This window comes from Frankia canadensis, from assembly GCF_900197875.1.
Classification (GTDB): domain Bacteria; phylum Actinomycetota; class Actinomycetes; order Frankiales; family Frankiaceae; genus Frankia; species Frankia canadensis.
Map to the genome: position 1 here is coordinate 1 of NZ_FZMO01000168.1, position 51,228 is coordinate 51,228.

General features: G+C 72.0%; 43 protein-coding genes and 1 pseudogene. 21 read left to right on the forward strand and 23 right to left on the reverse strand.

Annotated elements, in window-relative coordinates:
- Positions 1-90 precede the first annotated feature (90 nt).
- A complete protein-coding gene (gene recR, locus C1A33_RS14925; protein ID WP_101832106.1) occupies positions 91-690 on the forward strand; it encodes a recombination mediator RecR in 600 nt (199 codons plus the stop codon).
- 2 nt (positions 691-692) lie between these two features.
- Here the strand turns inward: recR and C1A33_RS14930 are convergent, their stop codons facing one another.
- Positions 693-1,313: a hypothetical protein gene (locus C1A33_RS14930; RefSeq protein ID WP_423748078.1), complete on the reverse strand. Its 621-nt coding sequence runs from the start codon at positions 1,311-1,313 to the stop codon at positions 693-695.
- Between the two features lie 437 nt (positions 1,314-1,750).
- Between C1A33_RS14930 and C1A33_RS14935 the strand changes: the two genes are divergently transcribed.
- Entirely contained in the window at positions 1,751-2,200 is a 450-nt protein-coding gene (locus C1A33_RS14935) for a hypothetical protein (protein ID WP_101832107.1), read from the forward strand.
- A gap of 34 nt (positions 2,201-2,234) precedes the next feature.
- On the opposite strand, the gene C1A33_RS14940 is transcribed toward C1A33_RS14935, so the two are convergent.
- Positions 2,235-3,275 carry a zinc-dependent alcohol dehydrogenase family protein gene (locus C1A33_RS14940; protein ID WP_101832108.1) on the reverse strand — a complete coding sequence of 347 codons (1,041 nt, stop codon included), beginning with the start codon at positions 3,273-3,275 and terminating at the stop codon, positions 2,235-2,237.
- A gap of 48 nt (positions 3,276-3,323) precedes the next feature.
- Positions 3,324-3,908, reverse strand: a complete 585-nt coding sequence (locus C1A33_RS14945; protein ID WP_101832109.1) for a TerD family protein — start codon at positions 3,906-3,908, stop codon at positions 3,324-3,326.
- Between the two features lie 171 nt (positions 3,909-4,079).
- On the opposite strand from C1A33_RS14945, the gene C1A33_RS14950 reads away from it, so the two are divergent.
- Together C1A33_RS14950 and C1A33_RS14955 are read left to right on the forward strand one after the other, a co-directional pair.
- Positions 4,080-5,348 carry an aspartate kinase gene (locus C1A33_RS14950; protein WP_101832110.1) on the forward strand — a complete coding sequence of 423 codons (1,269 nt, stop codon included), beginning with the start codon at positions 4,080-4,082 and terminating at the stop codon, positions 5,346-5,348.
- Between the two features lie 43 nt (positions 5,349-5,391).
- Complete coding sequence (locus tag C1A33_RS14955) at positions 5,392-6,477, forward strand: aspartate-semialdehyde dehydrogenase (RefSeq protein ID WP_101832141.1); 1,086 nt, start codon at positions 5,392-5,394, stop codon at positions 6,475-6,477.
- A 468-nt stretch (positions 6,478-6,945) separates the two neighbouring features.
- On the opposite strand, the gene C1A33_RS14960 is transcribed toward C1A33_RS14955, so the two are convergent.
- From C1A33_RS14960 to C1A33_RS14980, 5 genes are all read right to left on the reverse strand, one after another.
- Positions 6,946-7,149: a cold-shock protein gene (locus tag C1A33_RS14960; RefSeq protein WP_018500469.1), complete on the reverse strand. Its 204-nt coding sequence runs from the start codon at positions 7,147-7,149 to the stop codon at positions 6,946-6,948.
- A 465-nt stretch (positions 7,150-7,614) separates the two neighbouring features.
- Positions 7,615-9,189: a CYTH and CHAD domain-containing protein gene (locus C1A33_RS14965; RefSeq protein ID WP_101832111.1), complete on the reverse strand. Its 1,575-nt coding sequence runs from the start codon at positions 9,187-9,189 to the stop codon at positions 7,615-7,617.
- Between the two features lie 119 nt (positions 9,190-9,308).
- Positions 9,309-10,091 (reverse strand): CPBP family intramembrane glutamic endopeptidase, encoded by a 783-nt coding sequence (locus C1A33_RS14970; protein WP_243407575.1) that lies wholly within the window; start codon positions 10,089-10,091, stop codon positions 9,309-9,311.
- A gap of 188 nt (positions 10,092-10,279) precedes the next feature.
- Positions 10,280-11,272, reverse strand: coding sequence for a cytochrome d ubiquinol oxidase subunit II (locus C1A33_RS14975; protein WP_101832112.1), 993 nt, complete (start codon positions 11,270-11,272; stop codon positions 10,280-10,282).
- Positions 11,269-13,443 carry a cytochrome ubiquinol oxidase subunit I gene (locus tag C1A33_RS14980; protein WP_101832113.1) on the reverse strand — a complete coding sequence of 725 codons (2,175 nt, stop codon included), beginning with the start codon at positions 13,441-13,443 and terminating at the stop codon, positions 11,269-11,271. The genes C1A33_RS14975 and C1A33_RS14980 overlap by 4 nt, the downstream gene beginning before the upstream one ends.
- An 846-nt stretch (positions 13,444-14,289) precedes the next feature.
- On the opposite strand from C1A33_RS14980, the pseudogene C1A33_RS14985 reads away from it, so the two are divergent.
- From C1A33_RS14985 to C1A33_RS15020, 8 genes and pseudogenes are all read left to right on the forward strand, one after another.
- Positions 14,290-14,816: pseudogene (locus C1A33_RS14985) on the forward strand (BlaI/MecI/CopY family transcriptional regulator).
- A gap of 13 nt (positions 14,817-14,829) precedes the next feature.
- Positions 14,830-16,092: a M56 family metallopeptidase gene (locus C1A33_RS14990; RefSeq protein ID WP_101832114.1), complete on the forward strand. Its 1,263-nt coding sequence runs from the start codon at positions 14,830-14,832 to the stop codon at positions 16,090-16,092.
- Between the two features lie 210 nt (positions 16,093-16,302).
- The gene (gene ppc / locus C1A33_RS14995) at positions 16,303-19,185 is read left to right on the forward strand and encodes a phosphoenolpyruvate carboxylase (RefSeq protein WP_101832115.1); all 2,883 of its coding nucleotides are present in this window, start codon (positions 16,303-16,305) and stop codon (positions 19,183-19,185) included.
- 483 nt (positions 19,186-19,668) lie between these two features.
- A complete protein-coding gene (locus C1A33_RS15000) occupies positions 19,669-21,015 on the forward strand; it encodes an ROK family transcriptional regulator (RefSeq protein WP_243407571.1) in 1,347 nt (448 codons plus the stop codon).
- A 359-nt stretch (positions 21,016-21,374) separates the two neighbouring features.
- Positions 21,375-22,298, forward strand: a complete 924-nt coding sequence (locus C1A33_RS15005; RefSeq protein WP_101832116.1) for a TauD/TfdA dioxygenase family protein — start codon at positions 21,375-21,377, stop codon at positions 22,296-22,298.
- A 121-nt stretch (positions 22,299-22,419) separates the two neighbouring features.
- Positions 22,420-23,484: an ABC transporter substrate-binding protein gene (locus C1A33_RS15010; protein WP_101832117.1), complete on the forward strand. Its 1,065-nt coding sequence runs from the start codon at positions 22,420-22,422 to the stop codon at positions 23,482-23,484.
- 35 nt (positions 23,485-23,519) lie between these two features.
- Positions 23,520-24,491, forward strand: a complete 972-nt coding sequence (locus tag C1A33_RS15015) for an ABC transporter permease (RefSeq protein WP_165818397.1) — start codon at positions 23,520-23,522, stop codon at positions 24,489-24,491.
- Entirely contained in the window at positions 24,464-25,330 is an 867-nt protein-coding gene (locus tag C1A33_RS15020; RefSeq protein ID WP_101832118.1) for an ABC transporter ATP-binding protein, read from the forward strand. Before C1A33_RS15015 ends, C1A33_RS15020 begins: the two co-directional genes overlap by 28 nt.
- 159 nt (positions 25,331-25,489) lie before the next feature.
- Here the strand turns inward: C1A33_RS15020 and C1A33_RS15025 are convergent, their stop codons facing one another.
- The 3 genes from C1A33_RS15025 to C1A33_RS15035 form a co-directional block, all read right to left on the reverse strand.
- Positions 25,490-26,386 (reverse strand): acetoacetate decarboxylase family protein, encoded by an 897-nt coding sequence (locus C1A33_RS15025; RefSeq protein ID WP_101832119.1) that lies wholly within the window; start codon positions 26,384-26,386, stop codon positions 25,490-25,492.
- Entirely contained in the window at positions 26,383-27,381 is a 999-nt protein-coding gene (locus C1A33_RS15030) for an alpha/beta hydrolase family protein (RefSeq protein WP_101832145.1), read from the reverse strand. Before C1A33_RS15030 ends, C1A33_RS15025 begins: the two co-directional genes overlap by 4 nt.
- A gap of 98 nt (positions 27,382-27,479) precedes the next feature.
- On the reverse strand, positions 27,480-28,232 hold the full coding sequence (locus C1A33_RS15035; protein WP_101832120.1) for a hypothetical protein: 753 nt from the start codon (positions 28,230-28,232) through the stop codon (positions 27,480-27,482).
- On the opposite strand from C1A33_RS15035, the gene C1A33_RS15040 reads away from it, so the two are divergent.
- Entirely contained in the window at positions 28,222-28,611 is a 390-nt protein-coding gene (locus tag C1A33_RS15040) for a hypothetical protein (protein WP_101832121.1), read from the forward strand. The two genes, C1A33_RS15035 and C1A33_RS15040, sit on opposite strands and share 11 nt — an antisense overlap.
- Here C1A33_RS15040 and C1A33_RS15045 read toward each other — a convergent pair.
- From C1A33_RS15045 to C1A33_RS15055, 3 genes are all read right to left on the reverse strand, one after another.
- Positions 28,589-30,376, reverse strand: a complete 1,788-nt coding sequence (locus tag C1A33_RS15045) for a GMC oxidoreductase (protein ID WP_101832122.1) — start codon at positions 30,374-30,376, stop codon at positions 28,589-28,591. The genes C1A33_RS15040 and C1A33_RS15045 overlap by 23 nt on opposite strands.
- Positions 30,377-30,546: 170 nt before the next feature.
- The gene (locus C1A33_RS15050; RefSeq protein ID WP_133150678.1) at positions 30,547-32,178 is read right to left on the reverse strand and encodes a DHA2 family efflux MFS transporter permease subunit; all 1,632 of its coding nucleotides are present in this window, start codon (positions 32,176-32,178) and stop codon (positions 30,547-30,549) included.
- Between the two features lie 271 nt (positions 32,179-32,449).
- Positions 32,450-33,256: an SAM-dependent methyltransferase gene (locus C1A33_RS15055; RefSeq protein WP_243407572.1), complete on the reverse strand. Its 807-nt coding sequence runs from the start codon at positions 33,254-33,256 to the stop codon at positions 32,450-32,452.
- Positions 33,257-33,591: 335 nt separating this feature from the next.
- Here C1A33_RS15055 and C1A33_RS15060 point away from each other — a divergent pair, with 335 nt between their 5' ends.
- A complete protein-coding gene (locus C1A33_RS15060; protein WP_101832124.1) occupies positions 33,592-35,526 on the forward strand; it encodes a serine/threonine-protein kinase in 1,935 nt (644 codons plus the stop codon).
- Here the strand turns inward: C1A33_RS15060 and C1A33_RS34940 are convergent.
- The 3 genes from C1A33_RS34940 to C1A33_RS15070 all read right to left on the reverse strand — a co-directional run bounded on the left by C1A33_RS34940 (position 35,510) and on the right by C1A33_RS15070 (position 38,386).
- The gene (locus C1A33_RS34940) at positions 35,510-35,674 is read right to left on the reverse strand and encodes a hypothetical protein (protein ID WP_165818398.1); all 165 of its coding nucleotides are present in this window, start codon (positions 35,672-35,674) and stop codon (positions 35,510-35,512) included. The genes C1A33_RS15060 and C1A33_RS34940 overlap by 17 nt on opposite strands.
- Before the next feature lie 160 nt (positions 35,675-35,834).
- Positions 35,835-36,953, reverse strand: a complete 1,119-nt coding sequence (locus C1A33_RS15065) for a Fic family protein (RefSeq protein WP_243407573.1) — start codon at positions 36,951-36,953, stop codon at positions 35,835-35,837.
- A gap of 329 nt (positions 36,954-37,282) precedes the next feature.
- Positions 37,283-38,386, reverse strand: a complete 1,104-nt coding sequence (locus C1A33_RS15070; RefSeq protein WP_101832126.1) for an epoxide hydrolase family protein — start codon at positions 38,384-38,386, stop codon at positions 37,283-37,285.
- Between the two features lie 76 nt (positions 38,387-38,462).
- Here C1A33_RS15070 and C1A33_RS15075 point away from each other — a divergent pair, with 76 nt between their 5' ends.
- Positions 38,463-38,936 carry a MarR family winged helix-turn-helix transcriptional regulator gene (locus C1A33_RS15075; protein ID WP_101832127.1) on the forward strand — a complete coding sequence of 158 codons (474 nt, stop codon included), beginning with the start codon at positions 38,463-38,465 and terminating at the stop codon, positions 38,934-38,936.
- A 66-nt stretch (positions 38,937-39,002) separates the two neighbouring features.
- On the opposite strand, the gene C1A33_RS15080 is transcribed toward C1A33_RS15075, so the two are convergent.
- The 4 genes from C1A33_RS15080 to macS all read right to left on the reverse strand — a co-directional run bounded on the left by C1A33_RS15080 (position 39,003) and on the right by macS (position 44,813).
- Positions 39,003-40,154 (reverse strand): argininosuccinate synthase domain-containing protein, encoded by a 1,152-nt coding sequence (locus C1A33_RS15080; protein ID WP_101832128.1) that lies wholly within the window; start codon positions 40,152-40,154, stop codon positions 39,003-39,005.
- Complete coding sequence (locus C1A33_RS15085) at positions 40,151-42,496, reverse strand: DUF4062 domain-containing protein (protein ID WP_133150679.1); 2,346 nt, start codon at positions 42,494-42,496, stop codon at positions 40,151-40,153. Before C1A33_RS15085 ends, C1A33_RS15080 begins: the two co-directional genes overlap by 4 nt.
- 252 nt (positions 42,497-42,748) lie before the next feature.
- Positions 42,749-43,486: a response regulator gene (locus C1A33_RS15090; RefSeq protein ID WP_101832130.1), complete on the reverse strand. Its 738-nt coding sequence runs from the start codon at positions 43,484-43,486 to the stop codon at positions 42,749-42,751.
- A complete protein-coding gene (macS, locus tag C1A33_RS15095; RefSeq protein WP_101832131.1) occupies positions 43,473-44,813 on the reverse strand; it encodes a MacS family sensor histidine kinase in 1,341 nt (446 codons plus the stop codon). Before macS ends, C1A33_RS15090 begins: the two co-directional genes overlap by 14 nt.
- A 176-nt stretch (positions 44,814-44,989) precedes the next feature.
- On the opposite strand from macS, the gene C1A33_RS15100 reads away from it, so the two are divergent.
- The 5 genes from C1A33_RS15100 (at position 44,990) to C1A33_RS36610 (ending at position 48,172) form a co-directional block, all read left to right on the forward strand.
- A complete protein-coding gene (locus C1A33_RS15100) occupies positions 44,990-45,289 on the forward strand; it encodes a YiaA/YiaB family inner membrane protein (protein ID WP_101832132.1) in 300 nt (99 codons plus the stop codon).
- A gap of 134 nt (positions 45,290-45,423) precedes the next feature.
- The gene (locus tag C1A33_RS15105; RefSeq protein ID WP_101832133.1) at positions 45,424-45,867 is read left to right on the forward strand and encodes an ester cyclase; all 444 of its coding nucleotides are present in this window, start codon (positions 45,424-45,426) and stop codon (positions 45,865-45,867) included.
- Between the two features lie 269 nt (positions 45,868-46,136).
- Positions 46,137-46,799, forward strand: coding sequence for a hypothetical protein (locus tag C1A33_RS15110; RefSeq protein WP_101832134.1), 663 nt, complete (start codon positions 46,137-46,139; stop codon positions 46,797-46,799).
- 51 nt (positions 46,800-46,850) lie between these two features.
- The gene (locus C1A33_RS15115) at positions 46,851-47,639 is read left to right on the forward strand and encodes a phytanoyl-CoA dioxygenase family protein (RefSeq protein WP_207770318.1); all 789 of its coding nucleotides are present in this window, start codon (positions 46,851-46,853) and stop codon (positions 47,637-47,639) included.
- Positions 47,640-47,794: 155 nt separating this feature from the next.
- Positions 47,795-48,172 (forward strand): Fic family protein, encoded by a 378-nt coding sequence (locus C1A33_RS36610; protein ID WP_101832136.1) that lies wholly within the window; start codon positions 47,795-47,797, stop codon positions 48,170-48,172.
- A gap of 322 nt (positions 48,173-48,494) precedes the next feature.
- On the opposite strand, the gene C1A33_RS15130 is transcribed toward C1A33_RS36610, so the two are convergent.
- Complete coding sequence (locus C1A33_RS15130; RefSeq protein ID WP_101832138.1) at positions 48,495-49,250, reverse strand: SDR family NAD(P)-dependent oxidoreductase; 756 nt, start codon at positions 49,248-49,250, stop codon at positions 48,495-48,497.
- Positions 49,251-49,394: 144 nt separating this feature from the next.
- On the opposite strand from C1A33_RS15130, the gene C1A33_RS15135 reads away from it, so the two are divergent.
- Entirely contained in the window at positions 49,395-50,351 is a 957-nt protein-coding gene (locus C1A33_RS15135; protein ID WP_101832146.1) for a LysR family transcriptional regulator, read from the forward strand.
- A 79-nt stretch (positions 50,352-50,430) separates the two neighbouring features.
- On the opposite strand, the gene C1A33_RS15140 is transcribed toward C1A33_RS15135, so the two are convergent.
- Positions 50,431-51,150, reverse strand: coding sequence for an SDR family NAD(P)-dependent oxidoreductase (locus C1A33_RS15140; RefSeq protein ID WP_480014411.1), 720 nt, complete (start codon positions 51,148-51,150; stop codon positions 50,431-50,433).
- Between the last annotated feature and the right edge of the window lie 78 nt (positions 51,151-51,228).

The following is a 51,228-nucleotide window of genomic DNA, read 5'->3' on the forward strand; positions in this document are numbered from 1 at the left end:
GGGCTGGGTGATCTCGGCGGGCTGCTGGGCGGTGGCGGGCCCCGGCCCGTGGCCGGCGGCGAGCAGCCGGGCTGACGGGCGGACGGGTCGATGTACGAGGGCGTCGTCCAGGATCTGATCGACGAGCTCGGGCGACTGCCCGGCATCGGGCCGAAGAGCGCCCAGCGCATCGCGTTCCACCTGCTGGCCGCCGACCCGGTGGACGTTCGCCGGCTGGCGGCGGCGCTGACGGAGGTCAAGGAGAAGGTCCGGTTCTGCCGGAGCTGCTTCAACGTCGCCCAGGCCGAGCTGTGCCGGATCTGCGCCGATCCCCGCCGGGATGACTCGCTCATCTGCGTGGTGGAGGAGTCCAAGGACGTCGTCGCGATCGAGCGCACCCGGGAGTTCCGCGGCCGCTACCACGTGCTCGGCGGGGCGATCAATCCGATCGCCGGGGTGGGTCCCGACGACCTGCACATCCGCGAGCTGGTCGCCCGGCTGGCCGATGGCACGGTCACCGAGCTGATCCTGGCCACCGACCCGAACACCGAGGGCGAGGTCACCGCCTCCTACCTGGCCCGCCAGATCGGTCCGATGGGGCTGCGGGTCACCCGGCTGGCCAGTGGGCTGCCGATGGGCGGCGACCTGGAATGGGCCGACGAGGTGACGCTTGGACGCGCCTTCGAAGGGCGCCGGGTCGTCGGCGCCTGAGCTCAGAAGCCCAGAATCGGCGCGTATGCCGAGCTGGGCACGGAGGCGAGTGTCAGCAGGACGACGCTGACGTCGAGGTGGTCCGCCTCATCGCTGAACACGGCGTGCAGGCCGCGGGTGCGGTAGACGGCTATGCCCTGCTCCCGCACCACCCGGACGCCGAACACGTTCGTGGCCCGGATCCACCAGACCCGCCCGTCCGCGCGGATCCGGATCTGCCGGGCGTCGCGGCGCAGGCCCGTCGTCAGTCGGGCCCGGCCCGCAGGGGGTAGCCGCGGCTGGTCGACATAGCCGACGATGTCGCGTTCCGGGCCGTGGACGACGAGCCGGATCGGCTGGGCCGCGGGCCCCGGCTCCACGAGGTCGAGCTCCGCGGTGATCTCCCGATCGGACGGGAGGAGCTCGGCGTTCCACACTCCCTCGCCGTGCAGGACCCGCTTGCCTCGCGGGCCGCCCTCGGGATGGCCACGGGGCAGCGCCCCGACGATGATCCGCCCGGCGCCGTCCAGCCGCCACGCCACCGAGACCACCATCCCCGCCGGCGCGGTGGGTCCGGCATCCCGGACGGGGAGCAGTCGGCACGCCCGCGTGTCGCCGCGCACACCGTCCGTCCAGCTCGTCACGCGCGGGGACCGCGCCGAAGCGCCGGCCTGCCATGCCCGCCCCCGGACGGATCCACCCGCTTCGATCACCCTGCCCCGATCACCCTCAGCAAAGTCCGTCACTCTTCGCATCGGCCGCCACCGTCGTCCGACCTGTCAGGCAGCGGTGAGCAACACCTCGCTGCGCTGTGCACCCAGATGCTACGCCGTGCGGCCATCTGTCCATCATGCGCACTCGCTCGCGCAGGTGCGCGCGCGTCAGCGTTGGCGAATGGCCGCGCGTCCGACTGCGCAGACGCGTGCTCCTTCGAACATCCATCGGGAGAAGCATTTGCACATGCAAAAGCACAGGAGCCACCGCGGTGGCCTCTCCGGGACCCAGACGCCGTCCCGCCCCGCCGGAAGGGCAAGGTAGAGGTCGCGCCCCTGCCGCACCGCTGTCCGAGGAGACCCATAGAATGATCATCAGCTCGCATGTCGGCGCCGGCGCGTTCGTCGGCATGGCAATCCGGGATCCGGCGGCGGCGCTCGCCGCCGGCTTCGTCTCCCACCTCGTCATGGACGCGATGCCGCACTGGGGCACCGGGCCGAACACCGAGGCCGAGTGGCTGCCGATCGCCCGCCGCGACGGCGTGGCCGGGCTCGCCGCCATGGCGCTGCTGACCGCGTCCGCGCCCGCCGGCCGCCGCCTCGCCGTGCTCGCCGGCATGACCGGGGCCTGCCTGCCCGACACCGACAAGGTCGGCCGGTACTTCGTCGGTTCGAGCCCGTGGCCGAGCCGGTTCGACCGCTTCCACGAGCGGATCCAGAACGAGGCCCGCCACCGCCTGCCCCGCGAGGTGGCCACCGCCGCCGTCCTGACCGCGGCCGGCACCCTCCTGCTGCGCCGCCTCGCCACCCGCCCCTAGCCCGGCAGAGCGCGCCTAGGGCACCAGGGCGCCCCTACGGGATCAGGACCGCGGCACCGCTCACCCGGTCGGCGGCCAGGTCGGTGAGCGCCTGATCGGCGGCGTCGAGCGGGTAGGGCGTGGTGGTGACCGACAGCCGCCGACGCGCGGCGATCGCCAGGAACTCCTCGCCGTCCGCCCGGGTGTTCGCGGTCGTGCTGCGCAGGTCGCGCTCCTGGAACAGGTGCTCGGCGTAGCGCAGCCGCGGGATGTCCGTCAGGTGGATGCCGGCGACGGACAGCGTCCCGCCACGGTCGAGCGCCGCCAGCGCCACCGGCACCAGCTCCCCCACCGGGGCGAACAGGACGGCGGCGTCCAGCGACTCGGGCGGCGGGTCACAGGCACCGGCCGCTGAGGCGGCGCCGAGGCCCAGGGCCAGCTCACGGGCGGCGGGCGAGCGGGTCATCACGTGCACCCGGGCACCCTGCCCGATCGCCACCTGGGCGGCCAGGTGGGCGGAGGCGCCGAAACCGTAGATGCCCAGGCGCCCGCCGGGCGGTAGCTTCGCCCGGCGCAGCGCCCGGTAGCCGACGATGCCCGCGCACAACAGCGGCGCGAGCTCGGCGTCGGAGTAGCCGTCCGGCAGCCGGTAGGCATAGTCGGCGCGGACGCAGACGTACTCCGCGTAGCCGCCGTCCACGTCCCAGCCGGTGTAGGTCGACGCCGGGCACAGGTTCTCCGCCCCGCGCGCACAGTAGGCGCAGGTGCCGTCGGTCGACGCGAGCCAGGCCACGCCCAGCCGATCCCCGCGGCGCACGGCAGACCCTGGCCCACCCGCCCCGGGACCGAGCGCGTCGGGACCGCCTACCCCGGGACCGAGCGCGTCGACGCGGCCGACGACCTCGTGGCCCGGCACGGCGCGCGCGCGGCGCGGGGCGAGGTCGCCCTCGGCGAGATGCAGGTCGGTCCGGCACACCCCGCAGGCATCGACCCGAAGCCTGACCTGTCCCGGGCCCGGTTCGGGGACCGGGAGGTCGGCACGGCGCAGCGGCCGGCTGGCCATCGGCCCCGGCGTGTCGACCTGCCAGGCCCGCATCTCCCGCGTCCCCGCCCCGCCGCTCAGCCGCTCAGCCGCTCACGCCGCTCAGACGCTGACGCCGTGGTCGCGGGCCAGGCCACCGAGGTCGTTGTGGCCCTGGCCGACGGCGCGGAACTTCCACTCGGCGCCGTTGCGGTAGACCTCGCCGAAGATGACCACGGTCTCGGTGGAGTAGTCCTCGGACAGGTCGTAGCGGACCAGCTCGTTGCCGCCCTGGTCGACGACGCGGATGTAGGCGTTACGCACCTGGCCGAAGTTCTGGCTGCGGCCCGCCGCGTCGTAGATGGACACCGGTACGACGATGCGCTCGATGTCGGCGGGGACCTTCGGCAGGTCGATGATGATCGACTCGTCGTCGCCCTCGCCCTGGCCGGTCGTGTTGTCACCGGTCAGCGTGATCGAGCCGTCGGGGGCGGCGAGGTTGTTGTAGAAGATGAAGTAGCCGTCGCTGAGGGCCTTGCCGTCGGTCTTGACCCCGATCGCCGAGGCGTCGAGGTCGAAGTCCGTCCCGGTGGTGGTGCGGGCGTCCCAGCCCAGACCGACGTTGAGCGCGGTGAGCTGGGCGGTGCCGGCCTCAGCGGCCTGCTTGGTGAGGCTGACGTTGCCACCCTTGGCAAGGCTGACTGCCATTGCGGATCGTCCTTCCTGGGGCGGTCCTCGGCGTCGGGGACCGGTTCGTACGGCCGCGCGGCCGTGTCGTCACCCTGGCACAACGGTCCGGATCCGCCCAGCGTGCCGTCAGCGGCACGACATCCCGCCGAGGCGGGCGGGCAGGCGTCGGTGCTCGGTAATCTGAGCCCCATGGCGCTCCTGGTCGCGAAGTTCGGTGGATCCTCCGTTGCCGACGCGGACCGCATCAAACGAGTCGCCGAGCGTGTCGTGGAGTCCCGCCGCGACGGCAACGACGTCGTCGTCGTGGTCAGCGCCATGGGCGACACGACCGATGAGCTGCTCGACCTCGCCGAGCAGGTCTCCCCGCTGCCGCCGGCCCGCGAGCTGGACATGCTGCTCACCGCCGGCGAGCGGATCTCGATGGCGCTGCTGGCGATGGCGATCACGACGCTGGGCGCCGAGGCCCGCTCGTTCACCGGCTCCCAGGCCGGGGTGATCACGGACTCGGCGCACGGCAAGGCGCGGATCATCGACGTGACGCCGGGGCGGATCCGGGCGGCGCTCGACGAGGGGGCGATCGCGATCGTCGCGGGCTTCCAGGGCGTCAGTCAGGACACCAAGGACATCACGACGCTGGGCCGCGGCGGCTCGGACACGACGGCGGTGGCGCTGGCCGCGGCGCTGAACGCGGACGCCTGCGAGATCTACACCGACGTCGACGGCGTGTTCAGCGCCGACCCGCGCATCGTCCCGGACGCGCGGCACATCGACCGGATCTCCTACGAGGAGATGCTGGAGATGGCCGCCTGCGGCGCCAAGGTCCTGATGCTGCGGTGCGTCGAGTACGCCCGCCGTTACACCGTCCCCGTACATGTCCGCTCGTCGTTCTCCTCGAAGCCGGGCACGTGGGTCACCGAGATTCCGGAGGCACAGCTCGTGGAACAGGCCATCATCCGCGGTGTCGCGCACGACCTGAGCGAGGCGAAGGTGACGGTCGTCGGCTGCCCGGACAAGCCGGGGGTGGCGGCCGCGGTGTTCCGGGCGGTCGCGGACGCGGACGTCAACCTCGACATGATCGTCCAGGTCGGCTCGGTGGCGGGCTCGGGCCGCACCGACATCTCGTTCACCGCGCCGAAGGCCGACGGGCGCACCGCGCTCACCGCGCTGGCCAAGGTGCAGGCCGAGATCGGCTTCGAGCGGACCCTCTACGACGACCACATCGGCAAGCTGTCGCTGATCGGCGCCGGGATGAAGTCGCACCCGGGCGTGTCGGCCCGGTTCTTCGGCTCGCTGGCGGACGCCGGCATCAACGTGGAGATCATCTCCACGTCGGAGATCCGCATCTCGGTGGTCGTGCGCGACACCGATCTGCCGAGCGCCGTGCGCGCCGTGCACGGCGCGTTCGAGCTCGGCGATCCGGACGGCGGCGGCGTCGTCTACGCCGGCACCGGCCGATGACCACCGACGCGCGATGATCGAACAGGCACAGGAGGGACCGGAGATGACGACGGGCAGCGAGGCGGGGCGGCGGCCGACGCTCGCGGTGGTGGGCGCGACGGGCGCGGTCGGCACGGTGATGCTGTCGCTGCTCGCCGAGCGGGCGGACGTCTGGGGCGAGATCAGGCCGGTCGCGTCGGCCCGCTCGGCGGGGCGGACGGTACGGGTGCGCGGCGAGGACGTCGTCGTCCAGGTGCTCGCGCCGGAGGTCTTCGACGGGGTGGACGTCGCCGTGTTCGACGTGCCCGACGAGGTGTCCGCGCAGTGGGCGCCGATCGCGGCGGCGCGCGGCGCGGTGGCGGTGGACAACTCCGGCGCCTTCCGGATGGACGACGACGTGCCGCTCGTCGTGCCGGAGGTCAACGCCGACCAGCTCGCGCGGCGGCCGCGGGGGATCATCGCGAACCCCAACTGCACGACCCTGTCGATGATCGTCGCGCTGGGCGCGCTGCACCGGGCGTTCGGCCTGGAGTCGATGGTCGCCTCGTCGTACCAGGCGGCGAGCGGCGCCGGGCAGGCCGGCATCGACACCCTCTACGACCAGCTCGCCACCGTCGGCGGCACCCACGAGCTCGGACAGACGGCCGGCGACGTACGCAAGGCCATCGGGGAGGACGGGCTCGGGCCGTTCCCGGCGCCGCTGGCGCTCAACGTGGTGCCGTGGGCCGGGTCGCTGAAGGACGGCGGCTGGTCGTCCGAGGAGCTCAAGGTCCGCAACGAGTCCCGCAAGATCCTCGGCCTGCCCGGGCTGCGGGTCTCGGCGACCTGCGTGCGCGTGCCGGTCATCACCACGCATGCGGTGGCGGTGCACGCCTGGTTCGCCCAGCCGGTGACGGCCGCGCAGGCCAGGGAGGTGCTGCTTGGCGCACCCGGGGTCGCCGTCGTCGACGACCCGGCCGCCGGCGAGTTCCCGACGCCCGCGGACGTGGTCGGCACCGATCCCACCTGGGTGGGGCGCATCCGCCAGTCGCCGGACGACCCCCGCGAGGTCGCCCTGTTCCTGTGCGGTGACAACCTTCGCAAGGGCGCGGCGCTGAACACGCTGCAGATCGCCGAGCTGCTCGTCGGCGCGGAGCAGCGCCTTGAGTGATGAACCCGGTGTTGTCCGTGGCGCGGGCTGGTAGGCCTTTCACCAGCCCGCGTCACGGCTCTCATTCGCTTTTCGGCCGCTTCTTATGAAGCGTTAAGCTTCGACGTGACGAAGGGGCACGACCGAAGGGCCGAGAACAAGCACCGGAAGAACCAAAAGACCCTTACCGGTGATTGCACGAACAGCTAGCATCCCGGCCGCCGCCAGCGATATCGCGCTGATCGACGAATAGCCGGCGGAGCACCGGAAGACGAGCCGGCCCCACCGAGCCCGGGATCACAATTCCCGATCGGATGCCGCGAGATCACCATCTCCGGAACTGTCCGGCGCAACCGGAAGCCGGAGGGTTCCGTCACGATCGGGCCGCGAGGGGGTGCGAACCGGCTCCGTGACGGAAGGTGCACAGACGCGGTCAGCCCGCCCAGCGGGACACCCGTTGGGCGGGCTGACCGTGAAGTCTCTCGTGGCTCAGACGACGCGGACGGCGTCGGCCTGCGGACCCTTCTGACCCTGGGTCACCTGGAACTCGACCCGCTGGCCCTCCTCAAGTGCCTTGTATCCGTCCATGTCAATCGCGCTGTAGTGGACGAAGACGTCGGAACCGCCGCCGTCCACGGAGATGAAGCCGAAGCCCTTCTCCGAGTTGAACCACTTCACCGTGCCCTGAGCCACGTGCCGTTCTCCCTGCTGGTGCAGTCAGGACCCGCACCGCGCGGGCCCCGGACCGAACGCCAGGAAGCCACAAGAGATCCTGGCGCTGTTCCGCCGCGTCTCGGTTGAGCCGCGAACCGGCGAACTCCGGCCAAGGACGACGCTACACGGACGGAGGCGTTCGCGGGAGTCCTCCGAGCAAGGAAGTCCACTTCATGCCCCGGTAACAGAACAACGCCGCCGCTCCCATCCCGGGCACCTCGGGCGGCACCGTCCCGCAATCCATCGAGCTGGCAGGGGATTTCCAGGCCCGACCGGGCCGCGCCGCACGCCGGCCCGGCGGTGGCCCGGACGTGGCACCCGGACGGGTGATCTGTTGAAGACTTTCTCTCCGACCACGGCCGAGCCCACAACGCACCGGATGTCACCAGGTGAACATGGACAGTTACCCGTCGTCCACCAGTCTGCCGGGTACGTGACCCCGCGTCAGCCGAGCCAGCGGCGGTACCGGCGCCCGGAGATCTCCGGCCAGACGTCGAAGAAGTCCCGCTCGGCGAGCCGGCCGCGGCATTCCTCCAGCCCGAGCAGCACCCCGAGGGTGAACGCCGCCGGATCGCCCTGCGCCTGGGCGGCAACGCCCCAGTCCCGTAGCAGCGCCCGGGCGACCGCCGCGTCCTGATGGATACCCAGCAGCTCCTGGGCCCGCTCGGCCTGCCCCGCCAGGGCGGTGGCCGCCTCGCCGTACAGCGGGGTGACGATCTCGGCCGCGTACCGCAGCCGCTTGGCCTGCTTGCGGGCCACGTGCAGCAGCTCGTCGCGTTCCGGGCCGACGGGCAGTGCCGCCGCCGCCGCGACCTTGCGGGCCAGTCGCCGGTCCGCCGCCGCCACCAGCCCGGGCAGCACGGTGCCGGCCGGTCGGGCGGCCAGTCCCCGCCAGGGCGAGCGCACGAGGTCGAGCAGGCTGTCGACGAGGGCGAAGTACCGCTCGCTGCGCAGCATCACGAGCGCCTGCTCGCGCCCGGCCGCGAGGCCCGTGCCGAGATGCGCGGTGACCGTCTCGTGTACCGGGCCGGCGACGAGCTCGGCGGGAAGCCGCGCCACGCGCCCGTCGAAGTAGGCGATCTGCACCTCGGCGTCCCGGGCGGCGGACAGCGCCCCGGCGAGGTCCCGCAGCTCGCCGTCCAGATGGGCGACCGCCTTCGCCGGGAACAGCGGCGCGAAGATCCGCAGCGCGCTGCGGGCCCGCCGGCAGGCGACCCGCATCCGGTGCACGGCCTCCGGCTCGTCGAGCCGGACCCGGGGATCGGCCGCGAGCAGCACCCGGACCTGGTCGATGAGGTAGGCGCGCACGACATCGCCGGCCGGCTTGCGCCGGCGCGGGCGGCGCGGCGGGGCGGGCACGTCCGGGCCGGGGCCGGCGGCGATCAGCGGCCCGAGCAGCCGGCCGAGCTTGGACGAGTCGGCCGCGGCGACCGCGCCGGCCGCGAGCAGCAGCTCGCCGACCTCGTCGAGCACGTCGGGGCGGCCGTCGACCAGCTCGACCTCGATCTCCCGCCAGCTGCTGACCGTCGTCGAGGCGCCCAGCGTCTGGGCGGAGACCTGGTCGTCGACGACCTCGGCGAGGTCGGTGCCGGTGGCGTCGCGCAACCGGCGGGCGGTGCGCAGCGTGCGCAGCCGAGCAACCGGGAGCAGCTCGGCGCCGCGCAGGTGTACGGCGACCAGGTCGACGAACTCGGTCGGCGGCGTGTGCCGGTGCCCCTCGGCGATCTCGATCGCGTCGGCGTCGGCGTCGGCGTCGAGCGGCAGCCGCAGCTCGTCGCGCTCGCCGACCCGGACCGGCAGCTTCAGGTGCCAGCCGGCGTCGGCCCCGCCGGTACGCCGGCGCAGGGTGATCCGGTTGCGGGCGAGACGCAGGTCGTCGGTGTCGTAGTAGATGGCCTCCAGGCTGACCGTGCGCCGGGTGCGCGCCGTCACGACGCCGGCGATCTCGCCCAGCCGCGGCAGCACGAACGTCGGCTCGACGGCGTACTTGCGTTCGATCTCACGGACTCCGGTGGCCATCCGCCCCGCCTCCTCACCACCCGCGCCACACCGTCCGCGCACCCAACCCGCCACCCAGAACACCAGGGAGACGAGGACTGGACACCGGATGGACGACGCGAGTACTCCGGCCGTTTACGTTAGCGCGGAGCTGGAATCCAGGAGACGTTCCCGACGAGAACCACATACCCGACGAAGGCCACCGTGTCGATCAGGCTGTGCGCGATCACCAGCGGCAGCGTCCGGCCGCCTCGCTGGAACAGCCGCGCGAACAGCAGCCCCATCGCCACATTGCCGGCGAACCCGCCCAGCCCCTGGTACAGGTGGTAGGAGCCGCGCAGCAGGGAACTGGCCAGCAGCGCCCGGCCGGGCCGCACGCCGAGTTCGTTCAGCCGCACCAGCAGGTAGCCGGTGACGATGACCTCCTCGGCCAGCCCGTTCTGCCAGGCGCTGAGCACCAGCACGGGCACCCGCCACCACACGTCCGGCAGGCCGGACGGCGCGACGGTGAGGTTCGCGCCGCTGTGCCAGGCCAGCAGGTAGAAGCCGAGGCCGATCCCGCCGACCCCCGCGGCGAGCAGTCCGCCGCGGGCGGCGTCGGCGCCGGGCGACCGACCGTCCAGGCCGATCGCCCGGCGCCCGCCGCCGTGCCGGGCCAGCAGGTACACGACCAGCAGGACGGGCATCACCCCGGTGAGCAGGTCGGCGAGCTGCAGGGCGAGGTCGAGCCAGGGCCGCCCGGGCGCCGCTGAGCTGTTGAGCCGGGCGACCTGGGCGCGCACCGGCCCGGGACGGGTGAGCACGCCGATATAGCGGATGACCGCGTAGAGGGCCGACGCGGCGAACGACAACCCCAGCACCAGCGCGATCTCCGCGCCGAGCTGACGCCGCGTCAACGGCTCCGCACCACCCGCGGCGACCACGGGCCGACCGCCGGTGAGGGCGCCGCCGGCAGCACGGCCGGCGGTGGCACGGCCTGCGGCCGGACCGTCGGCGGCCGGGCCGTCCGCCGCGGTCGAGGCGGTCACGGCGTCCGTCACCACTCGACGGTAGCCCACGGTCGCGGACGGTCGGGGTGCCCCCTCACCCCGACCAGTTCAGTCCGCTGGGCTCAGTCGACCGGCTCGGGCCGGGTGAACAGGCGGTACAGGACGATCATCGGTGGCAGCACGATGACCAGGCCGCCGGCGACCGCGTAGAGCATCGCGTGGATGTTCGTCGTCGGCGCGGCGGCGGCGTCGACCGTGACCTGTCCGACCACGAGGTCCGGATACTGGGCGATGGCCCAGCCCCAGAGCACCCCGCCGACCGCCAGCCCCGCGGCGAGCCGGGCGACGACGAACTGACCGCGGGCCAGAGCGATCAGCGTGCCGACCCCGCCGACGGCGGACAGCGCGACCAGCGGCACCGACCGCTCCCCGAACCGGTGCGCGACCTCGGGCGCCTGGTCCCAGAACAGCGGCAGCAGGACCAGGGCGAGCAGGCCGCACGCCACGGCGCCACCGGCCGCCCGGCGGCGGAAGTCCTCCACCAGGTGTTCGGTCGCCGGCGACGCGGCGGCGTCCCGGCACAGGTAGACGGCGGCGAGGAACGCCGTCGCGGCGACCGCGAACAGCCCGCAGCCGATGCCGAACGTGCTGCGCAGCGGTTCGAGGGGATCATCGGGAGACACCTGGCCGCTGGCCAGCGCCGCGCCGGTCACCCCGAGGGCGAACGGCGTGATCACCGACGACACCGCGAACACATGCCCCCACCAGTGATCCGGCCCGGCGGCGCCGGCGCCGTAGGCGCGGTAGACGTACGCGGCGCCGCGCAGCACGATGCCGACCAGGGCCGCCGCCAGCGGGATCTCCAGTGACGACCCGACCAGCCCGTACGCGGGCGGGAATCCGCTGAACAGGGCGACGACGATGAACACGAGCCAGACGTGGTTGGCCTCCCACACCGGGCCGATCGACGCCGAGATCAGCCGGCGCTGGTCACGCGCGTGCGGCCCGCGGGCGAGCAGGTCCCACACTCCCCCGCCGAAGTCGGCGCCGCCGAGCAGCGCGTAGGCGGTCAGTCCGATCACCATGACGACGAGCAGCAGATCCGCGGCGGTCATCGGGTGTCCCCCCGATCAGTGCGACGAGTGCCGGGCGCGGCCGCGTCGGGCCGCCGCCCGGTGATGGCATGCCGACTGACGGCATGGCGTCCCCCGGAGTGGCGCCCACGAGTGTTCCGATCACCGACCTGCCCGCCGCCGGGCTGACCGGAGTTCGGCTGAGCGGAGTTCGGCTGACCCGAGCTGGAGCCAGACCCGGTACCGGGGCCGGGCTGCCGGTGGCCGGAGTGGCGGCCCGTGGGGCGGCGGCCGAACAGCCCCGACCAGCCGATCTGATGCGGCTCGGAGCGTGGCCGTGGGATCGCCGGAACGTCGGTGCCGCTCGCGCCCCGATCGGCCGGGGAGCGGCGTTGCGCGGAACGCGCGTTGGCGCCGGCGGGGTGGCCGGCGCGCGCGGCGCGTTCCGCGGAACGCGAGGGGGTGCCGGCGGGAGCGGGAGCGCCGGCACGCGTGCGGGTGGTGGCCGGGTCCCGGGGGTCGGTGGACGTCGGGGTACCGGAGGTGCTGGCCGGGCGACGGCCGGGACGCAGCACGGCCACCGGAACGCCCGGCTGGTCCTGGTCGCCGACCGGTTCCAGGTGGGACGTGTACCAGGCGGCCGGCTCGGCGGCGGGGTCGTAGACGGCGGCCGGGTCGTCGTACGCGGCGGCGGGCGCGGACCGTCTGGTTCCGGACTCGTCGTCACCCGCGTCGTCGTCACCGTCCGTGCCGCCGCTGCCGTCCGCGCCGGTGCCGTCGCCGTCGCTCTGGCGCGGGCCGGAGTCGCGGGTACCGGGGCCGCCGTCGCGGGGGCGGGGCGCGTCGGGAGCCGACGGACCGGTCGGCCGGCCCGTCACGAACTGCTCGCCGCTGGGGCCACCGGTCGCCATTCGGCGCAGGATGAGGATCAGCGCACCGGCGAGGCTCAGGTACAGCACGAGGGTGCCGGCGAACATCGGCGCGGCGGCGTCGCCACCGGTGACGGCGTCGACGACCCGCATGTGGCCGCCGACGATCCACGGCTGCCGGCCACCCTCGGTGACCTCCCAGCCGGTGAGCATCGCGAGCATCGCCGCGGGGCCGCTGCAGGCCGCGGCGAGCAGCCAGCCGCGACCGGTCGGCAGCAGCGGTGTCTCGCCGCGCCGGCGCCGGCGCACGACGGCGACGCCGGTGAGCAGCGACAGCCCGATCAGCGCGGAACCGGCGACGATCATCACGGTGAACGCGCCGTGCACGAGCGTGCCGTCGGGCCGCTCGTCCGGAGGCGCCGCGTCCAGGCCGGTGATCACATGCTTCGTGCTGAAACCCTCCAGCAGCGAGAGCATGCCGGGGATCTCCAGGCCGTACCGGACCTCCCCGGTCTTGTCGTCGTAGATTCCGCCGAGCGTGAAGGGCGCGTTCGAACCGGTGTGGTAGAGCCCCTCCATCGCGGCGAGCTTGTAGGGCTGGTGGTCGCCGGCGCTGCGGCCGGCCAGGTCACCGGCGACGAGCTGCAGCGGCGCGCAGGCGAGCACGACGGCGAGGCCGACGCCGAGACCACGCTGGTGGTAGGTGTCGCGGCGCCCGCGCAGCATGCCGACGGCGTAGATGGCCGCGACCATGCCGCCGGCGCACATCAGCGCGGCGAGCAGCATGTGTACGACCTGCGGTGGGAACGAAGGGCTGGTGAACGGGGCGAGCGGCTTCTCCTCGACGACCTGTCCGGCGCGCTCGACGATGCCGCGGGGCACGTTCATCCAGGCGTTGACCGTGATGATGAACAGCGTCGACAGCGTGCCGGAGATCGCGATCGGCCAGAGCGTCAGCCAGTGAGCCCGGGCGGACAGCCGCTTCCAGCCGTACAGGTACATCCCGACGAAGATCGCCTCGGTGAAGAAGGCGAAACCCTCCAGCGTGAACGACAACCCGAGGGCACCGCCGTACTTGGACATGAACGCGGGCCAGAGCAGCCCGAACTCGAACGACAGCGCCGTTCCCGAGACGGCCCCCACCGCGAAGAGCACGGCGAAGGCGCGCGACCACTTCTTCGTCAGCGCGAGCCAGATCGGGTCACCGGTCCTGAGCCACCGCCACTCGGTGTAGATCAGCATCCATGGCAGTCCGACGCCGAACACGGCGAAGCAGATATGGAACGCGAGGGAGAACGCCGTCTGGGCACGAGCGAGGTCGACGGCGTCGGCGGCGAGAACCATGCGCACGGCTCCTTCGATGGACCGCGGGAAGATAATCGGCCGGGATTCAGCCGACCTTCTACCCCACGTAGAAGGTCCCAAGGTACGTAACAGGGGATCCGGTCGTCCGCCGCGAGATCGTGAGGTCGACGACATGCGCGACGACGGCCGGTGGGACGGTGCATCCCGCGTCCCCTCACAGTGCATACGCGCTGCGGCGGCGTTTTTGCTCGACCGCCGGATGTGATTCTGGCCAACCGCCGCGGACCTCGGAAATCACCGGCCCCCGAACGGCACCAACGGGCATCGCGGCCGCACCGGAAAGACCGCGGGCCGACGCGGCCGAGAAGAATGTCACCCGGCCGCGGGCCGCTCGTCCCGGATTGCAGTATTACCAACGGGTCAAGAATTCCCCGGGGGCCCGGGTATCCCGTCGCCGGTATGCCGAAAAGGGCCGCCGACACCCGGCCCACAATGTCCGGACGCAAGGCCCGGGCGCACGGTCCGGACGCCATCCGGGCGCAAGGTCCGGGCGGCACCGGGACGGGCCGGGTGAAAGGTCCCGCCCGGCGCCCGCGAGTGCGTGCCGGGCAGTGCCGGTCGGGCGTCCGCGGCGGCACCCGGCGCGGCGCCCCGGCGCGGCCCGGATCACCGGGGCGGGCCAGCGCCTCGCCCTCGCGCCCACACCTTCGAGCCACGTCAGGGCGTGACCTCGCCGACCCCGAGCGTCGCCGCGCCGGGCCCGCGCGCCGGCCGCCACCGTCCGAGACCCGGCGAACACCGTGGTTGGCTGACTGTGACCCACACTTCCCCGTCCGCATCGCCGGATCGGCAGCACAGAACTTCTACGCGACGTAGGATTGACTCATGGCGCGCCTGGGTGACCTCGAACGGTCGGTCATGGACGTGTTGTGGTCCAGTGACGCGTGGTCCATCGACGGGTGGTTGACGGCCCGCGAAGTGGCTGCCCGCCTCGACCACGAGCGCGATCTCGCGTACACCACCGTGCTGACCGTGCTTGAGCGACTGGAACGCAAGGGATTCGTCCGCCGGCAGCGGGCCGCGCGTGCGCATCGCTACGCGGCGGCCGACAGCCGGGAGGCCGTCGTCGCCGAGGCGATGATGGAGGCGCTGGGCACCGCGGATGACCGTGGATCGGCGCTGGTCCGGTTCGTCGGCTCGGTCTCCGCCGAGGAGGCGGAGATCCTGCGGCGGGCGCTGGAGCCGGCGGCGGCCGGATCCGTCGACCCGGACGAGCCGGCACCGCCCCTCGGGGACGGTCCCGTTCGTCCCGACGGCTCGGCGCGGTCGGGCGATGTGGCACTGCCCGACGGCCCGGTGCAGTGACGACGGGCTCCGCCCGATCGGTTCAGATTCCGCCCGGCCAGAGGTAGCGTTGGCCACGAGATGACGACCGCGGCCCTTCTCGCGCTGTTCGCGGGCGTGCTGGCGTGGCCGGCACCACGCCTGCTGGCCGCCGCGCGCTGGCCGCACCGCTGCCCCCGGGCGGCCATCGTGCTCTGGCAGGCGATCGGCCTGGCCGGCGGCGTCTCCGCCCTCCTCGCGGCCATCGCCTTCACCGTCTCGCCCCTGTCCACCAGCACCCCGTCCGCGATCGTCGACCATGTCGGCAACATCGCGGCGGGCGTACCGCTCGACGGTCTGAGCTGGATCAACCTCGTCGGTCTCGCGGTGGCGACCGCCCTGGCCGGCCGGCTGTTCGGCGTGCTCGCCGCGTCCACCACCGCCACCCTGCGCGAACGGCATCGGCACCGGCACCTCGTGGACCTCGCCGGCCGCCGCCACCGCGGCCACGACACCCCCGAGGCCCACGACCATCACGGCGGCGACCAGCAGAGCGGCGACCAGCGGGGCGGAGCGTCCGGCCGCGGCGTTGGCGGGACGATCCCCGGTGGCTGCTGTCTGTGCGAGCACCGTGACCGCGCCAACATCGGGTTGCGCATCCTCGACCATCCGATCGCCGTGGCGTACTGCGTGCCGGGGGTGCGCCACGCCCGGGTCGTCGTGTCCCGCGGGCTGCTGAACACCCTCGACGCCGCCGAGCTGGACGCGGTGCTCGCCCATGAGGCGGCACACGTCGCCGGCCGGCACGACCTGGTCATCCAACCGTTCGTCGCCTGGGAGCGCACCTTCCCCTTCCTACGCCCGGCCCGGGAGGCGACGGCGGCGGTGTCGTTACTGGTGGAGATGCTCGCCGACGACGCGGCCGCCCGCCGCTCCAGCCGCCGCGCGCTGGCCCGCGCGCTGGCCCGTCTCGGCGTCGCGAGGGCCCCCGTGCCAGCCGGCGCGCTCGGCATCAACGGCCCTGGCGAGGCCACGGCCTCCGCCCAGGCCCCCGGCACGGGCACGGTCACCGTGCCGACGCGCCCGTCGACGTCGGCGTCGACGTCCCCGATGCTGATCGCGGCCCTGCCGGCGGTTCGGCCACCGGCCGGATTCATGGCTGCCGGGCCGGCCCCGGGCGTGGCCTCGGTCAAGGAGACGGCGGCGGTCGCGTCCGGGCCACGGCCCGGCACGGCCAATCCGGTCGTCTCCCGGATCTCCCGGCTTCTTGACCCTCCAGTGGTGCACTGGTGGCAGCCGTCGTGCGCGTACCTGGCGGCCGTCGTCGTCCTCGCCGCGCCCCCGCTGATCGTCCTCGTCGGCTGACCGGCGGTGTCGGCTGACCGGCGGCGTCGGCTGACCGGCGGCGTCGGCTGACCGGCGGCGTCGGCCTTCCCACATTCCCGCGCCGTAGGCAACCACTCGGGAAGTGGGCAGACTAGGCCGCGACGCCGCGGCTACCAGCGCCCGGCGACACCGGCGACAACGTGGTCGCCGCGTCCGGTGACCGGTGCAACGGCTTCCCCCGGAGGCGGCGTGACGACCGAACACAGCGCGACGGTGACCCAGGCCAGCCTCGGGCCGGACCCGGGTGCCTTCGCCGGCGGGGTTTCCTCCGACGTGCGGCACGCGGCGGTGCGCGCCGGCGTACGCCGTCTCGGTGACCTGCTCGGCCAGGCGCTCACCCGGCACGAGGGCGCCGAGACGCTCGCACTCGTCGAGCAGGTGCGGGCGCTGGCCCGCCGGCCGGACAACGGCGCGCAGCTCGCCCGCCTGCTGGCGGGGGTGGACGACCCGACGGCGATCGTGCTCGCCCGCGCGTTCACCGCCTACTTCCAGCTCGCCAACATCACTGAGCAGCTGCATCGCTCGCGGGAGCTGTCCGACCGGGCCCGCGGCGCGCTGGCCGAGACGTTCGACCGGATGGGCGAGGCGCTCGACGCCGGCACCCTCGACCGGTCCCTGGCCGCCGACATCGCCGGGCGCCTCCAGCTGCGCCCGGTGTTCACCGCCCATCCGACGGAGGCCAGCCGCCGCTCGGTGCTCGACACGTTGCGGCGCATCGCCGACCTGCTCGACGCCGACAGCCCCGACGGCCCCAGCGGCCTGGGCGGCCCCGGCGACGCCGACGTGTCCGGCACGGTCGCCGGCGCGCGACCCGGGCCGGCCGAGCGGGAGCGCATCGCCCGGCGGCTCGCCGAGATGGTCGACGTGCTCTGGCAGACCGACGAGCTGCGGGTGGAGCGGCCCAAGCCCGCCGACGAGGCCCGCTCGGCGGCCTACTACCTGGAGCTGATCGCCTCCGAGGTGCTGCCCGACCTGCTGGAGGAGCTCGATCTGGCGTTCGGCCGGGTCGGGATCACGCTGCCCGCCGACGCGCGGCCGCTGCGGTTCGGCTCGTGGGCGGGCGGTGACCGCGACGGCAACCCGAATGTGACGCCGGCGGTCACCCTGGAGGTGCTCACCCTTCAGCACGAGTTCGGCATCCGGCTGCTGACGGCGTCCGTCGAACGGCTGATCACGGAGCTGACCGCGTCCACCAGGGTGGTGGGAGTAAGTGACGATCTGGTCGACTCGCTCGCCGCCGACCGCGAGGTGCTGCCGGAGGTGTACGACCGGTTCGTCCGGTTGAACGCGGAGGAGCCGTACCGGCTCAAGTGCAGCTACATCCTGGCGCGCCTGGCCGGGACCCGGGAGCGGCTGGCCGCCGGCACCGCCCATGTCCCGGGCCGCGACTACGCGGGCCTCGCCGGCCTGCTCGACGATCTGGCGGTGATGCGCGCGTCGCTCGCCGCCCGCGACGGCATCCTCGTGGCCAACGGCGAGCTGCTGCGGGTCATCCGCACCGCCCGGGCGATGGGGCTGGCGCTGGCGACGCTGGACATCCGCGAGCACGCCGACAAGCACCATGCCACCCTGGCCGCGATCTACGACCAGGTCGGCGAGCTCGACGCCCCCTACGCCGAGCTGACCCGGGCCGACCGGCGCGTCCTGCTGTCCGGGGAGCTGGCGCGGCGGCGCCCCCTGCTGGGCAGCGCGCCGCCGCCGCTGCCCGACGAGCCGCGGGGCACGCTCGAGCTGATGCGCACGATCCGCGCGGCGCTCGACCGCTTCGGCGCGGACGTCATCGAGAGCTACATCGTGTCGATGACCAGGGATGTCGACGACATCCTCGCCGTGGTGGTGCTCGCCCGGGAGGCGGGGCTGGTCGGGGTCGGCGTCGGCGGGCGTCCCGCCTGGGCGCGCATCGGCTTCGTCCCGCTGTTCGAGACGGTCGCCGAGCTGCGGGCCGCCGGCGGCCTGCTCGACGGGATGCTGGCCGACCCGTCCTACCGCTCGCTGGTGCGGGCGCGCGGCGACGTGCAGGAGGTCATGCTCGGCTACTCGGACTCGTCCAAGGACGCGGGGATCACCGCGTCCCAGTGGGAGATCCACAAGGCGCAGCGGGAGCTGCGTGACGCCGCCCGCCGCCATGGCGTGGTGCTGCGGCTGTTCCACGGCCGCGGCGGCTCGGTGGGCCGCGGCGGCGGCCCGACCGGCGAGGCGATCATGGCGCAGCCGTTCGGCACCCTGGACGGCTCGATCAAGGTGACCGAGCAGGGTGAGGTGATCTCGGACAAGTACACGCTGCCGAGCCTCGCCCGCCACAACCTGGAGATCGCGCTGTCCGCGGTGATCGAGGCGTCGATCCTGCACCGGTCGTCCCGGCAGTCCTCGGCGGTGCTCGCCGGCTGGGACGAGACGATGCAGGCGGTCGCCGACTCGGCCCGCGCCGCCTATCAGGCGTTCGTCGGCGATCCGGCGCTGGTGCCGTTCTTCCTGGCCGCCACGCCGGTGGAGGAGCTCGGCAACCTCAACATCGGCTCGCGGCCGTCGCGGCGGCCCGGCGGCTCCGGCGGCCTCGCCGACCTGCGGGCGATCCCGTGGGTGTTCGGCTGGACACAGTCCCGGATCATCCTGCCCGGCTGGTTCGGCGTCGGGACGGGCCTGGCCGCCGCCCGGGCCGCGGGGGCCGGCGACACGCTCGCCGAGATGTACCGCTCGTGGCACTTCTTCCGGACGTTCCTCGGCAACGTGCAGATGACGCTGGCCAAGTCGGACCTCGCCATCGCCGAGCGCTACGTGACGACCCTGGTCGGCTCGGACGGCGCGGCGATCTTCGCGGCGATCCGGGCCGAGCACGCCCGCACCGTCACCGAGGTGCTCGCCGTGACCGGACAGGGGGAACTGCTGGAGAACGCGACCACGCTGCGCCACACCCTCGAGGTCCGTGACGCCTATCTGGCTCCGCTGCACGCGCTGCAGATCTCGTTGCTCGCCCGCGCCCGCGCGGCCGGGACCGACGTCGACCCGAAGCTGCGCCGTGCCCTGCTGCTGACCATCAACGGCATCGCGGCCGGCCTGCGCAACACCGGCTGACCACTCGCCGCGACCTGCGGTTCTCCCGCGAGGTGCATCACCATCCCGGTCGTCTTGGTTGACATCCCCCAAGGTGGTATCTACCGTCAGCTTCATGAGCCGGCGCCTTCTCCTGGTCTGCCGCGCGCACATTGACCTCCACCGCGTCGCGAGCGCGCTCTGTCCGAGTTCCCGCTGATCCTCGCGACCTCGGGAGCCGCCCTGCCGAGCCGCTCCGACCGGCCATGCCGGCCTGCCCTCCGGTCGGACATGGCAGGTGGCACCACCCGCGGCTGAGCCGCCGGCGCCCACCCGCTGTCCCGAGGTACGTGCGCGAGCCGTCATCACCACCGCCCGGCCCGGGCGCGGGCAGTGTCACCCGCGCCGCGACGCCCGCCCAGCTCAGCCACCGGGACGCGGCCCCCCGCGGGTCCCGGGCGTGCCGCGCACCCACGCCGCCCCGGCGGTCCCACGGCGCGCCGCACGTGACGCGAGGAGGTCTCCGTGTCCGTCCCTCACAGCACGTCCATAGCCCGCGGCCCGTCCGTTCCCTCCCGGCCCCCCGGTGCTCCCAGCACCCCTGGGTCGTCCGGACGGGACGGCACCTCGCCCGCGGCGGCGATCCTGCGGGCGGTGCTCGACCACGGGCCGGTCGCCCGGACCGCGATCGGGCGGGCCACCGGACTCAGTCCGGCAGCGGTGTCCCGGCAGACGGCCGGCCTGATCTCGCTGGGACTGCTGCGAGAGCTGCCGGCGAGCTCGCTGGCCCCGCGGGCCGGGCGGCCGCACACCCCGCTCGACGTGGACACCCGCCACCACGTCGCCTGCGGCGTGCACATCGCCGTGCCGTATGTGACGTTCGGCCTGGTGGACCTGCGCGGCCACGTCGTCGCCCAGGAACGGCTGCCCAGGTCGGGCGACGCGCGGGCGGTACTTGACATGATCGGTCGACGGTTGCCCGGCTTCCTCGCCCGTCACGCCCGGGGAAACCAGGTGCTCGGGCTGGGTGTCGTGACCGGCGGTCGGGTCGACCCGCGGCGTGGCCGGGTGATCGAGCATGAGCCGCTGGACTGGCACGACGTCCCGGTGCGTGAACTGCTGGCCCCGGCCACCGGACTGCGGGTGCACGTCGACGGCCATGCACGGGCGCTGGCCCAGGCGGAGATCCTCTTCGGGGACCCGCGGGCCCGCCGCAGCCTGCTGCAGCTGTTCGTCGGCAACGTCGTCGACGCCGCGTTCGCCACCGACGGCATCGTGCACGTGGGACCGCACGCCGCCGCCGGCGGCATCGCCCATCTTCGCCTCGCCGACAGCACGCAGGCCTGCGAGTGCGGACGCGCCGGCTGCGCGCAGGCGGCCCTGTCCGAGCGGACCCTGCTACGCCGCGCCCTCGACGAGGGGATCATCACGGTGCCGGACATCCAGACGCTCGCCGCCGTCGCGGCGGCCGGCGACCGGCGGGCCGTGGCGCTGTTCCGCGAGCGGGTGCGCGCGGTGGGACGGCTGGTCGCACAGCTCGTCGACGTGATGGACCCGGAGCTGGTGGTCCTCACCGAGGCCGCGGTGATGCTGCTCCCCGAGCTGCGCGACGACCTGCACGCCGAGATCGCGGCGCACTCCCGGGTGCACGCGGCGCCGGCGCGCGCGGTCCTGCCGAGCAGCTTCGGACCCGACGTGCTCGCCGTCGCGGCGGCCGCGACGGTCCTGCACGCGGTCCACCGCAGCCCACAGAGCGTGGACGCAGACCGCCGCCGCACCCCCGCGGCGGACCGCGCCGCTCACCCGCGCGAGCAATTAGTTCCAACCGGACGCCAAACATTGACGACCTGGGACCGGATGGTCGACGATTAACCCGTGAACGACACCGAAGGCAGCGGCGCGGATATTCATCCGCCCACCGGACGGCGCTGCCGGCGATGTTGACGCGGGATCTCTCCCGCTCTTTCACATCGCGCTGACGACGCGTTCACATCGCATTCCTCGACCGCGGTTCGATGTTCTGCTCCGCGGCGCGCGAGGGTGCGGCTTACGCGCGCCCTCCCAGCGATACCTCCACGGCTTCCGATCGTTTCTTCCCGGGCTCTTCCCGCGCTTCTTTCCGACCTTTCCAGGTGTCGGTCGATTCGCCGCGCCCGGACGCACCGGAAGCCTGCCAGCACCCCCCGCTCGGAACCCACTCCGCCCTTTCCCCATCCCGGGAGGAACGCAGGATGACCAGCACCACACCCGCTCTCGGCATAGATGTTCGCCCCCTCTCCGGCCACACCGGCGCCGAGATCCACGGCATCGACCTGCGCGCGGACCTCGACGACGCGGCCGTGGCCGAGATCCGCGCGGCGCTGCACCAGTGGAAGGTCGTGTTCTTCCGCGACCAGCACATCGACCACGCCCAGCAGGTGGCGTTCGGCCGCCGTTTCGGCCGGCTCACCCCCGCGCATCCGCATGAGGACGCCCCGCCGGCGGGCTTCCCGGAGATCCTGCCGATCGACAGCCGTCGTTACGAGAAGTACTTCGGCAAGCGGAAGGCCACCTACGACAACGGCTGGCACACCGACGTCACCGCCCTGGTGAACCCGCCGGCCGGCTCCATCCTGCGCGGCGACATCATCCCGCCCTACGGCGGTGACACCGCCTGGACGAACCTGGTCGCCGCCTACGAGGCCCTGCCCGAGCCGCTGCGCGACCTCGCCGACGGCCTGCGGGCCCGGCACAGCTTCGGCAACTTCCCCGTCGACAGCGACTACGGCCGCAAGGTTGCCGCGAACCCGCTGGTGGCGGTTCATCCCGTGGTGCGGGTGCACCCGGAGACCGGCGAGCGGGCCCTGTTCGTCAGCCCCAGTTTCACCGCGAAGGAAGGCCAGATCGTCGGCTTCTCGCCGAAGCAGAGCCGGCAGATCCTCGACCTCTTCTACGACCAGATCTCCCGCGCCGAGTTCACCGTCCGCTTCAAGTGGAACCCCGGGGACGTCGCGTTCTGGGACAACCGGGCGACCGCTCACCTCGGCCCGTCCGACCTCGGCCACCTCGACTTCGACCGGGTGCTGTACCGGGTGACCCTCGAGGGTGAGGTGCCTGTCGGCGTGGACGGCCGCCAGTCCGAGCTCGTCGCGGGCGAGCCCTTCCTCGGTTCCTGAGGTTCCGAACCATCGCCGGCCGCGGGGCCACCTCCCCGCGGCCGGCCGCCCCACCCGTTCGCTTCCCACGCGCCGCTCGTCTCCCGTGCGACGACCGACAGACCGACAGGGAGTATTTCCGATGCGCCAACGACGACCGCGCACGCGGCGTCCATCCCTCCTGCTCGCTGGCGTCGCCGCGCTGGTCGCGGTGCTGCTGGCCGCCTGCGGCGACGGCGGCGGGAGTGGCGACGGCAGCGGGAGTGGCGGGGGTGGCGGCGCGGCGTCGTCCGCCCCCGGCCGGGTCACGCTGCGCATCGGCGACCAGAGCAAGGTCGTGCAGCTCCCGCTGTCGTTGTCCGGCGCCGACCGGGGCACGCCCTACGGGCTGTCGTACAGCACGTTCGCCGACGGCCCGCACATGAACGCCGCGTTCAGCGCGGGACGCCTCGACGTCGGCTTCATGGGTGACACGCCGGTGCTGTTCGCGAACGCGGCCGGCGCCGGCGCCGTGGCGGTCGCCGTGCAGGAGAGCCCCGTCAACACCCAGACGATCATCGCGCGCGCCGGCTCCGGCATCCGGACACCGGCCGATCTCAAGGGCAGGCGGGTGGCGTTCACCGTCGGGACCTCGCTGCACGGCTACCTGCTCAACCAGCTCGATGCCGTCGGGCTGGACCAGAAGGACATCACCCCGGTCAACGTGCCGGTGACCAGCCTGACCACGACGCTCGCCGGCGGGAAGGTCGACGCGATCGTCTACACGCGGATGTACACGGCCGGCGTCGCCCGCCAGGCACCCGGGTCGTATGAGATCCAGACGCGCCAGCTGCCCGTCTACTCGGTGCTGCTCGCGTCGAAGGCGGCGCTGAAGGACCCGGCGAAGCGGGCGGCGGTACGTGACTTCGTGCTGCGGCTGTCGCGGGCGTCCGCCTGGCCGAAGGCGAACGCCGCCACCTGGGTGCAGAAGTACTACGTCGACCAGCTCAAGCAGGATCCGGTCGCGGCGCGACGGTACTTCGACTCGATCCCCGACAGCCGCTACCGGCCCGTCTCCCCCGGCTTCGTGGAGAGCCAGCGGGTGCAGGCCCGGCTGCTGGGCGGCGTCGGCGTGCTGCCGAAGGGCCTCGACGTCAACAACGAGCTCGACAGCGGCTTCACCACCGAGCTGACCGCGGCCTTCGCCAAGGCCTTCCCGGCGGCCTGACCAGGAATTCCGCCCGCACAGGGAGGTCAGACAGCATGACCGACGTCACCCTCGCCGACGGCAGGACCGTCGCGGCGAACAGCACCATCACGAACGACCGACCTGAACAACCCGACAGAGCCAACCGACCCGACAGAGCCGACCGACCCGACAGAGCCGACGAGGCCACGTCGGGCGACGCGGGGCGCGCTCCGATCGTGCTGGTGGACCCGACCGGGGGACGCCGGCGCGCGGGTCGGCGGTGGCGCGTGCCGGTGGAGGTGCGACGGTTCCTCGGGCCGGCGCTGCTGTTCCTGGCCTGGTGGGCGGTGACCGGCCTCGGCCTGGTCAGCGACCGGGCGCTGGCGTCACCCGCCACGGTGCTCGACGCCGGCCGCGAGCTGTGGCGCAGTGGCGACCTCACCCGCGACCTCGGCGTCTCGCTGTACCGGGTCGGGCTGGGGCTCGCGTTCGGCGTCGCCGCCGGGCTCGTCCTCGCGGTGGTCGCCGGATTCTTTCGGGCCGCCTCGGACACGGTCGACTCGGCGATGAACTTCCTGCGGACGATCCCGGTCATCGCGCTGGTCCCGTTGATCATCCTGTGGATCGGCATCGGCGAGAATGCCAAGATCTTCCTCATCGCCGTCGGGGTCGCCTTCCCGATCTACATGAACACCTTCGCGGCGATCCGCGGAGTCGACGCCCGGCTGGTGGAGGCCGGCCAGACCTTCGGGCTCGGCCGATTCGGGCTGATCCGTTCGGTGGTGGTGCCGGGTGCCGCGCCGGGCTTCCTGGTCGGGCTGCGGTGGGCGATGGGCGTCGCCTGGCTGCTGCTGGTGTTCGCCGAGCAGGTCAACACCGACTCCGGGATCGGCTACCTGCTCACGAACGCCCAGTCGTGGAACCGCACCGACATCATCGTGCTCTGCCTGGTGATCTACGGCCTGCTGGGACTGATCAGTGACGGCCTGGTCCGTCTGTTGGAAAGGACGTTGCTGTCATGGCGACGCGGCTTCGACGGAACCTGACCACAGCCTCCGTCGCGGGAGCCTCCGAGGCCGGGACCTCTGTCTCCCGGACCTCTGTCTCCGGGACCTCTGTCTCCGGGACATCCGACGCGAGCGGCGGTGGCACCGCGGTCGCGGACCGGTTCGGGGACGCCGCCGTGCGGGTGCGCGGGCTGCGCCGAGCCTTCGGCGATCAGGTCGTGCTCGACGGGTTGGACCTGACCGTGGCGCCCGGCGAGTTCGTGGCCCTGCTCGGCCGCAGCGGGTCGGGCAAGAGCACGCTGCTGCGCGTCCTCGGCGGTTTCGACCACGAGGTGGACGGCCAGGTGCTCGCCGCCCGCTCCCGCTCGGTCGTCTTCCAGGAGGCACGGCTGCTGCCCTGGCGGCGGCTGCTGCCGAACGTCACGCTTGGCCTGACCGGCCGGGACGCGGGCGAGCGCGGTCGGGCGGCGCTCGCCGAGGTGGGGCTGTCCGGGCGGGAGCGGTCCTGGCCGGTGACGCTGTCCGGCGGCGAGGCCCAGCGGGTCGCCCTCGCCCGCGCGCTCGTGCGGGAGCCGGAGCTACTCATGCTCGACGAGCCGTTCGGCGCCCTGGACGCGCTGACCCGCATCCGGATGCACGCCCTGCTCCAGCGGCTGTGCCGACGCCACCGCCCGGCCGTCCTGTTCGTCACCCACGACGTGGACGAGGCGATCCTGCTCGCCGACCGGGTGCTCGTGCTCACCGCCGGCCGCTTCTCCCTCGACGTCGCCGTGGACGTCGCCTCTCCCCGGCGCCGCACCGACCCCGCCTTCGACCGCCTGCGCACCCTCCTGCTCGCCGAACTGGGCGTCGACGACCTCCCCGAGAGCACCCACTGAGGCACCACCCCGATCGCAGGGGAGCGGGCAGCTCGAGCGAACCCGGCTGCCCGCTGCCCCGTTCCCGGAGCTGACGGCAGCCTGCCCCGTCAGGCCGGTGGCATGGTCCTGCTCCTACAGGTAACAGACGAGTACGACTGAAGACAAACCTCCGGTCAATCAGGGAATCCACTGTTCCGGCCCGTACGGGGCGCTCGGCGGCTTGAGCCATTCCTGCGACGGTTCGAGGTCGACGACGCTCTCCATACCTTCCGGACGAAAGGTGATATTGTCGGTCGAGGTGAGGAACCAGGATTCAAAATGATCGTCCAGCGTGCCGCCGCTGTCGGGTAGGTAGGCAGTGAACAGGGGCCGGCCGGAAATACCGAGGGAACGCAGCGACCGTACCCGCGGCGCGTAGCCGATGTAAAGGTGGGCCCGGGCCCGCCGGAACGCTCCCACATAGGCCGGCGAAGCGAAGCGGACCGTGGACTTCATCAGCATCCCGCGGAACGCGCAGTAGTTCACCCCCGCCGCCCGCAACGGTAGCCGCGGACCGCCGGGGTGGTCGATTTCGATCCGGACACCCAGCTCGCCGTCGATGTCGTACTGGCTCGAGATGATCCCATCCTCGACGTTGAAGTCCAGGTTTGCCTGGTGCTTGGGCATTCCCCAGACGCCTTTGCCGCCCTTCACCGAAACCAGCGTGCTCACCGGCAGATCGACGACGTACTGGGAGAGCGCGAAGTCAGGCAGCAACGCCAGCCCGGTCAGCATCCGGGGCAGCGGCCGGGGCCCGTGCGTGCAGGCGATGGCGATCGAGAACTCGATGTAGGAGCCGATGTCGGTATCACGGTAGTAGATGACGGTGATGACGAGCAGACCGCGCCCGTTCGGCAGGCGCAGCGGATGAACCTCGCCGCCGGGTAGCAGGTTGGCCGCGGCGTCGGCGTCGAGCGGGAAAGCCGCCATGAGCGCCGGGCTGGTGCGCGAGTTCACCGGCATGACGAACGGAATTCCGTCGACGAGTGCGTGCCGGCCGGCGAGGCGGCGTTCCCGGCGCGGCGTGAAAATCATGCTGACTCCAGTTCCCGAGCGATGATCGGAAAGATGTCGGTAGCGGACCGGCGGCCCATGAAGACGTCCAGGTGGCCGTAGTCACGGAAGGAGTACTGCCGGTGCCGTCCCGGCTGGTGCTCCTGGAAGTAGGAATACGTCCGACGCATCGACTCCGGGAGGAAGCACTGGTTGCGTTCGCCGCGGAGAAACACGAACTTGGCCGAGGTCGTCGGCGGCTCCACGCCGAACACGGCCGGCAGTTCAGCGAACCCGTCGACGCTCACCAGCCTCCCGGCCGCCACGCACCGGGCCATCTGCGCGAAGAACGTCATCGGTACCCGGCCGAATTCGGTCCTGACCCACGCATGCGTGCCGGTGTTGAGATTCTCGTGCCGCCACAGCGCGGGGAACCCCGTCCCGTAGGTGAAACTGACCATGCGGCAGACCGCGTTATTGCATTCGTGGTGGAACGCTTTGACGACACCGACGAGGGCCGCCTCAAACGGGCCCGGCGCGTCGTCGCCCCACCTCGGGTCGATGCCGTCGAACACCCGTGCGACCAGCGGAGCCAGTCGGGAAATCTTGAACCGGGACCACCGGGGGACGATCGGGTGCAGCGCAACCGCGTTCGCGACGACCGTCTCCACCTCGGGCAGGAGCCCGGCCGCTGCCGACATCATGAAGCTGGTCGAGCCCTGGCAGTGCACCACCGCCTGGCAGCTGTCCCGACCGGTCCGCTCAAGGACCGCCTTCACCAGCGCCGGATGGTCGTGGACGGCGGCCTGGTCCAACGTCCAGTCGGTTGCAGGCAGGTCAATGCTGGCCCGCCAGTTCGCCAGCCACACGTCGTGGCCCGCGTCGAGCAGGACGTCGACCAGCGTGCGGCGTACCGGGGCCCGGAACACGTTGCCGCGCACGCCCGCGCCGTGGACCAGCACCACCGGCCCGCGCGTCGGCGGCTGCTCCCGCCGCGGATGGACCAGGTTCAGCGGCAGGCCGTCGGTCGCGGTCACCTCGACGACATCGTCGAAGGTCGGCGTGGCGGGGTTCCGCCGGGCGGAGCCGGGTTCTGCCGGCCGGTCCGCCTTCGGGCGAGGTGGAGCGGGTCGGCTCATCGAAAGCCCGCCGGCTTCGGCATGAGGTCTCGCGATGCGGGGGCGCCGGGCGCCGGGGCTGGCGGGAACGGGACGTAAACCCGCCACAGATCGCCGAGGAAGAACCGAGCGAACCGGGCCAGCCCGGCGAGTCCGGCGAGTCCGGCCGGGTCGGCTCGGAACGTCGTGAGCTGGCGCAGGAAGTCGAGCGGGTAGATCCGCAGAATCCCGGCCCCGACGACGCGCGCGTCAGGCTCGGTCGTGAGATCGGCGCCCGGCCCAAGGCCGACGTGCCCGGCGTAGATCCGGGTGTAGAGGGTCGTGGTGTCGCTCCACAGGTCCAGACCCACGTCGTCCCGGACCACCTTGAAGCCGTTGAGGGTGAGCGGATGACCGGCGGCGTCGGTGAACGGCAGCCGGTAGAGCATCCGGCGGTTGCGCGACGGCTGCCGCGTCTGGGTACCGCGGCGCTGTGCGCCACGGGGCTGGGCGCCGTTACGGCCGCTGCCGGGGGTGGCGCCGTCGTCGGCCACGAACAGGTTGAACTCACCGTCGATGACCGGCCGTCGCCCACCGAGCGCGTCGCATCCGACATGGCCGTTCGCGACCGCCTGGTGCCGGGGGCTCGCGAGGAACTCGTCGACGTCGTCGGTTTCGATGGTGAGCCGGAACAACAGCCCCGTCCCGTCGGCCCGGCCCTGGTCGTAGCCCCGCTGCGGATCGTTCGTGTCAAAGGCGAAGAAGCCGCGCATCGTCTCGGTGAACCGCACAGCGACCGCGCCGGACTGGCCGTCCGGGCTGACCGGGACCGGGCTGACCGGGACCGGGCTGACCAGGCTGGCCTTGCCAGCCGGACTGGACCTGCGCCTCGGGCTGGTCGGAGCCGGGCCGACCGGGCTGGCCTTGCTCGGCCGGCGAGTCGTGCTCGGCCGGCTGACCTTGCCGTTCCCTCCGGCCTTGCTCGCAGGACCGGTCCTGCTCACAGTGCTGGCCTTGGCAGCAGGACTGGCCTTGGCGACAGGACTGGCCTTGCTGGACGCACCGGATCCGCGCCTCGGGCTGGCCGGGGCCGGTCCGGCCGGGCCGGACAGGCTGGTCTGGACATTCGAACTCGCCGAACGGGTGGTCAAGACATGCTCGCTCTCTTGACGCTGGGCGTCGGTCGGGCGGCCGGTCTCGGCAGTGCCGGCGCGCTGGCTGTTCTCGGCCAGGGGACGCTCAGGGCGTTTTCGGCCAGCCGGTCGGCGAACGCCGCGATGGTCATCGACGGGTTGGCGCCGACCGGACCAGGCATCGCGGCCCCGTCCGCCACGTACAGCCCCGGATGGCCGAACACTTCGCCGTAGCCGTCGATGACCCCGGAGACGACGTCGTCCCCCATCGACGCCCCTCCCAGGGGGTGCACCGTCACCACCCGGGACAGCCAGGTCATCGGGTTGTCGGTGAAACGCCCGCCGAGCTGCTCTGCCAGGCCTTCCATCACCTCGCGCATCCCGGTGAAGTACGGCCAGTTCCCGGCCGGGTACTTCTCCACCTGGAGGTAGTCGCCGCGCACGGACATGACGCCCAGCGGCAGGTCCCGCCCCATCCCGAGCAGCGGCATCGAACCGGCCGACACCTCACCCTGGCCGAGCAGGTTCCCGACGATCGAGCTGATCCGGCGCGACGGGGCCCACCGCAGCCGGGACAGCAGCAGGGCTGCGGCGGCGCGGGCGACCCGGTGTGCGGTGCTGTGCACCTGGGTCGCCTCGACCAACCACTCCACGGCCGTCGGGTAGCCGGCGTCCTCGACGTAGACCCCGCGCCCGGTCGCGGTCGACAACGGGCGGGCCCCGTTGCCGCCGCCAGAGCCGGCCGTGTGGTCGAGGGCGTCCGGTACCCGGACGTAGGACGTGATGACCGGGGCACGCGAGGACCCGAGCGGGAGCCCGGGGACGTCGCTGACGAATCCGAGCAGGTCGCCGTTGCCGCAGAACCGCCGGCCGAGTTGCCGTGACATTCCCGGCAGGGCCGACCGGTTGCGCAACAGCAGGTAGGTGGTACCAAAGGTGCCCGCGGCCAGGACCAGCTTGTCGCAGGTGACGGTGCGTGTCGACAGGTCGACGGTGGCCCGGGCGGTGCCAGGGTTGTGCACGACGTAGCCGACGGCGTAGCCACCGCCGTCACGCGGAGTGATTGTCCGCACCTCGTGGTGGGTCCGGATATCGGCACCGTGGTACTTGGCCGCCGACAGGTAGGTGTGGTCGAGCGTGTTCTTGCTGCCGGAGTTGCAGCCAAGGTCGCACTCGCCGCATAGCACGCAGGTGATCCGAGGTTTGCCGTGATAGTTCCCGTAGGCGGGGGTCGGGATCGGCGCCCCCGGGGTCGGGGGCCCGCCGCCGGCCGCGAACGTCACCGCGAGCGGCGGCTGGTCGGCGGTGAAGCCGAGGGCCCGGCCGGCCTGCGCGAGCAGGTCGGCCCGGCGGGCGGCCTCGTACCCGGGCCGGCCCTGGGGGAACCGCTGCGGAGTCATCATCTGTTCGACGGCGTCGTAGTGTGGTTCAAGGTCGGCCCGGGTGATGGGCCAGCTCTCGTAGCCCTCGCCGGCGGGGGCGTCCCGGACAAACCACTTGGCGTCCTTACGCAACAGGACGTTGGCGTAGATGAGCGAACCGCCCCCTAGGCCACTCGACACCACCGCCTCGAAGTCCTGGAAGGACCAGACATCGAACAGGCCGTGCCGGCCCCTGCTCGGGTCCCAGAAATTGTTCGACATCTCGGACGGTGTCCGCGCGAAAGAACCCGGCGGATACGATTTTCCACGTTCCATGAGAATTACGCTCCGACCGGCAGCGGCGAAGCGAAGAGCGGTGACGGATCCGCCGAATCCGGAACCTACTACGACGACGTCGGCATGTTCATGTTTGGTAGCCATCAAACCCCCGTGGCGGTGCCGGCCCGATACGGAACGCCCACCCCGCCCGGCGTTCACGGGGTAGTAAAGCCACCCGGCTGCCGGCCGACAAGCCCAGACCCGGAACTACTCGCTACCGGCACCGACCCACACCCGCGGCCTAGGGCCGCGTTCACCGAATTCGCCCACATCTACTGGCTGCTGGGCGCCGAGTCGCTGGCGCACCCCGTTTTCTCCGAACGCGACACCGAGTTCTTCATCGCGAAGGACGGCCCCGACGACGGCACGTCCGTCCGCGCCGCGGCTGGTCCTGCCGTTCCAGACGCCGGACCAGCGGCGGACACACGATCGAAGGCCGGCCCGCCTGGCGGAGCCGTGCTGCCCTTCGCCGGTGTCGGACGATTCACCTCGCCCGCGGCCAGGCGCGTGGCGAGACGGCTGGCGGTGCCCCGAGCCCAGGTGCCGGTGCTGGCGGCGCCGAGCAGGAGGACGCCGACGCCGCACAGGACGACCGTCCACCAGCCGGCGGCGCTCATCGGGTCGACCGTGGCGGCGCGCCCGGCGACATGCGCGGCGGCGAGCGAGCCGATGACCGCGACGCCGAGGGACTGTCCCACCTGTCGGCTCGTGGAGGCGACGGCGGCGGCCACGCCGGCCTGGGACTGTGGCATGCCGGTCACCGCCGTGTTGGTGATCGGCGCGTTGACCATGCCGAATCCCAGCCCTACGAGCACGTAGGCGCCGACCAGCCACGACATCGACGTACCGGGCCGCAGCCCGGTCAGCATGACGCTGCCGGCGGTCATGGCGACCCCGGCGATCAGGAGCGGAAGCCGGGCACCGCGGCCGGCGACGAGCCGGCCGGAGATCGGCGCGCAGATCACTGTCATCCCGGCCATCGGCAGGGTGGCGACCCCGGCGACGAGCGGCGAGTAGCCGCGGACCTCCTGCAGGTACAACGTGTTCAGGAACAGGAAGCCGGCCAGCGCGGCGAACGCGCACACGGCGATGCCGGTGGCCCCGCTGAACGGTGCCGCCCGGAAGAACCGCACGTCCAGCAGCGGCTCGTCCCGGCGGGACTCGTAGCCGATCAGCAGGCCCGCCGCGAGCGCGGTGACCGCGAACAGGGCGAGCGTGCGGACCGCGAGCCAGCCCGCCGCCGGCGCCTCGATGATCCCATAGGTCAGCGACGCCAGCGCGACGATCACCAGGATCTGACCGACCGGGTCGAACCGACGCGCCCGCGCGGCCCGCGACTCCGGGACGAACAGGCCGGCGAGCACCAGCGCGGCGACGCCCACCGGCACGTTCACCCAGAAGATCGCCCGCCAGCTCACCGACTCGACCAGCGTCCCGCCGAGGACGGGACCGAGCGCCATGCTCACCCCGATCACCGCGCCCCACACCCCGATCGCCCGGGCCCGTTCCTTCGGATCGGTGAAGGTGTTGCTGATGATGCCCATCGCGACCGGGTTGAGCATCGACCCGCCGACCGCCTGCAGCATCCGGAAGACCACCAGCCAGCCCAGCCCGGGCGCGAGGCTGCACAGCAGTGATCCGACGGTGAACAGCGCGAGACCGGTCTGGAAGATCCGGCGCCGCCCGAACCGGTCGCCGCTCGACCCGCCCAGCATCAGCAGGCTCGCCAGGACCAGGGTGTAGGAGTCGATCGTCCACTGCAGGCCCGAGGGGGACGCGTGCAGGTCGCGGCGCAGCGACGGCAGTGCGACGTTCACGACCGTGTTGTCCAGCCCGACGATGAACAGGCTCAGGCAGCAGATCGCCAGGACGAGCATCCGCCGTCCCCGCGTCAGCTCGGCCATCGCACCCCCACCGCCAGCCAGGCACATCACGACACTCTGAGTAGCGGAAACACCATCAAATGGTTGTTATCAAACAATAATTAGCCTACCTCAAGGGTTGTCTCGACTCCGGTGACGAAACCCACGCACCGTCAGCCCGGCGGGGCGGCGGTCTCGCGCGGCGACGAGCGTCGCGGCGGATCATGCGAACGGGTGGACATCACCGCTGACGCCGGGCCCACACGACGGAGCGAGCGGGCGGGCCGCGGTGGGCCCGCCCGCTCGTCGCCGACTACCGCCGGCGGGCGGTGATCAGCAGCCGTCCCGAACCCAGGGTGAACGGGGTGCCGTCCGGATCGGCGTGGCGGCGGACGTCGGTGAAGCCGGCCGTCGCCAGCAGATCGCCGAGATGGCCGCTGGTGTACACGTGGTGGATGGCCGTGGCCTCGAGCTGCCGCGCTCCCTGGCTGAAGCGATAGCGGCTGATCAGCCGGCTGGCCTCGGCGTCGTACTCCTCGTTGGCGACCACGGTGATGTCACCCGTGACCATGGTGTTCGCCTCACCGGTGAAGCCGGGCAGGATCGACTCGGCGGTCACACCGAAATCGACGACGAGCCCGCCGCCCGGCCGGACAGCCCGGGCGACGGCATCGACGAACGCCCGTGTGCCGGCCAGGTCCAGATAGCCGAAACTGTTACCCATACAGATCGCGGCGTCGAAAACACCGTGACGCTCGAGGTCACGCATGTCGCCGTGCTCGAACCGTACGGTGCCCCCGGCCGCCGCGGCGACGGCCCTGGCGTGCGCGACGGCCCTGGCGTGCGCGATGGCCTCCGTCGACAGATCGACGCCGGTGACCCGGTGCCCGCGAGCGGCGAGCGCCAGGCTGTGCCGGCCGCTGCCGCACGGTACGTCCAGGATCCGCGACCCGGCCGTGAGGCCGAGCCGGCTCTCGACGAAGTCGACGTCGGCGGCGGTCCACTGCTCGGTGGCGGCCCGGCGCCAGAACTCGTTGGGCAGATAGGTGAAGAAGTCCGCGTACCAGGTGGCCGGCACGGAGCCGGTGGGAACGTGAGCGGACGAAATGTGCTCGGTCAACGCAGGATGCTCCGAATTTCCGATCAGGAGGCTGTGACGGGGCATGCGAAGGCCACGAGTCGCGGGCACCCCGGGCAAGGCCCGGGAATCACGCGACCCGGGCAGAGCCCGGGGGGCACAAGGCATCCTCCAGATCGGCCGCCGGGACTTCGCCCGGCGGAATGCTGGTGAGTGTAGACCGACGCGTCGTGCGCCGACAACGGAATGTGCCGGCGGCCCGCGCGGCCGGTGGCCCGAGGCCCGACGGCGGCAGCGCGGAGGCGGGCGCCGGGGTCTGTCGCTCACCGCACCCGTATCCTCGGCACAAGTCGAGCCAGACCGGGAGGACGACGGCAGTGGAAGCTCTGCGCGCCGACGATCCCGAGATGCTCGGCGACTACCGGCTGTTACGGCGGCTGGGTGCGGGCGGCATGGGCCGGGTCTATCTCGGCCGCAGCGCCGGTGGGCGGACGGTCGCCGTCAAGGTGATCCGCCCGGACCTCGCCGACGATCCGCACTTCCGCCAGCGGTTCCGGCGGGAGGTCGAGGCCGCGCGCCGGGTCGGCGGTGCCTGGACGGCGCCGGTGCTCGACGCCGATCCCGAGGCGCCGCGGCCATGGCTCGTCACCGCGTTCGTCCCCGGCCCGTCGCTGCACGACGCGGTGCGCGAGCACGGACCGTTGCCGGCGCACAGCGTGCGCGCGCTCGGCGCGGGGCTCGCCGAGGCGCTGGTCGCGGTGCACGGCGCGGGCCTTGTCCACCGTGATCTCAAGCCGTCGAACGTGCTGCTGAGCCTGGACGGTCCGCGGGTGATCGACTTCGGTATCTCGCGGGCGGTCGACGCGACGGTGCTGACGACCACCGGCGCGCCGATCGGCTCGCCGGCGTTCATGGCCCCCGAGCAGATCGGCACGGCCGACGTCGGCCCGGCGAGCGACGTCTTCGCGCTCGGCGCCGTGCTCGTGTTCGCCACGACCGGCACGTCCCCGTTCCAGGCGTCGAACATGCCCGGCACGATGTACGCGGTCCTGTCCCGGGAACCAGACCTGACGAAGGTCCCGGACGACCTGCGGGATCTGGTCGCGGACTGCCTGCACAAGTCCCCGGGACGACGGCCGACGCCGCGCGCGGTGCTGGCCCGGCTCGCCCCCGCCGTCCCGGGCGGCGCCGCCGGCCTGATCACCGCCGGCTGGCTGCCGCCGGCGCTGGTCACCGCGCTGAGCCGCCGCGCGGTCGCCCTGCTCGACCTCGACGCGCCCGTCCGCACCGATCTTCCCGGCACCCCGCCACCGCCGACCGCCGGTCTCCACCCGGGCCAAGGACCAGGGCCGACGCCCGCTCTCGGCCCGCCCGGCACACCCGGCCCGCCCGGCACACCCAGCTCGCCCGGCACACCCAGTCCCCACGCCACCTTCGGCATCCCATCCGGCCCCGTCTCCGTCCCGTCCGGTGCCGGCGGAACCCCCGCCGGCCCGTTCAGCACCGCCGCGACGCGCACACCGACCGACTTCCCACCAGGCCACGGCCTGCCGCCGGCGACACCCCCGCCGCCGGGCGGCGGATTTCCCGGCGCACCGACCGGCACGGATCCGCGGTGGGCATCGCCTGGCCCGGCGCCGCGATCGGGGCCGCGCCGGACGCTGCCGTTCGTCGCGATCGCGGCCGGCGCCGGCGTTCTCGTCGTCGTGCTGGCGGCGCTGGCGATCGTGCTCCTTGTCCTGCGCTCGTCGAACGACGGGTCCACGGACGACGTCGCCGCGCGCATCAGCACCACCGGATCGGCCGCCACGGATCCGGCCTCGTCCCGTTCAGGCTCCGGCTCCGGGTCCGGATCGGGCTCCGGGTCGGGGTCCGCCGACGGCACCCGTTCCGGCACCGCGCCGGCCGACTCCCCGGGCAGTGGTTCGGTCCCGAGCGGGTACGTCGGCATCTGGCGCGGCACGATCAGCGGCAGTTCCGCCCTGCCGCAGAGCGTCGTCGTGAACCTGCGCGCCGGGCGGGTCGGACAGACGGTCGCGCACTCCGAGGTCGCCGTCGACGCGCTGAACAGCCTCAGCGACAGCGACACGCAGATCCGCTGCACCGCCGACATGAGCCTGCTCGACGCCCGCGACGGGGTCCGACTGCAGGACGTCCCCGGCACCGGCAACAACCCGCTGGTCCTGGGCCTGCCCGTCTGCACCCACGGGGGCAGCGTCACGCTGCGCCTACAGGCGGACGGCACGATGAGCTACACCAGCGACATCCCCGGCAGTGGCAACCCCAGCGGCGTCCTCACCCGCGGCTCCTGACCCCGGCGGCCCGCTCCCCGACGAGCACCCCCGGGTTGCGCACCACCTCGCCGGCGCGCAGCCAGTGACCGCACAGCGTCTCCAGGCACAGGACAAGGTATTCGAGCAGCGTGCCGCGCCCTGACATGTTCGGCCCGGTGCCCGCCATCGCGTAGCCGCGAGGCGCGGCGGCATAGCGGCGGGCGCCATCAACGTCGTGATGTTCGCATCAGCCCCACCTCGTCAGACAGGCCAACATCTAAAGCACGTGCCTGAGCAACGTCAACCCCGCCGGAACATGCCCGCGGGGCCGGTCGAGCACCCGAGGGCTACGTACGCGTCGACCCATTCCGAGCTGGTTCCGGAAGTCGGGGAGAGGGCCGCCCAGGCAGCACCTCACGGGTGTCCCAACGGGTGCTGGCCAGGCGTCGCTCGGTGATGGTCAGCAGGTCAAAGATCTCGGGCGCGAGATAGCCCGTCGTGTTGCGCTCGACCTGACGAGAGGTGAGAACGTCGGCCGCCACCAGTTCTTCCAGCGCGGATCTTGCCGCAGGGAACGACACGCCCAGCATGCGCTCGACAGTGCGCGCGGTCATCACCGGAGTCTCGGGAAGCATGTCGAGTATTCGGCGCAGCGACGAGCCCGCCCTTGCACGCGACGACCGGCCCGCGGCCTGCCGCTGCCTCGCCAGCCGGTCCGCCCAGAGCCGTTCGAGCGCGGCGACATCGGCGCTGAACGCCTGAGCCTGATCAACCGCGAGGTCAACCGCGTCCAGAAAGCCCGCGAGCCACATTCCGACCCCCGCCCGCGCAGCTTCGCCGTCGGGCGGTCCGTCGTAGCGGTAGGACGTCAGACCAGCCACATAAGCATCGGAGCGGGTCAACAGAACGAGGCTCACCGGCAGCACCGCCGCCTGGGTCAGTCCGCGCCGGGTCAGCACTGTGTGGATCAGGGCACGGCCGACCCGGCCGTTGCCGTCGCTGAAGGGATGGATCGTCTCGAACTGCGCGTGCACCAATCCGGCCTGTACCAGTGCCGAGTGCCCGCCGCCCGATGCGTAGCGAGCCAGATCATCCAGAAGAGCAGGCACACAATCGCTCGGAGGCGGCACGAACTCGGCGTCCAGCGGATTCCAGGCTCCACCGCCGACCCAGTTCTGTGTGTCCCGCGGGCCAGGGGGCTTCTGACCGGGCAGCAGGGCACGATAAAGGTCGACGATCCCGTCTCGGGTGATCGTCGCAGCGCCGGACAGGTCACCGCCGGCCCGTCGCAGGGCGGTGACGTTGTTGGCGACCAGCCGGGCGTTCTGCGAGAAGCCTCGTACCGGCAGGCCTTCGAACTCCGCCAGTTCGACCAGCGCGAGTTGCTGCGGTGAGACCTGAAGGCCCTCGATCCTGGACGACGCGAGCGCCTCCGATCTCAGCAGGAAGCGGGCAAGGCCCTCCAACCCTCGCGCCCCAGCGCCCACCGCCAGCGCACGGACCGATGCCTCGACCTCGGCGCACCGCGCGTCGAGGGTGGCATCAAGCGCCAGCGGCCGACCAATGAGCGGATCGGGGATGTACGTGCGGTAGAGACCGCCCCGGCGGTCCCGGCGCCCCGGGGCTCCGTGATCCGCCTCCCATCGCCGATCTTCATAGCGAGCCACGCGGCGGCTCCCAACCTTTCATGTTCATGGTCTCCGTTAAAAGTTGACCCCTCAAACTTTAACAGGGGCGCGGCGTGGGCGGCGCCGTCACCTTGGCCCTGACCCGCTCCGGTGCCGATGTCGGGCGGTCACTCGGTGATCCCGACGGTCAGGAAGAAGTGCCGGATGTCGGCGGCGAGCAGAGCGGGGACCTCCAGGCCAGGGAAGTGGCCGCCGCGGTCGGCCTCGGTCCAGCGGAGGATCGGCAGCCGGCGTTCTGCGTACGGACGGACGGGTCGGGTGATGTCCTCGGGCAGGACGAGGATGCCCACCGGCTGGACGGTCCGCCACTGCGGCGGACGCCCGCCGGTCTCGCGATGCAGGCGCGGGGCCGTGCCGCCGGTGCCGGTCAGCCAGAACAGCGTCACGTTCGTCAGCACACGCTCGGCGCTGATCGGGAAGTCCCGCGCGGCCCACATCGTCATCGGGTCGAGCAGCCAGGCGAGCAGGCCGACCGGCGAGTCGGTGAGGGCGTAGGCCGGGGTCTGCGGCCGGGTGCCGTTGAGCGTGCGCACCGCCGGCTGGTCACGCTGGTAGGCCTCGATCTGGGCGAGGCGCTGCTGGTCCTCGGCCGACAGGTCGGCGCGGTCCGGATCGCCGGGTGCCTGCGGGGTCGGCAGGTAGGTGAGGTGGATGGCGACGACGTGTTCGGCGTCGTGCTGCGACAGCGCCCGCGAAATCGCCATGCCCCAGTCGCCGCCGTGGGCGCCGTAGTGGCGGTAGCCCAGCCGGCGCATCAGTTCGGCCCAGGCGCGGGCCACCCGGTCGACGTCCCAGCCGCGCTCGCGCGTCGGACCGGAGAATCCCCAGCCCGGAATCGACGGGATGACCAGGTGGAAGTCGACCGAGAGGGGCTCGATCACGTCGAGGAACTCAATGATCGAACCTGGCCACCCGTGGGTGAGCACCAGTGGGAGCGCGTCCGGGCGCGGGGAGCGGATGTGCAGGAAGTGGATCCGCTGGCCGTCGATCTCGGTGACGTACTGGGGATGGGTGTTCAGCTCGGCCTCGGCCGCGCGCCAGTCGTAGCGGTGGCGCCAGTGATCGGCCAGGTCGCGGACGCGGGCGAGGGGCACGCCGAACTCGTCCCCGACGCCGGGCAGTTCGTCGGGCCAGCGGGTGCGGTCGAGGCGGGCATGCAGATCGTCGAGGTCGGCCTGCGGCACGGCGATCCGGAAAGGCTCGATACTCATCGTTCGTCATCCTAACGTTAGGGAGACAAACGTTAAATCGTTAGGGGCACGAACGCAAGCCCCTAGGATGCGGTGCATGCCGGAACACGACCGTCACGGGCCGATCGACCCCGCCGCCGTCCCCGCCCGTCTGCGGTCCCTGCCCAGCCGGCTGATCGGCCGCACAGCGCTCCACGCCGACCGGATCTCCCACGCCCACCTCGCCACGGCGGGCGCGACCCGCTGGCAGTACGCCGCCCTGGTCACCCTGCGCGACGGCGGCCCGGCCAGCCAGGCCCAGCTCAGCGACCGCACCGGCATCCACCGCAGCGACATGGTCGCCGTCCTCGCCGCCCTGACCGAGGCAGGTCACGTCGAGCGCGCCCCCGACCCCACCGACCGCCGCCGCAACGTCGTCACCCTGACCACGGCCGGGCGCACCCACCTGCGCGATCTCGACCGGCGCGTCGACGCCGCGCAGACCGACCTTCTCGCCCCGCTCACCCCGCCCGAGCGCGCGGAGCTGATCCGGCTTCTGCGCCGCCTCGACGACCACCACCGCACGCATTGATCAAGCGCCCGCGCCGCGCACCCGGCCGGTCCCTGGCCTCGCGATGGCCAGGGACCGCCGAGAGGGTCAGGGCTGCGGCATCTCGACGCGGTCGCGCACGTAGAGCGGACGCGTGGCGATCACGGCTCGCGGGGCCAGGCCGGTGCCGGACACGCGGTAGCGCACCCGCCCGGAGACCGTCTGGGCGACGGAGGTGATGAACGCCTGCGCGGCGGTGCGCAACGGGCCGAGCCAGCGTCCCTCGACCGCCTCGTGCACCCAGATCTGCTCCAGATGCATCTTCTCGCGCAGTGTGGCGGCGTCCACGCTTGCCTGCTCGAGCCGGCGATAGGCGTCGAGAAGCAGGTGGGCGGCGGGCATCTCCCGTACCTCCTGCACCTTCGTTCCGTTCTCGATCTCCTCCAGGCCGATGTAACGCCCGAGGCCGTAGCCGCCGACCAGCGCGTTGAGGGCACGGACCAGATCGGCCGGGGCCAGTTCCCGGCCATCGACGGCGACCGGCACCCCGTCGAGGAAACTCACCTCGACGTCCACCGGTTCCGCGGCCGCCGGGGTCGTCCAGGTGTAGAGCGACTCAGGTACGTCGATCCGCTCCGGGTCGTCGAGGCCGGCCGCCTCGAACTCCCGGCACCACAGATTGATGTCGGTGCTGTACAGCCCGGACTCGGGCCGGATCAGGTCGCCCAGCCCACTGTCGGCGAGCCTGAGCATCTTCTTCTCGCGCGAGGGCGCGTCGACGACGAACGGGGATCCGTAGCTGCCGTCGAACCGCAGGGCCGCGAAGGTCTGGTTGAAGCGCCGCAGGCTGTTCTGGGTGCCGTCGGCGGTGTGCAGCACCGCGTCGTAGCCGCGCTCGCGGGCCAGCGCCGTGGCCACCTGGGCCATCAGCGGCCGGGTCAACGAGGCCGAGATCGGATGAGTGCCCAGGTAGACGGCCTGGGCGGCCACCGCGGGGAAGGCGTAGCCCGCGAGGAACTCATGCGTCCGGTCCAGCACCAGATGCTCGACCCCCAGCCGCTCGCACACCCGGCTGGCGCGCACGCTGTCGCCACCGCCCAGTTCGACGGTGAGCGCCAGCACGGACGCCGACGGCAACACGGACTCGATATGGTGCAACAGGAACGTACCATCAAGTCCGCCGCTGAAGAGGCAGATCACCTGGTTCTCGCCCAGAAACCTTTCGTCGATATCCGCCAGGCTCACGACAAGCTTGCTCATGACTTCTCTTCTCGCTGTTGACGTAGATTCTGCACGACGAGGTTCGCCACAAAAAAGCAGTCAGCGGCGAGATCCACGTCTTCCACGGGGGTCATGAAGGTCTCGAGCGCCGCCATCGCGGCAGGATATCTCTCGTCGAGTCGTAACTCGACGACGACCCGACGGAATTCTTCCGGGCCGGCCAGTCGGCCGGAGTGAAACGCCTCCCGGGCATGGATCACCGCATCGGCATACTCCTGCCGATCCCGGTGGTAACTACTCGCGATGAGCGCCCGCAGGGCGGCGAAGAAGGGGCCACGGTCGAAGGTGACGAAGAACGAGTCGTCGTCTCCTCTGGCCGTCTCGTACTCCACCGTGCTCACATGGGCGGAAGCCGGCATGGTGAGGTGCGTGGCCCGCTGCTGCTCCGGCAGATTAAGCATGAGTGCCGAGATCTGCGGCAGCGACTCGTTGAGAAAGCCCTTGATGTAACCCCGCCAGAACGCCGCGAGCACCAGCGTCTCAGCCGGGTCCGCCGCGCGGAGGAAACTGCGCCTGACAATGATCTTCCAGGAGTCCCGCGTGACGCTTTCCAGCGTGTACGTGCCCCAGCCGCCGGTGCGGTCCCAGTAGTTCCACAGCGCGACGAACGCCTCGGGGCTGCTGGGCACGAACCGGCCGCCGCGCAGCACGAACTCGACCAGGTCCCGGGCGGCGCCCGCGCCGATCCTCTGCGCGGCGTTCTCCAGCAGGTCCGCCCGGTCTGGCAGCAGCAGCCGCAGCAACTGGACGACCGTCTCCGTCCGCAGGATGACATGTCGCACCCCGGTACGGCTGATCACACCGTCCTGCGCGGAAAGACTGAACTCCGGCAGCAGGTCACTCAGCCGGTTCCCCGCCTCCCGGAGCAGGGGATGCGCGCCGTAGGACGACCGGTCGATGGTGAACAGCGGCTGGAAGGATTCCGCCAGGAAACCAAGGAATCCCTGCACCTGGGCACGGGAGGTCGGATTTCCGGTGTCCACCAGATCGCGCACGCCGACCAGATCCGAATCGAACACCGCGTAGGTCTGCGCCGGCGCGTTCCGCTGCCCCACCACCCGGGCGAGATCAACGGTAACCCGGAAGGCGAGGTCCGCCGGGCTGGTGAACAGCCGGGCGGGATGGCGGCGCAGCAACTCGTCGCGAAAGTCCGCCTGCAGCTCACGCAGGTCGTCGGCGGGCACGATGTCGTGCGGCACCGGCAGGCTCTCGTCGGCCAGGTAGACAAGCACCTGCTTGCCCGCGGCACGGGCAAGATCATATTCGGCCATCGCGACCGAGCGGGTCGGGTACGGGGAGGGCACGCCGAACGTGTGCCCGAAGATGCCGATGAAGACCGCGCACGCGTCCACCGCGGCGGCGGCCGGTTGCCCGGGTTCCTCCGCACGGTCCCCGACCGTGGTCACCTTCACGCCGTAGTCGGCCATACTTCCGGCGACCGCGTCGGCGACCGCCCGCCGATAATCGATCAGGTCGGTGTAGGTGCCACCCACGAACACCGTGATGCCCAGCGGGGTAGGCGGCGCCTGGCTGACGGGATACGCCTGCGCCCGCCCTTCGACAATCTTGAGGGCGAGCTCGTCGATGGCCTCGTTCTCATAGTTCTCGATCGTGTCCGGATGCAGTCTGAGCGTCTCGGCGAGCTGGCGGCGACGTGCGGTGAGGTAACCGGGATCACGGCCCGGCCAGGTCATCGCGGTCGTGCCGGCCGCCGCGTCCGACGGCGGCTCGGGGACCGCGAGCGCGTTGCGCAGCGAGCGGGCCTTGGCTCCCGTTCCCAGCTCGACCAACGAGTCGCGCAACAGCTCGAGCGCGGCGGTCACGGAGTCCGGGCGACCGAGCGCCCGGTTCCAGTCCTGGAGCGCGACGAGCAGGCCCCTGCGCTGCGCCAGCGCGGCCAGTGACAGACCGCGGCCTCTGCGCAACTGCATCAGCTCCGCGACAAGGGCTTTCCGAATTCCTTCCCCGTCCGTTCCGATTTCGTTCCGACTCATCACCTCCCCCCTTTCTTCACCGTCACATCCGATCAATCTCCGCTTGCCGATCTTCGTCGGATCCGCGACGCTATGAACTGTACGGCACGAAGCTAGGCCGGACCACAGCCGGTACCAACGGGGGCTACCTGCACAGTAGGGCCGGAGAGAGGAGTCCCAATGACCCAGCTTCTCATTGTGCTGCTGGCGATTTCCCTGGCGCTGGCACTCGGCACTGTTTTCCTTCTCATCCTTTCCAGGTTCGCCGACGAGCGCCGCGACATTGCGGACGCGGAGCGGCTGCGCGCCGCCCAGTATCGCGTCGACCGCCTTCGGGACGGCGCGCACAGGCACTGATCTCGAAGCGCGACAGCGGGACGACGGCCGTATGCGGTCGCCGTCGTCTCTGGCGTTCTGGCGTTCTGACGCGCTGACACTCGGCAGCTCTGCCGGCAGCCGGCTCCTCGGACGTTTGATCGTCTCTCGGGGGGACGATCAACGCTCGCGGCGGCCCGCGCCCCCACCGGCGCGGGCCGCCCGCGATGTCCAGGCCACGGGATCGAGGCCGGGCCTGGCCGAGCCGGGCCGAGCCGGCGACGCTCAGCGGACGCCGTCGCCGCCCGCGTCCTCGTCGTAACCTTCACGCAGGGCGAAGCGGGTCAGTTCGACGCGGTTGCGGAGCTGGAGCTTGCCGAGCACGTTGTGCACGTGGTTCTGGACCGTCCGGTGCGAGACACCCAGCTCGCTGGCGGCGTCCCGGGCGGACAGGCCCTTCGCGACCAGCCGTAGCACCTCGATCTCCCGTTCGGTCAGCCGCGGTGCCGACGACGAGCCGGCACCCGACCGGGTGCCGGCGGCGCGCGCGGCCCGGGAGTTCTCGCCGAGGAGGAGGGCGGCCAGACCCGCGGTGAAGACGGGAGTCCCCTTCGCGGTGCGGCGGACAGCGTCCACGAGTTCCTCGGGCCGGGCCGACTTGAGCAGATAACCGGACGCCCCCGCCTTCACCGCGTCGAGCACATCGGCCTGCTCCCCGGACGCCGACACGACGAGCACCGATGCCGGCGTCCCGGTAAGGGGGAACGGCGACGCGGGCGAGCCGATCAGGGCACGGATCACCTCGACGCCCGAGCCGTCCGGCAGCCCCAGGTCCAGGACGACAAGGCGCGGACGGGTCGCCGCCAGCACGCGCAACGCCTGCGCGACGGAGCCCGCGGTGCCCACGACCGCGAAGCCGGCCGCGGCGAGATCCCGGCTCAGCGCCTCGCGCCACAGCGGATGATCGTCGATGACGACCACCCGCCCGGCCGGCTCCCGATCCGACTCGTCAGCGTGGGACACGCAGTTCGACCTCCGTTCCCCGGCCCGGCCGGCCGGTGACGACCACCTCGCCGCCCAGATCCCGGATCCGGCCACAGATGGAGACCGCGAGACCGATGCGTCCCTGCCGGGCGGCCTGCTCGACCCGGCCGGGTTCGATGCCGACACCGTCGTCGCGCACGGTCACGATCACGGCGTCGCCGTCGTCTTCGACCAGCAACCACGCCGAGGCCCCAGGGCCGGCGTGCAGGACCACATTGCGCAGTGCGGCCCGCACGGCGGCGACGATCTCGACGGCATGGTCCGCCCGCAGGTGCACGGGCACGCCCGGGGTGGAGACCGTCACGACCTCCGGGGTGTCCTCGGGGGCTCCCCCGCTGGTCGCCGGTCCGGCCCCGGAGGCCGCCCGGCCGGCCGTCACCCTCGGTGGGTGCGAGGCGTGGGCGAGAGCCATCAACAGCGCGCCCAGATCCACATCGGCGTGGTCGGAGTCGTGGGAGGAGCGTGACGCCCGTCCTGGCTGTCCCCGTCGTGTCCCGGACCCGTTCAGATGGCTCGGACAGGTCACTGCAGGGGGCCGAGATGTGCGCAGCAGATCGCGCAGCGCCGCCTCCTGCTCGGCCGCGAGCCTGGCCACCTCGGCCGCCGCCATGCCGCGCGGAGCCTCCCGGGAGATCAGGGACAGAACCTGCAAAACGCCGTCGTGCACGTCGCGGGCGAGCCGTTCCCGCTCGGCCTCGCCGGCTCGCACTGACAGGACCTGCGACAACGCGGCCTCAGCGCGGATGGCGGCCGCGCTCAGGTAGCCGACGACAATGCCCGACACGACGTACAGGACCGCCGGGCGGACCGAGCCGTCACTCACCGACCCACTCGCGACGAAAGACGCCACCGCCAGTACCACACCGCCCGCGGCGCCGCCGACCGTACCGCCGGCGAGAGCCGCGCTGAACACCCCGCTCGCCGACCACAGCGCGGGCAGGACATCGCCGGACCCGGCCGGGCTCACCGCCGCGTGCGTCGTCAGCGTGATCCCCGCGCACACCAGGACGTCGGCCGCGACCAGGCCATCGCGCGGTCTCGGCCACGGCCGAGACCGAGTGCGAGGCTGAGGGCGTTCGAGGGCGTCGAGCGCGGGTGCGAGCCCCGTCATCACCGCCGACCAGACGGCCAGGACACCGAACCAGGCGAGTCCACCGCCTGGATGCGGCGCCCGCCCCAGATCACGCCCGACCGTCCCGACGGCATAGACCACCGCCACCAGGCGAAAGACCGCGAGCGACCGCCACATCGCGCCGCGCACGCCGTCCGGCCCGCGCGGGCGGCCCGGGCCCGGGCCCTGCGGCATCCGCACCCGGCAAGTGTGACAGAAAGTCCCCTTTCGTGACGCGACGAGGACAGCGACGAGCCCATGGTTACTCGGGCAGATCGGGCGTACGGCGGGCGTGCGGCCGCTCGGAGACCAGCCAGAAGTTGAGTACGACGACTCAGGCCAACCGACCTCGACCCACCCAGACTGGGTGCATGTCCTCCGCGAAGCCCCCCGCTCCCAGAACCACCACGGCGTTCCTCGTCCAGGCCGCGCTTTCCTTCGGTATCTCGGTGATCTCGGTGACCTACGCGATCGCGCATCTGCCGGGCAGCGCCTGGATCCGTGGCTTCCTCCTGCTCGGCCTGCTGTACGTGATCACGTCGACGTTCACCCTCGCCAAATGCGTACGCGACCAGCAGGAGGCCTCCGCGGTCGTCAGCCGGGTCGACCAGGTCAGGCTGGAGCGGTACCTCTCGGAACACGACCCTTACAAGGAACCGATCGGCCACTGACTGCGCCACCCGGAAAGGCCCAGGTGATCGCGGTGCCGGAAGCCGCCCCGTCACCCGCGGGCTGACCCGGTCGAGCCATGCGGATTGCCGACAGGTGCAGGTCAGGAGCGCTCCGGCGCGGCACACTGGGCGCCATGACGGATCTGATCACGCGACTGCTGTCGCTGTGGAGCGACGGCCTGCCCGCGGACGACGAGACGGCGGTGCGCGCGTTCCGCGAGCTGTACACCGACCCGGTCCCGGTGAACGGGACCCCGATGACCGCCGCCGACCTCATCGCCCGCGCCCGGGCGCTGCACGCCGCACTGGCCGACATCCGCCACGAGCTGATCGAGCAGGTGCAGACACCCGACCGTCTCGCGATCGGCTTCTACCTGCACGGACGACACGTCGGCCCGCTGCCCACCGCGCTCGGACCGGTGCCGGCGACCGGGCAGGAGGTGTCCATCCGGGCCACCGACATCCTGCGGATCACCGACGGCCGGATCAGCTCCATCTGGGTGATCTCCGATGAGCTGACCGCGCTTCTCAGCCTCGGCGTGCTCGTTCCGGGCAGCACCCCACTACCGGCCGCGTAACCGCCTTCTGACGTCCACGAAGTGTTCCCGAGCTGGATCCGCGGCCTTCTCCTGCTCGGCCTGCTCGCGCCGGCAACAGGCGCGAGCACACGAGGACGCTACGAGCAGACGTCCATGGCGGATATTCGATGGCGTCCGGCTGAGGCCCCCGGTACGGTGAAAAGGCGGCTGCTGGCCGACCGTCGAGCGGTTTACCGAAGTTCTGACCGCATAAACGCCGAAGAGGTGTCACTCTGGACGAGGACAGCGGCGACATCAACGGGCTCGCGGTGGCCCGCAAAGCCGCCGAGCTCATCACCTACGCGTTTTTCGTCGTGAAGTTCGATCTTCTTTCCCTCGGCGACTACGTCGAGAACGCGGTGGCTCGATGGGTCACCCTCTTCTTTCTCAGCGCGGGACTCCTCGTGCTGGTCCTCACCACGGTTCTCGTGGCGGTGGACAGGGATCAGCGCCGGGCCGCGGGTTCGGCGATGGCGCTGCCGTTCGGTGTGATGCTGGCGGCAACGACGCCCTTCCTCGGCACATGGGCTGCCGAAAAGATGCTGGACCTCAACCGACTGGCAGCCTCCTTCCCGATCCTCATAGCAATGATTCTGGGCCTGCTCGGCCTCGCTCTCTACGTGGTCCTCTTCTTCGCCTCTCTGGCCGCCCTGTTCGTCTCGGCACACACCTTCTTCTTCGCCGGGACGGCGCATCCGCTTCTCCCACCCCTGCTCACCGTGGTCACCGTGTGGATTCTGGTGGGATGCGACATCACCGGCATCCAGGACCGTGTGGTGACGGCGCTGTTCGACAAGGCCACTCTGGCGCAGAGCACCGCCTCGCTGGCGTTCGGGATCACCTCGGCGGTGGTGGCCACCGCCTTCGCCGCACTCGAGATCCGCCAGCTCCACGCCAACGGCATCCATCTGCGTGCCGGCCCCTGGCGCTGATCACCCGAAAATCCTTTGCGTGCCCATGATGCCCGGACGAAGGTGGTGGTCGTGCGGCCAACCCTGACCGATGAGGAGATCGAGGCGTTTGTCGACCTGGGCTTCGTCCGGGTCCCGGAGGCGTTCCCACGAGCATTGGCCGACGAGTGCCGGTCGATCCTGTGGCGGATGACCGGCCTGGATCCCGACGATCCGTCGAGCTGGACACAGCCTGTCATCCGTATCGACGGCAGCGGGGAGCCGCCGTTCGGGCTGGCCGCCAACGCGCCGCGGCTGCGCAGCGCGTACGACCAGCTCGTCGGCGCCGGGCGGTGGCGGCCGCGCAGCGGCATCGGCACCTTCCCCATCCGTTTTCCGCACCCGGACGACCCGGGCGACGCGGGTTGGCATATGGACGGCGGCTACCTGCCGGACGGCGAGACGTGGTTCTGGCTGAATATCCTCTCCCGCGATCGCGCCCTGCTGATGCTGTTCCTGTTCTCCGACGTGGGCCCGGACGACGCGCCCACCCGTGTCAAAGCGGGATCACACCTCGACGTCGTACCGTTTCTGGCCCCCGCGGGCGAGCGTGGCCGCAACATGCTGAAGCTGTGCCAGGAGATGGACGCGGCGGGAAAGCTGGACAGTCCCGACCGGCCGCAGGCTCTCGCGACAGGTCAGGCCGGCGACGTGTACCTCTGCCATCCGTTCCTCATCCACGCCGCGCAACGCCACCGCGGTTCCGTTCCGCGTTTCCTCGCTCAGCCGCCGCTGGACCCGGCGGGTCTCCTCGACCTCGACCGCGCCGACGGCGCCTACTCCCCCGTCGAACGCGCCGTGAGACGGGGTCTCGCAGGCTGAAGCGGCTCTCCGGATACCTCCCACTCCCGCCACCAGCAAGGCGCGGGAGCGGATCGGGTAGCTGGGCCTACTCCACCGGCGGGGTCGGCGCCTACGACGTACCAATCCACCCCGGCGTCGGCTGATGGTCGCCGGCCTGTCCGCTCGGGTCATCGGTGGGCCACCGACCCGGCTGTGCCTTCTGCGCGGACGACACGCTCCCGGCCGTCGCCCAGGCCGCCCTCGCGCACGCGCAGTTCGAGACGATCCACCCGTTCGTCGACGGCAACGGTCGCACCGGGCGCGCGCTGATCCACATGGTGCTGCGCCGGCGCGGACTCGCCACACGCGTGCTGCCGCCCGTCTCCCTGATCCTCGCAACCTGGTCCCGGGCGTACCTGGCGGCGCTCGACGACACCCACCAGGTGGGTCCGGCGACCTCCGGCAAGGCCCAGGCCGCCACCGACGGCCTGGGTCGCGCTGTTCGCCGCCGCCTGCACCCGCGCCTGCGCGGATGCCGCAGACTTCGAACGACACCTCGTCTCACTGCGTGACGACTGGCGACGCCGAGCCGGCCCTGCACGGGCCGACTCGGCACTCGCCCGCCTCCTGTTCCTGCTTCCCGCGGCGCCGGTCCTCACCGTCCGCTCCGCCGCTGCTCTGGCCGGACGAAGCACGCAGGAGACGAACGAGGCGATCAGCCGCCTCGTCGACGCGGGCATCCTGCACCAGATCACGGTCGGCCGTCGCAACCGCGTGTTCGAGGCCCCCGAGGCCATCGAGGCGTTCACCCGGCTTGAACGACGCCTCGCCAGCCCGGACGGCGACACCCACGTCAGCCCCCGAACCGACGCCTGCCCAGAACGCCGTGACCGGTCAGCCCTGCCCCGAGGCCGCCGCGCGGGCGCCGTGGTAGCCGCCGTCGACGCGAAGCAGGGTGCCGGTGACGAACTCCGCGGCGGCGAGGTAGCGCAGAGCCTGGGTGGTCTCGGCGACCTCGCCGACGCGGTTCAGTGCCGCCACGCCCGCGAGCCCGTCCGCGCCACCGCCGTGCAGCGGGGTGCGGATCATGCCAGGTACCAGGGCGTTGACGCGGATGCGGTGGGGCGCGAACTCGGCCGCCCACGAGACGGTGAGCGCGTGCACGGCACCCTTGCTCGCGGTCTGCGCGCTGGCCGGCACTCCCAGCAGGGCAGCGTCCACCAGCAGGGAGCCGACGTTGACGATCGCACCGCCGCCGGCCTCGATGAGCGCCGGCACCACGGCCTGCGTGGTCACGAAGGTGCCGCGGACGTTGACGGCGTAGTAGCGGTCAAGGTCGTCGAGGGTGCTGTCGAGGAACGGCCCGGCGCCGAAGACACCGGCGTTGTTGACGAGCACGTCGACGCGTCCGAAACGCTCGCGGGCGCCGTCGACCATCGCCCGTCCGGTGGCGGGATCGGAGATGTCACCGGGAACCGCGAGGACCTGCTCAGGGTTGCCGAGCGCCTGCGCGGCCCGGTCGAGCTTGGCCCGGTCGGTCCCGTTGAGGACGACGTTGGCGCCGTCGGCGACCCACGATCGGGCCGCGTCCAGCCCGATCCCGCTGCTGGAGCCGGTGATGAGGACGGTGGGAGCGGAGAGATGGCTCATGGTCGGGCTTCCTGTTCGTCGCGGCCGCAATGGTGCGCCCGCCCGTCGCCCGTCGTGGAGCGGCGGGGAGCGCATCGGCAACGTACGGTCACTCCAGCCATCAGATCCAATACGACTTTCCGCGCCCAGATATAAGGTGTGCTGATGGCACTGGATCGGCCCCAGCTCGAACTGCTCGAGGCGCTGGCCAGCGCCGGCACGCTGACCGCCGCCGCGCGCCGGCTCTATGTGAGCCAGCCGGCGCTCACCCTGCGCCTGCGCAACCTGGAGGATCAGCTCGGGATCCGGCTGTTCGACCGCCAGGGCCGCCAGATGGCGCCGACGCGGGCCGGTCAGCGGCTCATCGAGACGGCGACCGTGGTCCTGCGCGAGCTCGATGCGGCCGAGCGCGACGTCCGCACGCTCGCGGCCGGGATGGTGGGCAGTCTGCGTTTCGCCTCGCAGTGCAGCACCAACTACTCGTGGTTGCCGGCGTTGCTGCGGCAGTTCCACGAGGAGCATCCCGGCGTCGAGGTCCGTATCGAGCCCACCGCCGCCGACCGTCCCATCCCGGCGCTGCTGGCCGACCGGATCGACGTCGCCCTCGTCGCCAAGCCCGACAGCCAGATGCACGCCGTCGACCTCGAGCCCCTGTTCGTCGACGAGCTCGTCGCGGTCGTCGCGCGCAACCATCCGTGGGCCGGCCGCGACTCGCTCGGCGCCGACGACTTCACCGACGCGCATGTCGTGCTCTACGAGGTGTACGACACCCGCCGCAGTGCCGCGGCGCTCCTCCCACTGCCCGCCGGGGCCTGGCCGGCGCGCCTGACGACGGTTCCCGTGATCACCGAGCTGCTGCTCGAGATGGTCCGAGGGGGACAGGCGGTCACCGTGCTGCCATCCTGGGTCGCGACGAACTACCAGGCGTCACATGGCGTCACAACCGTGCCGATGCGACCCGCCCCGGAGCCTCGGGTCTGGTACTGCGCCACCCGGAAAGGCCCAGGTAGTGGGGCGCTCGACGACTTCGTCGGTCTGCTCCGGGAACGATTCCGGACGCAGCGGCCAGGAAAGGCCCAGGTGATCGCGGTGCCGGAAGCCGCCCCGTCGCCCGCGGGCTGACCCGGGCGGATGACCGTGATCACGGTCGGCCGACGATAGTCGGGGACCGGAGGTGATGGCTGTGCGAGCGGGCGCCTGGTCAGACCGTGTAGCCGCCGTCGACGGCGAACTGCGCCCCGGTGATCCACCGTCCGCCCTCGCCCACAAGATGGGCGACCGTGGCCGCGACATCCTCACCGGTGCCGTACCGGCCGAGGGCGGTCAGTGCCCGGTTCCCTTCCGCGCGGGGACCGTCCGCGGGATTCATCTCGGTGTCGACCGGACCGGGATGGACGAGATTGACGGTGATCCCTCTCCCGCCGAACTCGCGCGCGAGCCCCTTGGTGAGGCCCACCAGTGCCGACTTGCTCGCCGAGTACAACGTCAGGCCACCGGCCGGAATCCGGTCCACCAGACACGTCCCGATGTTGACGATGCGTCCGCCCTCCCCCATGTGGGCCGCGGCGGACCGGGCGGCGAAGAAGGCGGCTCCGACGTGAAGGGCGAAGGTCCGCTCGAACTCGTCGAACGTCACGTCCCTGATCGGGCCGGTCGGAAAGATGCCGGCATTGTTCACCAGAATATCGAGGCGGCCGAACTCGGCGACGGTCCGCTCGACGGTCGATGCCGGGGCTGTCCGATCACCACCGTCGGCCTGGATGGCGAGACCGCGCCCACCGGCCGTCCCGATCCGATCCACTACCTCCTTCGCCTGGTCGGCCGCACGGAGGTAGGTGAGGGCCACGGCCGCGCCGTCCGCCGCCAGCCGGGCGGCGATGGCGGCGCCAATGCCGCGGCTGCCGCCTGTCACCAGCGCCACCTTTCCCGCCAGGCCCGTTTTCGGTGTCCATTCACGGGTGGTGGGTTGAGTAGCTCCGTGTTGATGGTGGTTCAGGCG

Coding starts and splice junctions, on each gene's coding strand:
- C1A33_RS14945 (WP_101832109.1), bottom strand. CDS start 3,908: ATGGCAGTCAGCCTTGCCAAGGGTGGCAACGTCAGCCTCACCAAGCAG.
- C1A33_RS15050 (WP_133150678.1), bottom strand. CDS start 32,178: ATGGCCGAGCTGACGCGGGGACGGCGGATGCTCGTCCTGGCGATCTGC.
- C1A33_RS15010 (WP_101832117.1), top strand. CDS start 22,420: ATGCGCCAACGACGACCGCGCACGCGGCGTCCATCCCTCCTGCTCGCT.
- C1A33_RS14980 (WP_101832113.1), bottom strand. CDS start 13,443: ATGGTTCTCGCCGCCGACGCCGTCGACCTCGCTCGTGCCCAGACGGCG.
- C1A33_RS15130 (WP_101832138.1), bottom strand. CDS start 49,250: ATGAGCCATCTCTCCGCTCCCACCGTCCTCATCACCGGCTCCAGCAGC.
- macS (WP_101832131.1), bottom strand. CDS start 44,813: ATGCCGCAGGGCCCGGGCCCGGGCCGCCCGCGCGGGCCGGACGGCGTG.
- C1A33_RS14965 (WP_101832111.1), bottom strand. CDS start 9,189: ATGGCCACCGGAGTCCGTGAGATCGAACGCAAGTACGCCGTCGAGCCG.
- C1A33_RS15020 (WP_101832118.1), top strand. CDS start 24,464: ATGGCGACGCGGCTTCGACGGAACCTGACCACAGCCTCCGTCGCGGGA.
- C1A33_RS14940 (WP_101832108.1), bottom strand. CDS start 3,275: ATGCGGGCCTGGCAGGTCGACACGCCGGGGCCGATGGCCAGCCGGCCG.
- C1A33_RS15005 (WP_101832116.1), top strand. CDS start 21,375: ATGACCAGCACCACACCCGCTCTCGGCATAGATGTTCGCCCCCTCTCC.
- C1A33_RS15080 (WP_101832128.1), bottom strand. CDS start 40,154: ATGAGCAAGCTTGTCGTGAGCCTGGCGGATATCGACGAAAGGTTTCTG.
- C1A33_RS15045 (WP_101832122.1), bottom strand. CDS start 30,376: ATGGCTACCAAACATGAACATGCCGACGTCGTCGTAGTAGGTTCCGGA.
- C1A33_RS14975 (WP_101832112.1), bottom strand. CDS start 11,272: ATGACCGCCGCGGATCTGCTGCTCGTCGTCATGGTGATCGGACTGACC.
- C1A33_RS14990 (WP_101832114.1), top strand. CDS start 14,830: ATGACGACCGCGGCCCTTCTCGCGCTGTTCGCGGGCGTGCTGGCGTGG.
- C1A33_RS15135 (WP_101832146.1), top strand. CDS start 49,395: ATGGCACTGGATCGGCCCCAGCTCGAACTGCTCGAGGCGCTGGCCAGC.
- C1A33_RS15100 (WP_101832132.1), top strand. CDS start 44,990: ATGTCCTCCGCGAAGCCCCCCGCTCCCAGAACCACCACGGCGTTCCTC.
- C1A33_RS14955 (WP_101832141.1), top strand. CDS start 5,392: ATGACGACGGGCAGCGAGGCGGGGCGGCGGCCGACGCTCGCGGTGGTG.
- C1A33_RS15105 (WP_101832133.1), top strand. CDS start 45,424: ATGACGGATCTGATCACGCGACTGCTGTCGCTGTGGAGCGACGGCCTG.
- C1A33_RS15070 (WP_101832126.1), bottom strand. CDS start 38,386: ATGAGTATCGAGCCTTTCCGGATCGCCGTGCCGCAGGCCGACCTCGAC.
- C1A33_RS14935 (WP_101832107.1), top strand. CDS start 1,751: ATGATCATCAGCTCGCATGTCGGCGCCGGCGCGTTCGTCGGCATGGCA.
- C1A33_RS14950 (WP_101832110.1), top strand. CDS start 4,080: ATGGCGCTCCTGGTCGCGAAGTTCGGTGGATCCTCCGTTGCCGACGCG.
- C1A33_RS15075 (WP_101832127.1), top strand. CDS start 38,463: ATGCCGGAACACGACCGTCACGGGCCGATCGACCCCGCCGCCGTCCCC.
- recR (WP_101832106.1), top strand. CDS start 91: ATGTACGAGGGCGTCGTCCAGGATCTGATCGACGAGCTCGGGCGACTG.
- C1A33_RS15015 (WP_165818397.1), top strand. CDS start 23,520: ATGACCGACGTCACCCTCGCCGACGGCAGGACCGTCGCGGCGAACAGC.
- C1A33_RS15025 (WP_101832119.1), bottom strand. CDS start 26,386: ATGATTTTCACGCCGCGCCGGGAACGCCGCCTCGCCGGCCGGCACGCA.
- C1A33_RS34940 (WP_165818398.1), bottom strand. CDS start 35,674: ATGGCGGGCACCGGGCCGAACATGTCAGGGCGCGGCACGCTGCTCGAA.